Here is a 56,173-nt window from a genome sequence, read left to right on the forward strand (position 1 = left end):
GGCGTCGGTGAGGCCGTTGGACGGCTCCACGCTCATCAGGTGGTGCAGGGGCCCCGGCCGCCAGCCGGTCTCCTCCTCCAGTTCCCTGGCCGCCGCGCTCGCGATGTCCTCGCCGTCCTCGACGACGCCCGCGGCCAGCTCCCAGCCCCAGCTGTCGGTGATGAACCGGTGCCGCCACAGCAGCAGCACCTCGTTCGCCCCGTTGACGATCGTCGCCACCGCCACGGGCCGCAGCCGGATGACGAAGTGGTCGAGGTGCCGGCCGTCCGGCAGCTCGACATCCGCGAGGTTGACACGGAACCAGCGGGTCTCATACACGGATTTTTCACAGTGATTCGTCCACTGCACGGTATGCCACCTTCCGTCGGGTGAGTGGCAATATCGCAGCAGGGACCGTGTACCCCACAGTGGGCCTACAACGGCACGCGCAGCGCTCCGTCGATCAGTTCGGCGGCCTCGGCGGTACCGGCCGAGCCGCAGCGCACCAGATGCTCGCGCACCCCGCGCAGCCGGTCGCGCAGTCGCTGCGACTCCATGCCGCGGGCCTGCTCCGCCATCTGCACGGCGGTGGCCACGGCCTGGTCGGCGTTGCCCCGGCGCAGCTCGATGGTGCTGAGCATGGCCAGCCGGTGCACCCGGCCCCGGTCGTGGGCGGGGGTGCCGACGGCCGCCGCCGCGTGCTCCCGGGCGGCGGTCAGGTCCCCGAGGCTGAGCAGCGCCTCGGCCACCTGCACATTAACCAGCCCCGGCTGCACATACCCGGTCTCGGCGGGCTCGTGACCGCGCCGGATCCGCTCGGCCGCCGTCTCCGCGCGCCGGATGCGGGACAGCGCGCCGCCGCTGTCGCCGAGGTGGGCGTACGCCTTGGCCTGCATGGCGTACAGATCGGAGGCGAGCGCCGGGGTGATGTGCCGGCCGGCGGTGCGCAGCGCGGCCTCGGCGAAGGCGACGGCCTGCCGGTACTCCCGCATGAACAGCGACTGGTTGACCAGCAGCGCGATCACATAGGCGCCGAGTCCCCGGTCCCCGCTGGCCTTGGCGAGCCTGAGCGCCTGGTGGAAGTAGCGCTGGGCGAGGCCGTGGGCGTCTGAGTCGTACGCGCAGATGCCCGCGATCGCCACCAACGCGCCGGTGGCCCGGTGCAGTTGGCGGCCGGTGGCGTCGGTGTAGCTGCCCCGCAGCAGCGGCGCGGCCTCGGCGTTCAGGAAGCCGACGACCCGGGTGCGGGTCGCTATCCCGCCGGCCTTGCGGTACATCTGCTCGTAGTGCGCCCGGGCGGCGCGCAGCACCTCGATGTCGGCCGCGGTGACCTGCTGCCGGCCGCCCCGGGAGACGTCCACGTCCTCCGGCGGGTTCTCCCACTCCCACACCGGCATCACGGCCGGGGTGCCGGTGACCGCGGGGGCGTCCAGCACATGGGGCCGCTGCTGTTCGTCCGACCGCCACAGGGCGGTGGCCCGCTCCACGAATCCGCCCAGCGAACCGGCGTGCGGGCCGGTCGGCCCGCCGGGCACGCCGAGCCCGATGTCGTCCAGCGTGACCGGTCTGTGCAGCCGGGCCGCCAGTACCTCGCAGATCAGGTCGGGCACCTGGCCGCGGGGCCGCTGGCCCTTCAGCCAGCGGGCCACGGCGGTGTGTTCGTACCGCAGCGCGAGACCGCGGGCGCGGCCCGCCTGGTTGACGTGGGCGGCGAGTCCGGCGTGCGAGATCCCCGCCTCGTCCAGGATCGCGTCGAGCAGAGTGTTGGGCTGCATGGAGTGCCCCCCGGGTGGCCTGGTGCCGTCAGCGTAGTGGCTCCGCCTTCACACGGGGTGTGAACCGGGCGCCGGGCTCCGTGGCCGCCGCCCGGGGTCCGGGCCCGCGCGCGTTGCGCAGCACCAGGAGCGCCACGTCGTCGTCGGGGGTGCGGCCCGTGTGGTCGAGGAGGGCGCGGAAGACCGTGCGCAGCACCGTCTGCGGGGTGACCGGCTGCCCCCGCACCGCGTCCGCCAGCACCTTCCCCAGTGGGAAGAACCTCCCCCGCGCGTCCCGCGCCTCCTGTGCCCCGTCGGTGAACAGCACCAGGGACTCCCCCGGCAGCAGCCGGCCGCAGGACCGGGCCGTCAGCTCGGCCGGCAGCGGGAACGGCCCGAGCGGCGGGAGCGGATCGACGTGCGAGAGCGGCCCCACCGTCGTACCGCTGAGCAGATAGGGCCAGGGGTGGCCGCAGTTGAGGGCGCGTACCTCGCCGTCCGGGCCGATCTCCAGGAGCAGCACCGTGACGAACTCCTCCGCGACCGGGGTGTCCGGCTCGGGGCCGCCGTGCGCCGGGTGCTCGGCGCGGGCGCGTTCGCGCAGGTGACGGGCGAGGGCGCGGTCCAGCCGGCGCAGCACCCGGTCCAGCCCGGCCTCGTCGTGGGCGGCCTCGCGGAAGCTGCCGAGCAGGGCGGCGACGGTGCCGAGCGCGGCCAGGCCGTGCCCTCGTACGTCCCCTATCACCACGCGGACGCCGTGCTCGGTGGCGAGGACCTCGTACAGATCGCCGCCCACACTCGCGCCCCGGTCGGCGGAGAGCTGGGCGGCGGCGATGTCGATCCCGTCCACACGCGGCGGCGGCGGACGCAGGACGACGTTCTGCGCGGTGCGCGCCACCTTCCGGGCGATCCTGAGCTCCCGGAGCAGGGTGCGGCGGACGTGCAGGACGAGGCCGGTGCCGACGGCGAAGAACACGGCGCTGGTGACGATGCGCGCCCCGAGGCCGTTCTGCTGGGCGAGCGGGCAGCCGAACTTGTAGGCGACCGCGACGGCTCCCCAGACCGTGGGCAGTACCGTCGCCCGCCCGGTGGGCGCCCGTGCCTTGATGCGGATCATGCCTTGTGGTCCCCCATGTGGGCCTGACAGAGCAGACGGACCGACCCCGAAAGGCCGGTCCGATTCTGTCGAGCCCGGGCGACGAGCGGACCGGATCACCCCGAGTTCCCACTCAAACGAGTGATCCGACCGTCGGTCGACCCGCATTTATGCGGCTGACGGCGCTCAGCCGCGCAGCACCGCGCCCGTCCGCTCGCCCGCGAGGGCGACCGCCGCGTCCCGCGCGGCCGACGCCTCGTCGACGGTCAGCGTCCGGTCGCCCGCCCGGAACCGCAGCGCGTACGCGAGCGACTTGCGGCCCTCGCCCAGCTGCTCCGCGTTCTCGTAGACGTCGAACAGCCGGATGGACTCCAGCAGTTCACCCGCGCCCTCGCGCAGCGCCGCCTCGACCTCCGCGGCCGGTACCGGCTTGTCGACGACGAGGGCGACGTCCTGCGTGGCGACCGGGAACGTGGAGATGCCCGGAGCCTGCGGAACGCCGTCGCCCGCCGCCTCCAGGGCGTCCAGGTCCAGCTCCATCGCGCAGGTGCGCTCGGGCAGGCCCAGGGCCTTCAGCACCCGCGGGTGCAGTTCACCCGCGTGGCCGACGACCTTCTCGCCGCCGTCGGCGACGACCACCAGCTCGGCGCACCGGCCCGGGTGCCAGGGACCGTACTGGCCCTTGCGCACGATCAGCTCCGCACCGGCCTCGCGGGCGAGGGTGCGCGCCGCCTCGACGGCGTCGGCCCAGTCCGCCGGGCGGCCCTTGCCCCACCAGCCGGCCTGCTCGCGCGCGCCGGCCAGGACGACGGCCGCGTGCCGCGGCTGCTCGGGCAGCACGGCGTTCAGCGCGGCGATCTCCTCGTCGGTGGGACGCCGGTCGACGGGCAGGTGCGCGGCGGCACCGCTCTCCTCGCGCGGGTGGAAGACCAGCCCGGTCTCGAACAGCGCCAGGTCGTGCGAGCCGCGGCCCGCGTTGCGCCGCAGGGCGCCGAGCAGGCCCGGCAGCAGCGTGGTGCGCAGCGCGGGCTCCTCGTCGCTGAGCGGGTTGACCAGCTTGACGACGCGGCGGGCCGGGTCGTCGGCCGCCAGCTGGAGCTGGTCGAAGACCTGCTCGCTGACGAAGGGGTAGTTCGGCGCCTCGACGTACCCGGCGCCGGCCAGCGCGCGGCCGACCCGGCGGTGCAGCCGCTGGCGGTGGGTCAGACCGCGGCCGGAGGGCGGCTTGGGCAGCGTGGAGGGCAGGTTCTCGTACCCCTCCAGGCGGATGACCTCCTCGGCGAGGTCGTTCGGGTCGGCCAGGTCGGGCCGCCAGGACGGGACGGTGACGATCAGCTCGTCCTGTCCGTAGACGTCGCAGCCGACCTCCTGGAGGCGGCGGACGACCGTCTCACGGCCGTAGGTGACGCCCGCGACCTTGTCCGGGTGGTCGGCCGGGACGGTGATGGTGTGCGGCGCCGAGGGCGCGATGACCTCGGTGACGCCGGCCTCCGCCGTGCCGCCCGCGAGCAGGACCAGCAGGTCCACGGTGCGCTGCGCGGCGGCGGCGGCGGCCTGCGGGTCGACGCCGCGCTCGAAACGGCGGGACGCCTCGGACAGCAGCTTGTGCCGGCGGGCCGTACGGGCGATGGAGACGGCGTCGAAGTGGGCGGCCTCGATGACCACCTCGGTCGTCGCGTTCTGCGCGTCCTCGTGATCGGCGATCTCGGTGTTGGCGCCGCCCATCACGCCGGCGAGCCCGATCGGGCCGCGCTCGTCGGTGATGACCAGGTCCTCGGCGTGCAGGGTGCGCTCGACGCCGTCGAGGGTGACGAGCTTCTCGCCCTCCTCGGCCCGGCGCACGCCGATGGTGCCCTGGACCAGCTTGCGGTCGTAGGCGTGCAGCGGCTGGCCCAGCTCCATCATCACGTAGTTCGTGATGTCCACGGCGAGCGAGATCGGGCGCATGCCGACCTTCTGCAGCCGGCGCTGGAGCCAGATCGGGGAGCGCGCCTCGGGGCGCAGCCCGGTGACCGTGCGGGCGGTGAACCGGTCGCAGCCGTACGGCTCGGAGACCTGCACCGGGTAGCCGAAGGCGTTCGGGGCCGGTACGTCGATCAGGGCCGGGTCGCGCAGCGGCAGGCCGTAGGCGATGGCGGTCTCGCGGGCCACGCCGCGGATGGACAGGCAGTCGCCGCGGTTGGCGGTGACGGCGATGTCCAGGACCTCGTCGACCAGCTCCAGCAGCTCGATGGCGTCCTTGCCGACCTCGGTCTCCGGCGGCAGCACGATGATGCCGTGGGCGCCGTCGTCGCCCATGCCCAGCTCGTCGCTGGAGCAGATCATGCCGTGCGAGACCTTGCCGTAGGTCTTGCGGGCGGCGATGGAGAAGCCGCCGGGCAGGGTGGCGCCGGGCAGGACCACGACGACCTTGTCGCCGACCGCGAAGTTGCGGGCGCCGCAGACGATCTCCTGGGGCTCACCGGTGCCGTTGGCCTGGCCGACGTCGACCGTGCAGAAGCGGATCGGCTTCTTGAAGCCCTCCAGCTCCTCGATGGTCAGCACCTGGCCGACGACCAGCGGGCCCTTGATGTCGGCGCCGAGCTGTTCGACGGTCTCGACCTCCAGGCCTGCCGAAATGAGCTTGGCCTGGACGTCGCGGCCGGTCTCCGTCGCCGGCAGGTCGACGTACTCCCGCAGCCAAGAAAGCGGGACCCGCATCAGATCTCCATCCCGAACGGCCGGGTGAACCGGACGTCACCCTCGACCATGTCTCGCATGTCTTCGACGTTGTGGCGGAACATCAGCATCCGCTCGATGCCGAACCCGAAGGCGAAGCCGCTGTACTTCTCCGGGTCGACGCCGCAGGCGGTGAGCACCCGCGGGTTGACCATGCCGCAGCCGCCGAGCTCGATCCAGCCCTCGGACGAGCAGGTGCGGCAGGGCCGGTCGGCGTTGCCGACGGACTCGCCCTTGCAGACGTAGCAGAGCATGTCCATCTCGGCGCTCGGCTCGGTGAAGGGGAAGAAGTTCGGGCGCAGCCGGGTCTTCATGCCCTCACCGAACAGGGACTGGACCATGTGGTCCAGGGTGCCCTTGAGGTCGGCCATGGTCAGGCCCTCGTCCACGGCGAGCAGCTCGACCTGGTGGAAGACCGGGGTGTGGGTGGCGTCCAGCTCGTCGGTGCGGTACACGCGGCCGGGGCAGATCACGTAGACCGGCGGTTCGCGGTCGAGCAGGGAGCGGATCTGCACGGGCGAGGTGTGGGTGCGCAGCACCACGCCGGACTCGGCGCCGCCGTCGGGGCCCTGGACGAAGAAGGTGTCGGCCTCGCCGCGGGCCGGGTGGTCCGGGCCGATGTTGAGCGCGTCGAAGTTGAACCACTCGGCCTCGACCTGCGGGCCCTCGGCGACCTCGTAGCCCATGGCCACGAAGATGTCCTCGATGCGCTCCGAGAGCGTGGTGAGGGGGTGGCGGGCGCCGGCCGGGACGCGGTCGTACGGCAGCGTGACGTCGACGTCCTCCTCGACCAGCACCCGGGCGTCGCGCTCGGCCTCCAGTTCGGCCTGGCGGGCGGCGAGGCCCTTGTTGACGGCGCCGCGGGCCATGCCGACGCGCTTGCCGGCCTCGGCCTTGGCGTGCGGGGGCAGGGCGCCGATCTCGCGGTTGGCGAGGGCCAGCGGGGAGGCGGGGCCGGTGTGGGCGACCTTGGCCTCGTGGAGCGCGTCGAGGGAGTCCGCGGCGGCGAAGGCGGCGAGCGCCTCGTCCCGCATGCGCTCGATCTCTTCCGGTTTCAACGCCTCGACCTCTACAGGGTCGTACGACTTATTGGGTGCCGACATCTCTTCCCGTGCTTCCGAATTAGCTGGCGGATGGTCCCCGTCACCGACTCGCGAGGGCCGCGTGAAGGACACAAAGGTGCCAAAGGCCGAGTCTAACGGGGTGCGGGTGGACGAAGAGCCCGTGGGCCGTCAGCCGAGATAGGCCGGGGCCGCCACGGGCAGGGTGAATCGGAACTCGGCGCCGCCGCGGCGGGCGCGGCCGACCGTGATCGTGCCGCCGTGGGCCTCCACGATGCCCTTGACGATGTAGAGCCCGAGTCCGGTGCCGCCGCGTTTGCTGCCCCGCCAGAAGCGGGTGAAGACGCGGTTCATGGACTCCTCCGGGATGCCGGGCCCTTCGTCGCTCACCGTGACCGATGTGCCGGTTTCCTCGCCCTCACGCGGGGACGCCGAGGGCGTGATGCCAATGGTGACGGTTCCCTCACCGTGCCGCACGGCATTTTCGATGAGGTTGCTGAGCACCTGGTCGATCTTGTCGGGGTCGGCCCACAGGGCGGGCAGCGGCTGTTCGGTGCGGAGCAGGAACCGCTCGGCGGGCTGGCCGGCCGCCACATACGCCTGGATGTGCCGGGAGACCGCGGCCTTGATGTCGACGGGCTGGCGGCGGACCTCCAGCCGCCCGGAGTCGATGCGGGAGATGTCCAGCAGTTCGGCGATCAGCCGGGTGACCCGGTCGGCGTCGGCGTCGACGGTCTCCAGCATGAGCCGCTTCTGGTCGTCGGTGAAGCGCTCCCATTTGGCGAGCAGGGTGGCGGTGAAGCCCTTCACGGAGGTCAGCGGGGAGCGCAGCTCGTGGGCGACGGTGGCGATCAGCTCGGCGTGGCTGCGCTCGGTGCGGCGGCGGGCCTCGGTGTCCCGGAGGCAGACGACCACGGACCGCACCGGCCCCAGCGGTTCGTCGCGCACGTAGCGGGCGGTGACCAGGACCTCCCGGCCGCCCGGCAGCAGCAGGTTGCGCTCCGGCTGCCGGTGTCGGATGGCGAGTCCGCCGTAGGGGTCGGTGAGCTGCCACCAGCGGCGCCCCTCCAGGTCCTCTAATGGCAGCGCCTTCTCCAGCTGCTGTCCGAGGGCGTCGGCGGGCGCTACCCCGGTGATGCGCCCGGCGGCGGCGTTGAAGCAGGTCACGCGCCCTTGTTCGTCGGCGATGACCAGGCCGTCGGGCAGCTGGTCCGGGTCGAGGCCCCGGTGTCCGCCCGGCCCGGGCACGGGTGTGTCCCGTTCGTCCCGTCCCTCCGGCGCGGTGCTCGTGCCGGCCACACTCATCCCCGTACCCCACCTCTCAGACGGCGCAGGGCCCCGCGCTGGTCACCCTACTAGCTCTCGGTGACGGTGCGGCACCCTCCGGAGGCGCGCTGCGCACGGGCCGAGGCGTAGAGGCATACGGCGGCGGCCGTGGCGAGGTTCAGGCTCTCGGCCCTGCCGTGGATGGGGACGCGTACGACGGCGTCGGCGAGGGACCGGGTCTCCTCGGGCAGCCCCCACGCCTCGTTGCCGAACACCCAGGCGGTGGGTCCGCCCATGGTGCCCTTGTCCAGCTCCTCGTCGAGGTCGCGGTCGCCGGCCCCGTCGGCGGCGAGGATCCGCACCCCGGCCTCCTTCAGGCCGGCCACGGCCCGCTCGACGGGCACGCCGACGGCGACGGGCAGGTGGAAGTGGGAGCCCACGGAGGCCCGGACGGCCTTGGGGTTGTACAGGTCCACGGAGGCGTCGGTGAGGATCACGGCCTCCGCGCCGGCGGCGTCGGCGCAGCGCAGCACGGTGCCGGCGTTGCCGGGGTCGCGTACGTGGGCGAGGACGGCGACCAGCCTGGGCCGGGCGGCGAGGATCTCCTCGAAGGGGGTGTCCAGGAACCGGCAGACCCCGACCAGGCCCTGCGGGGTGACGGTGGTGGAGATCTCGGCGATGACCTCCTCGGAGGCCAGGTGCACCCGGGCGCCGGCGTCCCGCGCCTCCCCCACGATGTCCGGGTACCGCTCGGCGGCCTCGACGGTGGCGAACAGCTCCACGAGCGTCGCGCTGCCGTCGGCCCCCCGGTGCCCGGCCCCCTCCCGCACGGCCTGCGGCCCCTCGGCGAGAAACAGCCGGTCCTTCCCCCGGAAGTTCCGCTTGGCAAGCCGCCGGGCAGCAGAGACACGCGCGGACCGGGGAGAGATCAGCTCGGGGCTGACGGGGGGCATGTTGTTCTTCACCTTCGGATGAGTTCTTTTGCTTTCCACGCGGGGTGGCTGCGGCGCCCCGTAAGGGGCGCGGGGACCTGCGCGACAAGCCCCCACCGGCCGGCAGCCGGACGACTGCCTGGAGGCCCCCAACAACAGGACCCGCAAGCTATGCAGCCTGCGGGTCCAGAAGTGAGCGTCGGCTAGAGCCAGCGCAGCGTCACGCGGCCTTGGGCGCGTTGACGTCCGACGGCAGCGCCTTCTGCGCGACCTCGACGAGCGCCGCGAAGGCGTTCGCGTCGTTCACGGCCAGCTCGGCCAGGATCTTGCGGTCGACCTCGACGTTCGCGGCCTTCAGACCCTGGATGAAGCGGTTGTAGGTGATGCCGTTGGCGCGGGCAGCGGCGTTGATGCGCTGGATCCACAGCTGACGGAAGTCGCCCTTGCGCTTCTTGCGGTCGTTGTAGTTGTAGACCAGCGAGTGGGTGACCTGCTCCTTGGCCTTGCGGTACAGGCGCGAACGCTGACCGCGGTAGCCGGAGGCCTGCTCCAGGATCGCCCGGCGCTTCTTGTGGGCGTTGACTGCCCGCTTGACGCGTGCCACTTGTTAACTCCTTGTAGCGGGGTCGTGGGGGTCCTCACACGACCCGGAAACGATTCGGTCCCGGTCCAGACGCACGGCGCTCACAGGGCGCCGCCGCGTCACTTGCCGAGAAGCTTCTTGATCTTCGCGGCGTCGCCCGGGGCCATCTCGGCGTTGCCGGTGAGGCGACGCGTGACGCGGGACGACTTGTGCTCGAGCAGGTGGCGCTTGCCGGCGCGCTCACGGAGCACCTTGCCGGAGCCGGTGACCTTGAAGCGCTTGCTGGCACCGCTGTGCGACTTGTTCTTCGGCATAGCGCCGTTATCTCCTCGTCGGTGGCGCTCCGGTGCCCGGTCGTGAAAACCGGGCACAGTGGAGCGTCGCTCTTTCTTTCGGTTACATCCTCGGGGACGTACTGGGGTGTACATCCCCCGGGATCACGCCTCGGCCGGCTCCTCGGAAGGCGCCGCGGCCTCGGCAGGGTTCTGCGACTTGCCAGGGTTCGCCTTCGCCTCGGCCTTGCGGGCCTCCTGCGCCTGACGGGCCTCGGCCATCGCCTCGGTCTTCTTCTTGTGCGGACCGAGGACCATGATCATGTTGCGGCCGTCCTGCTTCGGGTTCGACTCGACGAAACCGAGGTCCTGGACGTCCTCCGCGAGCCGCTGCAGCAGTCGGTAGCCCAGCTCGGGGCGGGACTGCTCACGGCCACGGAACATGATCGTGATCTTGACCTTGTCGCCCTGCTTGAGGAACCGGACGACGTGACCCTTCTTGGTGTCATAGTCGTGCGGGTCGATCTTCGGCCGGAGCTTCATCTCCTTGATGACCGTGTGCGCCTGGTTCTTGCGCGCCTCACGGGCCTTCATGGCCGACTCGTACTTGAACTTCCCGTAGTCCATGAGCTTGCACACGGGCGGACGGGCGTTCGCCGCGACCTCGACCAGGTCCAGGTCGTACTCCTGCGCAAGCTCCAGTGCCTTCGCGAGCGGCACGATGCCGACCTGCTCGCCACTGGGACCGACAAGTCGCACCTCGGGAACGCGAATCCGGTCGTTGATGCGGGGCTCGGCGCTGATGGATCCTCCTCGGTAGCACCACGCGACGGTCTGGCGGACAGCCGCGTAACGTCTGTGTTCGTTAGACCTAACCGCGCCGAAGCAACAAAAATGCCCCGGACGATCACCTGCGGGGCTCCAATACATCCGGAGCACCGCCGCGATGTCGCGGGGCGCGCTTTCGGGCGACTCCATCGCCCGTACGGAACGATGGCGGTCACCTGACCGGACCCGCCGTCCCGTGGGACGGAGCAGGTGGGAGATCGGAGCCTCCACTTGTGGGCCGAACACGCAGGTGTCCGGCCGGTCGTTTCCCCCAGACTACAGGGTTGGCGCAGAGGGTGCCAAACCGTGCGCCGGGGCCGTGCGGGGCGGGCTCCCGCGGGCGGGGGCGCGTCCGGCGGGGCCTATCGTGTGGGGCATGAGTGACACCCCTCCTGAGTCCCCCGACTTCGACGCGATGACCCGGGACATCGCCGAGGTCCCCGCCGTCGAGGTGATCGTGACGGTCGCCGTCAACCTGATGAGCGCCGCCGCCGTGAAGCTCGGGCTGAGCGAGGAGGGCGAGAAGTACAAGGACCTGGACGAGGCCCGCAAGCTGATCACCGCGCTCGCCGGTCTGCTGGACGCGAGCGCGACCGAGATCAGCTCCTTCCACGCGGCCCCGCTGCGCGACGGCCTGAAGTCGCTCCAGCTGGCGTTCCGCGAGGCGTCGGTCGTCCCGGACGAGCCGGGCCAGGGCCCGGGCGAGAAGTACACCGGCCCGGTCTACGGCTGACCCTCCCCGTACCTCGGGTACGGCCTCATTCCTTCACGTACAAGGGCTCGCCCGGAGGCGTGGTCCCGGCCGGCAGCAGTGCCAGGTCGAGGCCGCGCACCAGGCGGGCCCGCAGTGTTTCGTCGGCGGCGAGCCGTCCGGCGACCGCGCGGGCGGCCTCGGCGGGCGGCGCGGCCGGGTCGAGGACGAGGGCGAGGGTGCCGTCGGCCTGTCCGGGGCCGAGGTGGGCGCGCAGCACGGCGGGCTCGGCCGCCACCGCGCTGCGGACGGCCGCCACCACGGCCGGGTCGGCCAGCGGGTCGGTGCTGGTGCGTCCCTCGGCGAGGGCGAGCAGCGCCGGGCCGGTCAGCTCGAACGGCACCGGTCCGGCGAGGTCGAGCACGATCGTGTCGGCCTTCTCGTGCGCGGCGGCCTGCAGCGCCTGGTGCAGGGGTACGGCGACCGGGCGGGCCGCGGGGTCCCAGCGGGCCAGGGAGTCGGTGGAGGTGAAGGCGGGCAGCGCGGTGCGGGTGCCGGCCTTCAGCGTGGGGACGGCCATGTCGCTGGTCTTCTCGCGGCGCAGCCCGTTCTCGTCCTCCTCCACCTCGCCGAGCACGGCGACGACGGGGACCAGCAGGCGGGCGCCCTCGAGCGCCTGGAGGACGGGCCCGACGGCGCCGCGGTCCTCGGCCCAGGCGGCGAGCGCGGCGCTCAGCCGGGGGTCGGCGGAGCCGTCGTCGTCGGAGAAACCGGGGTCGGGAATGTTCTTGTTCGCCACGGTCGTCGACCCTATCGGGGGCAGCACGTGCCCCGGCCGCCGGGCCGGGGTGCGCGACGGGGCGGGGGGCACGACGGGGCCTGGGGGCACGACGGGGCGAGGGGCGTAAGCCGGTCGGGGGCGCACGACGAGGCCGCGGGACCGCGACGGCCCCGGCCGGGTGACGGGAGCGGCCGCCCCGTGCGGGTGCCGGCACGCGGTCCGGTGCCCGTGTCCACGCCTGCGGCCTCCCCCACTCTCCGGTACACCGCGCTGCCCGGGGACCGGGTGCGTCGCCGGCTCAGCGCGGATGCCTGCGGGTCCGCCAGAGGACCATCGCGGCCACCAGGAGGACCGCGCCCGCGCCGCCGGCGAGCGGGGCCGCCCAGTCGCCGGTGCCGTCGGCGGCCTCGGGGGTGTCCGGGCCGGGGCCGAAGTACTTCCCGCCGTACGACGCGGCGTGCAGACGGCGCGGCTCGAGGCGGGCGGCGGCCCTCAGTGCCGCCGCCGGGTCGATCATGCCGAAGCCCCGGGAGTCGTCCCGCCCGCCGGCCGGGGCGTCCCGCGCGGTGTCCTCCAGCAGCTTCTTGATCTGCGCCGGGGCGAGGTCCGGGTACGCCGACCGGATCAGGGCCGCCGCTCCGGAGACGAAGGCGGAGGCCGCGCTGGTGCCCCAGCCCGCGTAGTACTTGTGGTCGGGGTCGGCGATGACGACGTCGACGCCGGGCGCGCTGACGGCCGCGTACCAGCGGCGGGTGGAGAAGGCGGCGCGGGTGCCGTACTTGTCCACGGCGGTGGCGGCGATGACGCCCGGGTAGGCGGCCGGGTAGGAGACGTGGTCGCCCTTGTCGCCGCCGTTGCCCGCGGAGGCGACGACGACCACGCCCTTGCCCAGGGCGTACTGCACGGCCTCGTCCTCGCCGGGTTCCGGGTGGGCCGAGTTCGAGTCGTCGCCGAGGGAGAGGTTGATGACGTCGGCGCCGTGGTCGGCGGCCCAGCGGATGCCGTCGGCCAGGGCGGTGCCGCGGGTGGTGCGGGCCTTGGCGCGGGCGGGGTCGCCGTCCTCCAGGATCACGCGGACCGGCAGGATCTTCGCCTCCGGGGCGACGCCGAGGACGCCGTCGGCGTGGCCGGAGCCGTGGCCGTGCCCGGCGATGATGCCGGCCATGGCGGTGCCGTGCCGGGCCCACAGGCGCTCGCCGGGCCCGGCGCCGAAGCCGATCATGTCCTTGCCGGGCAGCACGTTCCCGGCGAGGTCCGGGTGGTCGGACTCCACGCCGGTGTCGAGGACGGCGACGGTGACGCCCCGGCCCTCGGTGGTCCGCCAGGCCTCGTCCAGGTGGAGCGCGGACAGGGCCCACTGCTGGGCGCGCAGGCCGTCGGCGTGGGCCGGGGCGGCGGGCAGCAGGGCGAGGGAGCCGGTGAGCAGCAGGCTCGCCACGGCGGCGAGGGCCCCGCGGCGGCCGGTCGGTCGGGTCATGCGGAGGTCTCCGTGGCCGTGCCGATGGTCTTGCGCAGCCGCCGCTCGACGCGGTCGGCCAGGCCCTTGGCCTCGTTGCCGAGCCCGGCCTGGGCCGGCGCGGTGGCGGCGCCGGCGCGGACGGCGTCGGCGGCGGGCTGGGGCTCGTCGACGGTACGGCCGTCGGCCCAGCCGGAGACCGCGTACGCCACCACGGGGGCGTCGGTGAGGACGGAGAGGGTCCAGGAGGCCCGCTGCCGGTCGCCGAAGCCGGCGGCGGCCGTGCCGGGCGCGGCGTAGGGCCGGGGCATCAGGTCGGGGCGCCGGTCCAGGCGCTCGTCGCGGAAGCGGGCGGCGAGCGCGGACATGGCGGCGGGGTCGGCCTTGGTGAACAGCAGGCCGACGGTGGTGACATGGCTCTGGGTGGCGTCGGTGTAGGTGGCGCGCAGCAGCCGGCGGCAGCCGACCGGGGCGAGGGCCCGGGCCAGCAGCGGGTCGAAGGCGTGGGCGCAGCCGCCGTCCGGGGCCACGGCGATCCGCGTCCAGGTGCGGTCGGCTCCGCCGGGGCCGGCGCCGGTGCCCTGGACGGTGGGCGGGAAGAGCTGGTCCACGGGCACGCTGTGCCAGAGGGCGCCGGCGGCGGCGTACGCGGTGCGGGCGGCGTCGTCGCCGCCGTCTCCGGTGAGCCGGCTTCCGGCGACGGCCCCGCCGATGAGGCCGAGGCCGAGGACGAGACAGGTGGCGGCGGCCACGGTGCGCGGCCCGACCCGGGGGCGGGTGCGCGCGCCGGACAGCTCGGGTTCCGCGAACGACACCAGGGGCCGGTCGGCCGGAGCCGCGCCCCAGGAGCGGCCCGGGCCCGGCACGCCGGCTCGTCCCGGCATCCCGGCCGCCGGCGGACCCCAGGCCCGTACGCCGGTCACGGAACTCGGAGATGACGGGTCGTCACCGGGGGCGGGCGGGACGGGCCGGAGCCGCCTGGTCGTCTCCGACGCCGACTCGGCCGGAGCGCCCTGCCGGGACGGGCCCCGCCGGGGCGGCTCGTCGCCGGACCGCGGCCCGGTCCCCGCCGCCCGCGCCGACCGCGCGGCGGTCCCGGTGACGGTCCCGGGAGCGGTCCGCGAGGCGCTCCCCCCGACCGTTCCGGCGGGCGTCCGCGCGGGCGTCGCCGCCTGGCCGGAACCGGCGCCGGACCGCACCGCGGGCCGCTCACCGGCCCCCTGGGGTCCGCCGCCGGCACGGCCGGCACCGGCCCCCGCGCTCGGCGGCGCGTCGGGGAAGCGGGCCGACGCGGGCGGCGGGGGCGGGCTCACCGGGTCGGGGACCTCGGGCACCGCCGGCGGACGCGGGGGCCGTACGACGCGCGGGGTGAAGACCGACGGCTCGTCGTCGGGGTCGTCGGCCGGGCGGGGGGCCGTGGGCGTGGACGGGCGCGGGACCGTACCGGCCGTCCCCGCGTCGGGGCGGGCCGTGCCGGCGGGGGGCGGAGCCGAGGGGCGGGGCGGTACGGGGGTGTGCCGCGCTTCCGTGCTCATGCACCCCCCGTTTCCTCGTGCCCAGGGCCGTTTCCTTCGTACGCGGGCCGTCCGCCGTCCGGCCTCGCCCGGTGCGCTGGTTCCATCCGGGCACGCATACCCGTACGGCCGGACGGGCATCCCGGTTCACCTGGTGCGCCGGGCGCGGTCCGCCGTACGTGCGCGTCACTCTACGGCTTGCCGGGGGCCGGGACGGAACCGGTCCGCGTGCCCGGGGCATCTGCCCGGAACGTCCCCTACCCTGCGGTAATCCTCTCTGGCAGGCTTCCGCCATGACTGCGCCTGCCGCCGCCCGGGCCCGTTACGACCGGGCCACCGCCCATCTCGACGCCCCCCTCGCGATCGTGGACCTGGACGCGTTCGACGCCAACGCGGACGACCTGCTGCGCCGGGCCGGGGGCAAGCCCGTGCGGGTCGCCAGCAAGTCGGTGCGCTGCCGGGCCCTGCTGGAGCGGGTCCTGGCCAAGGACGGCTTCCGGGGCGTCATGTCGTTCACCCTGGCCGAGTCGCTGTGGCTGGCGCGGTCGGGGTTCGAGGACGTGCTGCTGGCCTATCCGTCCGCCGACCGGGCGCGCTTCGCGGAGCTGGCCGCCGATCCGAAGCTCGCCGGTGCCGTCACCGTGATGATCGACGATCCGGCGCACCTGGACCTCATCGACGCGGCCCGCGACGGCGGGCGCGAAGTCGTGCGGGTCTGCCTGGAGTTGGACACCTCGCTGCGGCTGCTGGGCGGCCGGGTGCGGATCGGCGCGCGGCGCTCGCCGATCCGCTCCCCCGCCCGACTGGCCGAACTGGCGCGCTCGGTGGTCCGGCGGCCGGGCTTCCGGCTGGTGGGGATCATGGCGTACGAGGGGCATGTCGCCGGGGTCGGGGACGCGGTCGCGGGGCGGCCGCTGCGGTCCCGGGCGATCCGGCTGATGCAGGCCGCCGCCCGGCGGGAGCTGGCCGAGCGGCGGGCCGCGGTCGTCCGGGCGGTGCGGGCCGTCGCCCCGGACCTGGAGTTCGTGAACGGCGGCGGCACCGGCAGCGTGCAACACACCGCCGCCGAGGACGCGGTCACGGAGATAGCCGCCGGCTCGGGGCTGTTCGTGCCGCGCCTGTTCGACAACTACACCTCCTTCACCGGCCGTCCGGCGGCCCTGTTCGCGCAACCGGTGGTCCGGCGGCCCGGTGTGGGCGTGGTGACCGTGCTCGGCGGCGGCTATCCGGCCTCCGGCGCCGCCGGGAGCGACCGGCTGCCGGTGCCGTATCTGCCCGAGGGGCTGCGGTACGACCCGCAGGAGGGCCCCGGGGAGGTGCAGACCCCGCTGCTCGGCTCGCCCGCCGACGACCTGCTCATCGGCGACAAGGTGTGGTTCCGGCACGCCAAGGCGGGCGAGCTGTGCGAGCGGTTCGAGGCGCTGCACCTGATCGAGGGGGACACGGTGACCGCGACCGTGCCGACCTACCGGGGTGAGGGGCACACCTTCCTGTGAGGCGTCCTACAGGGGTGTGACGTAGGCGCCGGTGAGGCCGCCGTCCACGAGGAAGTCGGTGGCGTTGACGAAGGAGGAGTCGTCGCTGGCCAGGAAGGCGACGGCGGCGGCGATCTCCTCGGCCTCGGCGAACCGGCCGGCGGGGATGTGCACCAGGCGGCGCGCGGCGCGCTCGGGGTCCTTGGCGAACAGCTCCCGGAGCAGCGGGGTGTTGACCGGGCCGGGGCACAGGGCGTTGACCCGGATGCCCTCCCGGGCGAACTGCACGCCGAGTTCCCGGGACATGGCGAGGACCCCGCCCTTGGAGGCGGTGTAGGAGATCTGGCTGGTGGCGGCGCCCATGCGGGCCACGAAGGACGCGGTGTTGATGACGGAGCCCTTGCCCTGGCGCCGCATGTAGGGGATGGCGGCCTTGCAGCACAGGTACACGGAGGTGAGGTTGACCTCCTGGACGCGCTTCCACGCCTCCAGGCCGGTCTCGATGATGGAGTCGTCGTCGGGCGGGGAGATGCCGGCGTTGTTGAAGGCGACGTCGACGCTGCCGTAGGTGTCGTACGCCGCCTGGAACAGCGCCTCGACCTGGTCGGGGTCGGTGACGTCGGTCCTGACGAAGAGTCCGCCCACCTCCCCGGCCGCGGCCTTGCCGGTGGTCTCGTCGATGTCCGCGCAGACCACGCGGGCCCCTTCGGAGGCGAGGCGGCGGGCGCTGGCGAGGCCGATGCCGCTGCCGGCTCCGGTCACGACGGCGGTACGGCCGGTCAGGCGGCGGCAGACATGGTTGTCGGTCACTGTGCGGGGCCCTCCGTGCTGATGAAGACGTTCTTGGTCTCGGTGAAGGCGGTCAGGGCGTCGGGGCCGAGCTCGCGGCCGAGGCCGGACTGCTTGAAGCCGCCGAACGGGGTCCAGTAGCGGACGCTGGAGTGGGAGTTCACGGACAGGTTCCCCGCGCGGACCGCCTGGGAGACACGCAGGGCGCGGCCCAGGTCCCGGGTCCAGACGGAGCCGGACAGACCGTAGGGGGTGTCGTTGGCGAGGCGGACGGCGTCCTGCTCGTCGGTGAAGGGGAGCAGGACGGCCACGGGGCCGAAGATCTCCTCGCGGGCCGCCCGGCTGTCGTGCCGCTCCCCCGTGAGCACGGTCGGCGGGAACCAGAAGCCGGGGCCGTCGGGGGCGCTGCCGCGCAGGGCCGGGGCGTCGTCGGGGACGTAGGACCGTACGCGCTCCCGTTGCCGTGCCGAGATCAGCGGGCCCATCCGGGTCTTCTCGTCGGCCGGGTCGCCGACGACCACGGCGGCCAGCGCGTCGGCGAGCAGGGCCCGGGCCTCGTCCAGCACGCTCTCCTGGACCAGGAGGCGGGTGCGGGCGCAGCAGTCCTGGCCGCAGTTGTCGAGGAAGGAGAACGGGTCGAGGGCGGCGGGGAGGTCGGCGTCGGCGAAGACGACGTTGGGGCTCTTGCCGCCGAGTTCGAGGGTGACCGGTTTGACCAGGCGGGCGCAGCGTTCCATGACCTCGCGGCCGGTGCGGGTGGAACCGGTGAAGACGATCTTGGCGACGTCCGGGTGGTCCACCAGGGCGCGGCCGGCGGTGGTGCCGTAGCCGGGCAGCACCTGGAAGAGGTGTTCGGGCAGACCGGCCTCCAGGGCCAGGCCGGCGAGGCGGAGCGCGGTGAGCGGGGTGGCCTCGGCGGGCTTGAGGACGACGGCGTTGCCCGCGGCGAGCGCCGGGAAGGAGCCCCAGGCGGCGATCGGCATGGGGAAGTTCCAGGGGGCGATGACGCCGACCACGCCGAGGGGTTCGTGGAAGGTGACGTCCCAGCCGCCGGGTGCCGGGATCTGGCGGCCGAGCAGGCGTTCGGCGCCGCCGGCCGCGTACAGGAGCAGGTCGCGGACGTTGCCGGCCTCCCAGCGGGCGTTGCCGAGGGTGTGCCCGGCCTCGCGGACCTCCAGCCGGGCGAGTTCCTCGGTGCGGGCGTCGACCACGTCCGCGAAGCGGCGCAGCAGCCGGGCCCGGTCGGCGGGGGCGAGGGCGGCCCAGGTCCGCTGGGCCCGTACGGCCCGTGCGACGGCGGCGGCGACGTCCTCCTCGCTCGCGGCGGGGGCGGTGGCGACGATCTCCTCGGTGGCGGGGTTGAGGACGGTCAGCTCGTTCGGGTCGGACACGTGGTGACCTTTCACAGGCGTTCGAAGGAGCGGCGCAGCTCCCAGTCGGTGACCGCGGCGTCGAAGGCGTCCAGCTCGACGCGCGCCATGTTGCGGTAGTGCGCTACCACCTCGTCGCCGAAGGCGGCCTTGGCGATCGGGCTGTCCTCCCACAGCCCGGCGGCCTCCCTCAGGGTGGTCGGGACGTGTTCGAACCCGGCGGTGTAGGCGTTTCCGGGGCAGGGCTCGGGCAGTTCGAGCCGGTGCTCGATGCCGTACAGGCCGGCCGCGACCAGTCCGGCGACGGCGAGGTGAGGGTTGACGTCGCCGCCGGGGAGGCGGTTCTCGAAGCGCAGGGAGCGGCCGTGGCCGACCACGCGCAGGGCGCAGGTGCGGTTGTCGTGGCCCCAGGCGACGGCGGTGGGCGCGAAGGAGCCGGGCTGGAACCGCTTGTAGGAGTTGATGTTGGGGGCGTACAGGAGGCAGAAGTCGCGCAGGGCGGCGAGCTGTCCGGCGAGGAAGTGCCGCATCACGTCGGACATGCCGTCGGGGCCGGCCATCGCGTTGCGGCCGTCGGCGTCGGCGAGGGAGAGGTGGATGTGGCAGGAGTTGCCCTCGCGTTCGTTGTACTTGGCCATGAAGGTGATCGAGACGCCCTCCTGGGCGGCGATCTCCTTGGCGCCGGTCTTGTACAGGGCGTGCTGGTCGCAGGTGCGCAGGGCCTCGGCGTAGCGGAAGGCGATCTCGTGCTGGCCGGGGTTGCACTCGCCCTTGGCGGACTCCACGGTGAGGCCGGCGCCGGCCATGTCGTTGCGCAGCCGGCGCAGCAGGGGTTCGACGCGGCCGGTGCCGAGGATGGAGTAGTCGACGTTGTACTGGTTGGCGGGGGTCAGGCCGCGGTAGCCCGCGTCCCAGGCCGCCTCGTAGCTGTCCTTGAAGACGATGAACTCCAGCTCGGTGCCGACCTGGGCGGTGTAGCCGAGGGCGGCGAGCCGCTCCAGCTGGCGGCGCAGGATCTGGCGGGGGGCGACGGCGACCGGGGTGCCGTCGTTCCAGGCGAGGTCGGCCAGGAGCAGGGCGGTGCCGGGGTGCCAGGGGACGCGGCGCAGGGTGGCGGGGTCGGGGCGCATGGCGAAGTCGCCGTAGCCGCGCTCCCAGGAGGACATCGCGTAGCCGTCGACGGTGTTCATCTCGGGGTCGACCGCGAGGAGGTAGTCGCAGCCCTCGGTGCCGTGGTGGAGGACCTCGTCGAGGAAGAAGCGGGCGGCGAACCGCTTGCCCTGGAGCCGGCCCTGCATGTCGGGGAAGGCCAGGACGACGGTGTCGATCTCTCCGCCGGCGACGAGCGCGTGCAGTTCCTCGACGCTGAGCGGGGGTGTGCGGTCTGCCACGGGAGAGCCTCCTTCGGCGCCAACGCGCTTTTCCCGGCCGGACCGGGAGCCATAAGGTATTGCCGGGAACCATTGGTTGGGAAGGGGGCACGGCGGATGGCGCGGGAGGCGCGACCGGACACGGCGCGGGACCGGCTCGCCTCGGTGCTGCGGCCGGTGCGAGCGGGCAACGGCTTCGAGGAGGCGCTGGAGCAGATCCTCCAGGTCGTCCGGCTGGGCCTGGTACCGGACGGCGGGCGACTGCCGGCCGAGCGGGAGCTGGCCGAGCGGCTCGGGATCAGCCGGGTGACGCTGCGCGAGGTGCTGAAGGTGCTCCAGGACCAGGGGCTGGTCCAGGCGCGGCGCGGGCGGTACGGCGGAACGTTTGTGCTGCCGCGTCCGGACGCGGGCGGCGAGGACGAGCTGCGGCGCCGGGTGGCCGGGGTCGACATCGAGGACGTCCTGCGCTTCCGCGAGGTGCTGGAGGTGGGCGCGGCCGGGCTGTGCGCGGCGCACGGGCTGGCCGGGGAGGGCGCGCGGCGGCTGCGCGAGGCGCTGGAGCGCACGCACGAGGCCCCGCTCACGGACTACCGGCGGGCGGACACGCTGCTGCACCTGACGCTGGCCGAGCTGTGCGGCTCGCCGTCGCTGGCCGCGCGCTACGCGGCGGTCCGGGCCACCGTGAACGACCTGCTGGACTGCATCCCGCTGCTGGTGCGCAACCTGGAGCACTCCCAGCGGCAGCACACCGCGCTGGTGGAGGCGGTGCTGGAGGGGGACGCGGACGGGGCCCGGGAGATGATGCGCGAGCACTGCGCGGGCACGGCGGCGCTGCTGCGGGGCTTCCTCACCTGACCCGGCCATACAAAGGTTCGAGTGGACACCTTTGCAGAGGCGCTCTTGAAGCGGGCGCCGTGATCGAGCACGGTGGGACGACGACCGCCGGGATCCCGGGGAGGGCTGCATGACGGCACGGCCGCTGATCGGCGTGAGCACGTATCTGGAGCCCGGCGCGCGCTGGGGGGTGTGGGCACTGGAGGCGGTGCTGCTGCCGACCGCGTACACACGGCTCGTGCAGCGGGCCGGCGGGGTGGCGCTCCTGCTGCCGCCGGACGCGCCCGAACGGGCCGCCGCGGCACTGGCCCCGCTGGACGCCCTGGTCATCGCGGGCGGCCCGGACGTCGACCCGGCCCGGTACGGCGCCGAGCGCTCCCCGCGCACCGGGCCGCCCGCGCCCGAGCGGGACACCTGGGAACTCGCGCTGATCGAGGCCGCGCTGGCGGCGCGCGTGCCCCTGCTCGGCGTCTGCCGGGGCATGCAGCTGCTGAACGTCGCCCTGGGCGGCACGCTGGTGCAGCACCTGGACGGGCACGTGGAGAGGGTCGGCGTGTTCGGCGGGCACCCGGTGAAGCCGGTGCCGGGGACGCTGTACGGCGGGATCGTCCCGGACGAGCTGACCGTGCCGACGCACCACCACCAGGCGGTGGAGCGGCTCGGCGCCGGGCTCGTGCCCTCGGCCTACGCGGCGGACGGCACCGTGGAGGCCGTGGAGCTGCCCCCCGACCGGGGCTGGGTGCTCGGGGTGCAGTGGCACCCCGAGCAGAGCGACGACCTGCGGGTCATGCGCGCCCTGGTCGCAGCCGCTTCCTGAGCCAGGCCAGGGCCGCGTCGCCCTGGGCGCGCTGGAAGGGGCGCAGGGTGGGCAGGCCGGGCGGGGCCGGTTGCAGCGAGCCGCGCAGGAAGTAGCCGGCGAGGGCGGCCAGCGCCGCGGTCACGGCGGCCGGGTCCGCGGCCCGGCCCAGCGGGTGCGCGGTGAACACCTCGTCGGGGTCCGGTCCGCCCTGCGCCCGCACGCACGGCAGCATCACCAGCAGGTCGAACCAGGGCGCGGCGCGCAGGGCGTGCGGCCAGTCCACGAAGACGACGCCTCCGTCGTCCGCGAGCAGGATGTTGTCCGCGCGCAGGTCGCCGTGGGCCAGGGTGTCCCCGGTCGCGCCCTCGGCCCACCCGGCCGCCAGCGCGGCCAGCTCCGGCAGCCGGCCGGCGGTCCACTCGCCCAGCCGGCCCCGTACGTCACCGGCCTCGCCGTCGGCCAGCCGGCGCCAGCCGGAGAAGGCGTCGGCCAGGTCCTCGGCGACGGGCGGGGCGTCGACCTCGGGGGCGTCGGTGCGGGCGAGCACGGTCACGGCGTCGAGCACCCGGCGCAGTTCCGCCGGCCGCCAGGGCACGTGCGGCTGGCGGCCCGCCACCTCCTCGAAGACCAGCGCCACCCAGGTGCCGTCGTCGTACGAGCCGAGCAGCCGGGGCGCGGGCACGGCGGCCGGCAGCGCGGCGGCGTGCCGGGCCTCCTTGCGGTGCAGGCCGGGGCTGTGCGGGTTGGCCTCGGCGCTCACCGCCTTGACGAAGCCGGTGCGGCCGGTGGCGGTGCGGACCCGGGCCGCGACGCCCGGGGAGAAGCCGCCGGGCTGGGTCACGGCGCGTACCACCGGGCCGCCCAGCACGTCGCCGACGGCGTCACGGACGACGGCCGGGAGGGTCTCCCAGGAGGCGCGGACGCCTGCGGCGGGCGGAGCGGTGAGGGTCATGCGCAGCCATGGTGTCGGGGGGCGGAGGGTTCGGCCACCTCTTTTTTGGGGGCGGGTGGGTTGGGCGCGGAGGCGCGTCGTGGGGTGTAGGTCGTTGTTCGCCGGGTGCGGGTGGTTCGTGGCCGAGCGCGCCGCCCTTCGGGGGGTGTCTCGCCGTCGTCTGGTGCGGGTGCGTCGTGGCTGGGCGCGCCGTTCCCCGCGCCCCTTCCGGGGTGTCTCGCCGTCGTCTGGTGCGGGTGCGTCGTGGCTGGGCGCGCCGTTCTCCCCGCACCCCCTCCTTCCGGGGCTCACGCTCGTGTGAGTGACAGGAGTTCTCTTGCGGGGCCTGTGGGGCGGTGGCCGGTGGGCCAGACCGCTCGTAGGGCGCGGCGCAGGGGGACGCCCTCCACGGGGATGCTGACCAGGCGGCGCAGGGACAGTTCCTCGCCCACCGCCAGTTCGCTGAGGACGGAGGGGCCCGCGCCGCTGACCGCGGAGGCCTTGACCGCCGTGGTCGAGGACAGCTCGATCAGGGGGCGGGCCAGACCGCCGAGCGCCGCGTCCAGGACCTGACGGGTGCCGGAACCGCGCTCCCGGAGGATGAGCGGGGTGGAGGCCAGCTCCGCCGCCGTCAGGGGCCGCCGGCGCCGCGCCCACGGGTGGCCGGGCGCGGTGACGACGATCAGCCGGTCATGGGCGATGACCGTGGAGTCCAGGCCGGTCGGCACGTTCAGGCCCTCCACGAACCCGAGGTCCGCCTCCCCGGCCAGCAGCAGCTCCGCGACCTTCGCCGAGTTGCCCGCGAGCAGCGAGACGGCCGTGTCGGGCCGCTCGGCGTGCAGCGCGAGCAGCCAGCCGGGCAGCAGGTACTCGGCGATGGTCATGCTGGCCGCGACCCGGAGCCGGGAGTCGCGCCGGTCCCGCAGCGCCCGCGCGCCCGCGTCGAAGGCGGCCGCCGCCTCCACCACCCGGCGGGCCCAGTCGGTGACCAGGGCGCCCGCGTCGGTGAGCCGGGAGCCGCGCGGGGAGCGGTCGACGAGGGCCACGCCCAGCTGCCGTTCCATGGAGCGCAGCCGGCTGCTCGCGGCCGGCTGGGTGATGCCGACCTCGCGGGCCGCCGCGCCCAGACTGCCCAGCCGCGCCACCGCGAGCAGCAGCTCCAGCGCGGCCAGGTCCGGCACCCGGTGCGCCAGAGATTCCGTGCGTTCCCGCTGTCCCTCGGCCCTGCTCATAAGACCAGCTTATGCCCTCATAGACAGGAACTCCCTGGTCAGGGCGGAATCACCGGGAGACGGTGGGCGCATGATCCCCGCAGCCCAGCCCCGCACGTCGCCGGTCAGACACCTCGGCCCCAACTGGTACGCCTCCGTGATGGGCACCGCCGTCGTCGGCTCCGCCGGTGTCGCGCTGCCCGCGCCGGCGAACGGGCCGCGCGCCGTCTTTGCCGCCTTCTGGGTGCTGTCGCTGCTGCTGCTCGTGGCCCTGCTGGCCGCCCGCGCCGTGCACTGGGCCCGCCACCGCGACCAGGCCCGCGCCCACCTCCTCGACCCGGCCATGGCCCCCTTCCACGCCTGCCTGGCGATGGCGCTGCTGTCGGTGGGCGGCGGCGCCCTGACGGCCGGCCGGGACGTGATCGGCACCCGCGCGGCCGTCGCCCTGGACACCGTGCTGTACACCGCCGGTACGGCGGCCGGGCTCGGGGCCGCCGTCGCCGTGCCGTACCTGATGGCCGTACGGCACCGGGTCGAGCCCGGCCAGGCCAGCCCGGTGTGGCTGCTGCCGCTGGTCGCGCCCATGGTGTCGGCCGCGTGCGGCCCGGCGCTGGTCCCGCATCTGCCGCCGGGCCAGCCCCGGGAGACCCTGCTGCTGGCCTGCCTCGCGCTGTTCGGCGTGAGCCTGCTGGCCGTCCTGCTGATGCTCCCGCTCGTCTTCGCCCGGCTGATCACCGCCGGGCCGCTGCCGCTCGCGCTCACCCCGACCCTGTTCCTGGTGCTCGGCCCGCTCGGGCAGTCCGCCACCGCCACGGGGGTGATCGCGGACGCCGCGCCCGGGGTCGTACCGGCCCCCTACGACGGTGGCCTCGCGGTCTTCGCCGTGCTGTACGGGGTGCCCGTGATGGGGTTCGCGCTGCTCTGGCTGGCGCTGGCGACCGCGCACGTGGTGCGGGCCCGGCGGCACGGGATGGGGTTCGCGCTGACCTGGTGGGCGTTCACCTTCCCGGTGGGCACCTGTGTCACCGGCGCGGCCGCCCTGGCCCGGCACACCGGTCTGGCGGTGTACGAGGCGCTGGCCGTGGGTCTGTACGTCGTCCTGGTGGCGGCCTGGCTCGCGGCGGCCCGCGGCACCGTGCGCGGCCTGCTCAGCGGCGAGCTGCTCGCAGGGCCTCGGCCAGCACCCTTGGTGCTCGCGTCAGGGACGGCCCGTACCACGTCAGGTGCCGTCCGCTGACCAGGGCACAGGGCAGGCCGGGGAAGGCCTCGGGGCCGTCGTCGGCGGTGAAGCGGTAGGGCTCGTCGGGCAGGACGACCAGGTCCGGGGCCGCCGCGCGCAGCTCGGTCACCGGGACGCGCGGATAGCGGTCGGGGTGGCCGGCGTGGAGATGGTCGACGCCGAGGCGGGCCAGGACGTCACCCGCGAAGGTGTCCCGGCCGAGGACCATCCAGGGCCGGCGCCAGACGGGCACGACCGCCGTCGTACGCTCCGCGGGCTCGGGCAGCGCCGCCCAGGCCCGCTCCGCCGCGTCCAGCCAGCCGGGCCGGCCCGGGGCACCGCACGCGGTGAGCACCCGGTCCAGCTCGCCGAAGGCCTGCGGCACGCGCCGTACCTCGGTGACCAGGACCTCGAGGCCGGCCGCGCGCAGGGCGTCGAGGTCGGCGGCGCGGTTCTCCTCCTCGTTGGCGATCACCAGGTCCGGTGCGAGGGAGACGATCCGGTCCAGCCGGGGGTTCTTCGTGCCGCCGATCCGGGCGACGTCCAGGTCCGCCGGGTGGGTGCACCAGTCGGTGGCGCCGACGAGGGCGCCGGGCAGTGTCACCGCGACGGCCTCGGTCAGGGAGGGGACCAGGGAGACCACCCGCGTCACGGCGCCGCCTTCCGCCCGCCGCTCAGCGGGCCTTGTTCTGGACGGCCTCGATGTGCTCGGCGACCGCCACCACGATGATCCGGGTGTCGGGGACCGTGGCCCGCCAGCGGTGCCGGACGCCACCGGTCAGATACAGGGTGTCGCCCCGGCCGAGGCGGTAGGCGCGGCCCTCCGCCTCGATCTCCACCGCGCCGTCGGCGACGTACATCAGCTCGTCGTTGCGGTGCTGGAGCTCGCGGCCGGCGTCGTGGTCGCCGGTGAACTCGGAGGCGTGCAGCTGGTGGTGGCCGCGCACCAGGGCGCGCGTGCGCGGGTCGAAGTCGCCCTCGGCGACCGGCTCGGCGCGCACCACGTCCACGCTGGCCGCCGGGTCGGCGGCGGCGAGGAGTTCGACGGCCGTGGTGCGCAGGGCGTCGGCCAGCTTCTCCAGGGAGGTGCTGCTCGGGCGGGCCCGGTCGTTCTCCACCTGACTGAGGAAGGGCACCGACAGGCCGCTGCGCTCGGCCACGACGGCGAGGGTCAGTTCCAGCGCGCGGCGGCGCCGCCGGACGGCCGCGCCCACCCGCACGGGCTGCTGCTCTTTGTGGTCGCCCATCGCTCCGGCTCCCTCCCTCACTCGTCGTACCGCTGTCCGGGTGCCCCTTACGGGGCGCCCCTCTTCTGATGACTTCTCTGCACCCTACGCATGTTCGGCAAACCGTTTCACGTGCCTGTCACATCCCCGACATCTCCCTGATCCTCCACCCTCACTGTTCGCGCCAGTATCCCGGGGTGGCAACGGGCTCCGGCGCCGGTGCTCCGGGCGGATGAAGACACCGACCGGCCGGGCCCGGCCGGGGGCCGGGGCCAGGGGTCGTCACGCCAGGTGATTGGCCGGAAGTGTGTCGTCGCCGGAAAAGCCCGAGGGGCGGGCGGCACCGGTCGCGGTCACGCGTCCGGCGGCACCCGCCCCTCGGGAGGCGGTCCGGGCCGGTCAGGTCACCCGGCCGCCTCGCTGTGGGTGCCGGTCCTGGCGACGGGGGCCCACTTGTCGACCAGACCGGGGTGGTCGCGCAGCCAGCCGCGGACGGCGTCCTGCTCCTTGCCCTTGCCGGCCTTCTGGATGCGGGCCTCCAGGCCGGTCAGCTGCTCCTCGGTCATCGAGAAGTCCTTCAGCCACCGGCCGACCAGCGGGTTGTCGGCGGTGAAGCCCTTGCGGGCGAGGGTGTGCACGCCGTCGCCCTTGCCCCAGGCGCCCTTGGGGTCCTTGAGCTTCTTCAGGTCGTAGTCGCTGTACGCCCAGTGCGGCGACCACAGGGTGACGAGGACCGGCTGGTGCCGGGCGTAGGCGCGCTTCAGCTCGGCGAGCATGGCCGGGGTGGAGCCGTCGACCACGTCGTAGGTGCCCTCGAGGCCGTACTCCTTCAGCACCGTGCTCTTCAGCAGGCTCATCATGCCCGCGCTGGGCTCGATGCCGATGATCTTCCCGTCGAACTCGGAGGCGTGCTCCTCGAGGTCGGCCAGGGAATCGACGTCCTTGACATAGGAGGGCACGGACAGCTCCAGGGACGTGGGGCCGTACCACTTGCCGAGGTCGTCCAGCTGCTTGCCGTACTTCGTCCAGTACTCGGCGTGCGTGGTGGGCAGCCAGGAGTCGGTCTGGAAGTCGAGCTGGCCGGTGGCGAGTCCGGTGTAGAGCGGGCCGGCCGCGTACTGGGTCGTGCTCACCTTGAAGCCGCGCTCCTGGAGGATCTCCTTCCACAGGAACGTGGAGGCGATGCCCTCGTCCCAGGGGATGTAGCCGATCCGGATCTCCTTGCCCTTGCCGACGTCCGTGCCGGAGGCCTCGGAGGTGCCCGCGGAGGGACCGAAGACGCCGAGTCCGCCCGCGACGAGGGCGAGGACGACCACGCCGGCGAGGGCGACGGCCGGGCGCGGACGGTACGACCACGCGCGCGTGCGTGCCTTCGCGGCGGCCCTGCGGCCCAGCGGGGAGAGCTGGGTGCCGAGCGCGCCGGTGACCCGGTCCAGGTAGATGGCGAGGACGACGATGCCGACGCCCGCCTCGAAGCCGTAGCCGATGTCGAGCTGGCCGATGGCCTCGTTGACGGCGCCGCCGAGGCCGCCGGTGCCGACCATGCCGGCGATGACGACCATGGACAGGCCCAGCATGATCACCTGGTTGACGCCGGCCATGATGGTCGGCAGGGCGAGCGGCAGCTGGACCCGCCACAGGATGTTCCGCGGGGTCGTACCGAACGCCTCGGCGGCCTCGACCAGTTCGGCGTCGACCTGGCGGATGCCCAGCTCGGTCATGCGGACGCCGGGGGCGAGCGCGAAGATCAGGGTGGCGACCACGCCGGCGGCGGTGCCCAGCCCGAAGAAGAGCATGGCCGGGATCAGCAGCACCATCGAGGGCATGGTCTGGAGCAGGTCCAGCACCGGCCGTACGGCGGCACTGACCGCCTTGGAACGGGCGGCCCAGACGCCCAGCGGGAGGGAGATCACCAGGGCGATCACGGTCGCCACCAGGACCAGGGCGAGGGTGGACATCGCCCGGTCCCACAGGTCGAGCGAGTCGACCAGGGCGAACCCGGCGAAGGCGAGGACACCGGCGAGCAGCCCGCGCAGCCACCAGGCGACGACGGCGAGGATGCCGGCCATCAGCAGCGGCTGGGGTGCGGCCAGCAGGGTGTCGAGGCCGTCGTACATGCCCTCCATGACCGCCTTGACGGCGTCGAACAGCCAGGAGAGGTGGCCGACCAGCCAGTCCACGCCGGAGTCGACCCAGTCGCCGAGGTGGATCCTAGGCATGGCTGATCACCTTCCCCTCGGGGTTGTCGCAGGCCACGGGGGCGGTCGCCTCGTCGCCGAGGAAGCCGAGCAGGCGCTGCCGTGGCACCACCCCGACGACCCGGCCCGCGCCGTCCACCACCGAGACCCGGTGGGACAGCCGGGCGCTGAGCGCGCACAGCTCCGTGAACGGCGTCTCGCGGGTCGCCGTCTCGCAGCCGCACAGCGGCGCGTCGGCGGTCACCGAGGTGTCCATGAGGGCGCCCGCCGTCAGCACCCGGGAGCGGTCCACGTCCTGGATGAAGGAGGCCACGTAGTCGTTCGCGGGGCGCAGCAGGATGTCCTCGGCGGTACCGGTCTGCACGATGCGGCCGTCCCGCATGACGGCGACGCGGTCACCGAGGCGCATGGCCTCGTTGAGGTCGTGGGTGATGAAGACGATCGTCTTCTTCAGGGTCTTCTGGAGCTCCAGCAGCTGGTCCTGCATGTCGCGCCGGATCAGCGGGTCCAGGGCGCTGAAGGACTCGTCCATCAGCAGCAGGTCCGCGTCGGTGGCGAGGGCGCGGGCCAGGCCGACGCGCTGCTGCATGCCGCCGGACAGCTCGTCGGGCCAGGAGGACTCCCAGCCGGCCAGGCCGCACAGGGCGAGCGCCTCGTCGGCGCGGCGCTCGCGCTCGGCGCGGGGCACGCCCTGCACTTCCAGGCCGTAGGCGGCGTTGTCGCGGACACTGCGGTGCGGGAACAGCGCGAAGTGCTGGAAGACCATGCTGATCTTCCTGGAGCGCAGTTCGCGCAGCGCCCGGTCGCCGAGCGCGGTCAGGTCCTGCCCGTCGAAGCGCACGCTGCCCGCAGTCGGCTCCAGCAGCCCGTTGAGCATGCGCAGCAGGGTGGACTTGCCGGAGCCCGACAGTCCCATCACGACGAAGATCTCGCCGGCCTCGACGCTGAAGGAGGCGTCGATCACGGCGGCCGTCGCGCCGTCCGCGCGCAGCTCCGCCCGGTCGGCGCCACGCCGCAGCCGCTCCACCGCGTCGTCGGGTCGTCTTCCGAACACCTTGAACAGATGCTCTGCCTCAAGCCTGGGTGACACGCGCACCTCTCGTCTCCGGGGACAGGACAGAGGCCGCGCCTCCCCAGGTCAAGCTTGGGCAAACCCGCAAGTGGCGGGGTTCACGGCAGTGCGCGTCACGCAACGCGTTCCCGGTCCGCGGGCGCTGTCGGTGCCGTGCGGCATGATGCGTGCGTGACCGGACGACTCATGCTTCTCGACACCGCCTCGCTGTACTTCCGCGCCTACTTCGGCGTCCCGGACTCGGTGCGCGCGCCGGACGGCACGCCCGTCAACGCGGTGCGCGGGCTGCTCGACTTCATCGACCGGCTGGTCAAGGACCACCGGCCGGACCACCTGGTGGCCTGCATGGACGCCGACTGGCGCCCGCGGTGGCGGGTGGACCTCATCCCCACCTACAAGGCGCACCGGGTCGCCGAGGAGCACACCGGCGCGCCGGACGCGGAGGAGGTGCCGGACACCCTGGCCCCGCAGGTGCCGGTGATCGAGGAGGTGCTGGACGCGATCGGCATCGCGCGCGTGGGCGTCGCGGAGTACGAGGCGGACGACGTGATCGGCACGTTCACCGCGCGGGCCCGGGGCCCGGTCGACATCGTCACCGGCGACCGCGATCTGTACCAGCTGGTGGACGACGAGCGCGGGGTCCGGGTGCTGTATCCGCTCAAGGGCGTCGGCACGCTCCAGGTGACCGACGAGGCGGTGCTGCGCGAGAAGTATGGCGTCGACGGGCGCGGGTACGCGGATCTGGCGCTGCTGCGCGGCGACCCCAGCGACGGTCTGCCGGGCGTGGCCGGGATCGGCGAGAAGACGGCCGCCAAGCTGCTCGCCGAGTTCGGCGACCTGGCCGGGATCATGGCCGCGGTCGACGACCCGGGGGCGAAGCTGACGCCGTCGCAGCGCAAGCGGCTGACCGAGGCCCGGCCGTATCTGGCGGTCGCGCCGAAGGTGGTGCGGGTGGCCGACGACGTGCCGCTGCCGGAGGTCGGCACGGCCCTGCCGGACGCCCCGCGCGATCCGGCGGCGCTGGCCGGGCTGGCGCGCCGGTGGGGGCTCGGTGGCTCGCTGGAGCGCCTGCTGACCACACTGACGGGCTGAGCCGGGACGGAGGGGGCTGAGGGGGCGGGTCGGGCGACATCGAACGAAAGGTTCCGGCAAAAGACTCTCATCGGCGTCCCTGAGAGGGGTGTTGACCCGACCGAGGTGTTAACTTAGGTAAACCTAACCAACCGCCAGGAGGCCGTCATGGCAGAGCGCCCGGGACGAAAGCCGCGCAAGCCCCTTACCGCCCAGGTCGTGCGCACCGAACGGCTGACCCCGCACATGCAGCGTGTGGTGCTCGGCGGCACGGGTCTCGCCGGATTCGCCGCGGACACCTGCACCGACCACTACGTCAAGCTGCTGTTCGGCGCCGACGGCGTGAGCTACCCCGAGCCCTTCGACCTGGAGCGGATCCGCGCCGAGTTCCCGCGCGAGCAGTGGCCGGTGACCCGGACGTACACCGTGCGCGACTGGAACGCGGAGCGGGGCGAGCTGACCCTGGACTTCGTGATCCACGGCGACGAGGGCCTGGCCGGCCCCTGGGCCGCCCGCGTGCGGCCCGGCGAGACCGTGCGCTTCATGGGTCCCGGCGGCGCGTACGCGCCCGACCCGGAGGCCGACTGGCATCTGCTCGCCGGCGACGAGAGCGCGCTGCCGGCCATCGCCCGTGCCCTGGAGACGCTCCCCGCCGGCGCCCGCGCACACGCCTTCATCGAGGTCTCCGGCCCCGAGGAGGAGCAGAAGATCGACACCGGCGTACGGGTCGTCTGGCTGCACCGCGGCGACCGGCCGGTGGGCGAGGCCCTGCTGGAGGCCGTCCGCGGGCTCGAGTTCCCCGAGGGCCGGGTGCACGCCTTCGTGCACGGCGAGGCGGGCGTCGTCAAGGAACTGCGCCGGCTGCTGCGCATCGAGCGCCAGATCCCCCGCGAGGACCTGTCGATCTCCGGCTACTGGCGCCTCGGCCACAACGAGGACGGCTGGCAGGCCTCCAAGCGCGAGTGGAACGCCCGGGTGGAAGCCGAGCAGGAGGGCGACACGGCGACGGCTGCGGCGTGAGCGAGGGGACGCCCCCCTCATCAGCCGGGCCGGGCAGCGCCTGAGCACGCCGGGCGGCGGCACCCACCATGAGGTGCCGTCGCTTTCACCGGCCCTCTTCACCGCGCCGCCGCGATCGCCCCGTACCAGGGGTGGCTCAGTCCCCCCGCACCCGCGCGTGGAAGTGCATGTCGTGCCAGCCGTCCGGGTGCAGGAGGGCGCTGCGCTTGGTGCCCTCCAGGGCGAAGCCCGCCTTGGCGGCGGCCCGGCAGGACGCCTCGTTGACGGTGGCGTGGAAGAGTTCGAGGCGGTGGAAGCCGATCTCCTCGAAGGCCCAGTGGGACAGGGCGGCGGCGGCCCGGGCGGCGACACCCTGCCCCCGCGCCCGCGCCACCGTCCAGTACGCCACCTCGGCCACGCCGGCCCCGAGCAGTATCTGCCGCAGCGCGACCCGGCCCCGCAGTTCGTCCGTCCGCTCGTCCACGACGGCCCACTGCGCCTCGTTCTCGCCCGCCCACGACGCCTGCCACTGCGTGATCCAGCCGGCGGCCTCCTCCTCGGAGTCGCAGGCCCTCATGTGCCACTGGTGCATCGCCGGGTCCTGGAAGGCGGCGTGCACGGCGGGCGCGTCCTCGGCCCGCCAGGGACGCAGGACCAGGCCGTCGGCGGCGGCAAGGGTGGGCTGCGGAGCCCCGGCCAGGGCGCCGGCGGTCAGGACCGGCTTGATGAGAAAGGGCATGATCCACATCCTGCCGGGTCCACGCCCTGGGTCCCACCCTTTTCCGCTCACTCCCGGGTGACCACGCCGCCGCGCCCTTGACGCCGTCCCCGCTCCCCCCTCCACCGCCCCCTTGACTCCGGCCGGCTCCGGCCCCCGCCGTACCCTTGACGCCGATGAGACGCCGTACGCCGCCCCCGCCCGCCCCGCTCCCCCAACGCGACGGGGTCGATCCCGTACGGGTACGGCTACCCGCCGGCGGGACGTGGGCCACCGTGCGGGAGCACCTGGTGGAACGGCTCACCGGGGCCGGGCCCGGAACGGTGGAGTCGATGTTCGCCGCCGGCCAGGTGATCGACGCCGACGGACGGGCCGTACCACCGGACGCCCCGTACCGGCCGGGAATGTACGTCTGGTTCCACCGCGAGCTGCCCGCCGAGGTGCCGGTGCCCTTCCCGGTGGAGGTGGTGTACCGGGACGAGCACATCGTGGTGGCCGACAAGCCGCACTTCCTGGCCACCACCCCGCGCGGCTCGCATGTCGCCCAGACCGCGCTGGCCCGGCTCCGGCACGAGCTGGGCGTTCCGACACTGACGGCGGCGCACCGCCTGGACCGGCTCACCGCCGGGCTGGTGCTGTTCACCGTGCGCCCCGAGGAACGCGGCGCGTACCAGACGCTGTTCCGGGACCGGCGGGTACGCAAGGAGTACGAGGCCGTCGCCCCGTACGACCCTTCGCTCGCCCTGCCCCGCACCGTGCGCAGCCGGATCGTGAAGGAGCGCGGGGTACCGGCCGCCCGGGAGGTCCCCGGCGAGCCGAACGCCGAGACCCGGGTGGAACTGGCCGGGCACCGGGCCGGGCTCGGCCGGTACCGGCTCCTCCCGGCGACCGGCCAGACCCACCAGCTGCGGGTGCATCTGGCCGCGCTGGGCGTGCCCATCCTCGGCGATCCGCTGTATCCCGAGGTGCTCGCCCCGGTGCCGGCCGGTGACTTCCGGCGTCCGCTGCAACTGCTCGCCCGGCGGCTGGAGTTCACCGACCCGGTCACCGGCGCGCACCACGCCTTCACCAGCGGCCGCGAGTTGGGCGCCTGGACGTCGTACACCGACTGGTCCGAAGGGTCCCGGCCGCTCGGCTGACGCCCGGCCGGGGGTGTCAGCCGCCGTGCCACCAGCGCAGGAGCCGCCGCCACAGGCCGCGGGGGCGGGCCGGTTCCAGGGTCGCGGGGGCGGACTCCGGTACGGGCGGCGGCTGGTGGGCCGCCGGCTGCGGTCCGGCGGCCGGGGCCGGGTCGCTGCTCAGCGCGCCGACCTGCCAGTTGGAGCGCTGCGGCGGGATCGGCATGGCCCTGGGTGGCAGGTCCACGTCCTGCTGCGGCTTGGGTTCGAAGCGCACCGGCAGGGCCACCAGGTGCCGGGAGGCGATGGACGACCGCCAGCGCAGGTCCTCCTCGGCGCAGTCGAGCTGGATGTCGGACAGCCGGGTCAGCAGCGCGTCCACGCCGACGTCGGCGATGGCGCGGCCGATGTCCTGGCCGGGGCACTCGTGCGGGCCGCCGCCGAAGGCGAGGTGGGAGCGGTTGCCCTGCATGCTCTCCGACGGATCGGGCCGCACCCGCGGGTCGACGTTGCCGGGGGCGGGCGCGAACAGCAGCCCGTCGCCCTTGCGGATGCGCCGGCCGCCCAGCTCGGTGTCCTGCTTGGCGAAGTAGCCGAAGACCGTGCTGAACGGCGGCTCGTCCCAGAGGGATTGCTCGATCGCCTCGGGCACGGTCATCTGGCCGCCGTTGAGCTGGGCCCGGAAGCCCGGCTCGGTGAGGACCATGCGCAGCGCGTTGGCCAGGAGGTTCGCCGTCGCCTCGTAGGCGGCGAACAGGACGAGCCGCAGGTGTTCGCGGACCTCGTCGTCGGTCAGCCCGGCCGGGTGGCCGATGAGGTGACTGGTGAAGTCGTCCTCGGGCCGGGTGCGCCGCCGGGTGGTGAGCCGGCTGAGCGCGTCCATGACGTAGGTGTGACTCTGGATGGCGGTCTCGGTGCCCTTCAGGGCGTCCCGCGCGGCCTGCACCATCCGGTCGTTGTACTCCTCGGGCATGCCGAGGATCTCGCACATCACGGCCATCGGCAGATGCTCGGCGAACTGGGAGACCAGGTCGGCCCGCCCGCGTTCGCAGAAGCCGTTGACCAGGGCCTGGGTGTGGCGTCCGATGTGCCGGCGGACGCTGCGGTGGTCGATGGTGGCCATGGCCGCGGTGACCGCGTCGCGCAGCCGCTCGTGCTCGGCGCCCTCGGCGTGCGAGCAGATGGGCTGCCAGGCGATGTGCGGCATGAGCGGGTGGTCGGGTTTGACCCGGCCGTCCTTCAGCGGGGTCCAGATCCGGCTGTCCCGGGTGTACTGCGAGGGACTGCGCACCAGTTGCAGGTTCTCGGCGTGGCCGAGCACCACCCACATGGGTACGTCGTCGTGGAGCAGCACGGGAGCCACCGGGCCGTGCTCGTCCCGCAGGCGTTCGTAGAGGCCGGCGAGGTCTTCGGCGTCGGGGCCGTAGAGCCGCCGCGGTCCCCCGGCGTCGAGGCCGTGCGCGGGGCAGCCCGGCGGCGGGGCGAGGGACTCGGTGCCGGTCAGGGAGGGAGATTCAGACGTCACGGTGGTGTCGCTCCGGAGACGGATGGGTGGGGTGGGCCGGCGGCGCGTCAGGTGAGGGCGCCGGACAGGGCGAGGGAGTGCAGGAAGCGGGTGAGGGTGAGCAGCACGTCCTTGCTGGAGGCCCGGCGGCGCACATCGCACTCGATGATCGGGATCTCCGGGCCGAGGTCCAGGGCCGTGCGCAGTTCCTCGACCGGGTAGCGGGGCGCGTCCGGGAAGGAGTTGACGGCGACGACGAAGGGCACGCCGCGTTCCTCCAGCCGGCCCATGACGTCGAAGCTGACCTCCAGGCGCCGGGTGTCGACCAGGACGACCGCGCCGAGGGCGCCCTCGAACAGCCCGTTCCACAGGAACCAGAAGCGCTCCTGTCCCGGCGTGCCGAAGAGGTAGAGCACCAGTTGGTCGGTGATCTGGATGCGGCCGAAGTCCATGGCCACGGTGGTGGCCGTCTTGGACTCGGAGCCGTAGTCGTCGTCCACGCCGATGCCGGCCTGGGTCATGGTCTCCTCGGTGGTCAGCGGCCTGATCTCGCTGACGGAGCCGACCATGGTGGTCTTGCCGACGCCGAACCCGCCCACGATCACGATCTTCACCGCGGCCTGGGCCGTGTGCGGCAGATGATCCTCGGTGCGCGGGCCGGGGATCGTGTCAGAGCCTTTGAAGTCCATGCATCACCGCTTCGAGGAGGGAACGGTCGAAAGCCGCCTGGCGGACGATCGGGGCGCGGGCCTGCACCAGCTCCGCCTGGATCAGCTCGGTGATCAGTACGGTCATCGCGCTGAACGGCAGTTGGAGGTAGGCCGAGAGCTCGGCCATGGACAGCGGGGCGGTGCACAGCCGGAGCACGGCCGCCACCTCGGGGGAGGCGGACAGCGGGGGTGCGGAGCGGGCCACGATCAGGGTCACCAGGTCGAGTTCCGCGCGCTTGCCGTCCGCCGATCCGGCGATGGTGTAGAGCCGTTCGGGGTTGCCGGGTTTCTCCGCACCGCCCGCCGGTTTCGCGGCCGGCGCCGGCGGGGGCGACGGGTGCTGCGGCCGGCGCCGCTTGCGTCGTGGAGGGGTCATACGGTCTGCCCGTTCCGCCGGGGCGGACTGGTGAGGTGGGCGCCGATCCGGACGACGAGGTCGCGCATCATGCCGCTCATCCGGCCCGGTTCGCAGGTGACGTCCGCGAGCACGGCGAGGTAGGCGTTGGGGCCGGCGTTCATCAGGTAGAAGTAGCCGCCCTCGATCTCGAAGACCACGAGCTTCATGTCCCCGGCGCCCGGCAGTTCCTGGATGATGGCGCCGGCCAGGCTCTGTACGCCCGCGCAGGCGGCGGCCACCCGGTCGGCGGCGTCGGGCTCGCCGCCGTAGCGGGCGATGCGCAGTCCGTCGGCGGACAGGACCACGATCATCTCGATACCCGGGACGCCGTCGTTGAGCTGCTTGAGCATCCAGTCCAGGTTCGCTCGCTGCTGGATCACTTGAGGTCCCCCTCGTCGTCGGCCTCGGTGCCGCCCTGGGCGTATTCGGCCGGATCTTTGAGCAGATGCAGGTACTTGGTCGGGTTGCGGGTGAAGTCGGTCAGCTCGGGACCGGTGGCGTCCGGGGGCATGCCCTCCCTGAGGCCCTTCCAGAAGGCCTCGATCCCGGAGCCGATCGGCCGGTCCATGAGCTTCCTGCGCTCGGGGTCGATCTCGGGCTCGGGTTCGGACCGGGTCTGGGACCAGATGGTGGGCCTGCCCTCGCGCTCGGCGCGCTCGATGGCGGCCTGTTCCGCGATCCGCTGGCTGAGCGGGGTCTTCACCCGGCTGCGGCGCTGCGGCAGCCCGGTCGCGGTCCACTCGGTGACCTCCGGAATGTCGTCCTCCAGGGAGATTCCGGCGGGGATCTTGGGGCTGGTGGGGCGGCGCGTCTTGGGCGGGCGCTTGGGGCCTTCCACGGCGCCGAGTTCGGGCTTGGGGATGCCGGTGGCGCCGATGCCGTGGGCGACGCCGACACCGGGCTCGGTGGTCGTCATGACGCGCGGCACGATGAGGATCGCGCGGACGCCGCCGTAGGCGGAGGAGCGCAGCGAGACCTCCATGTCGAACTGCTTGCAGAGCCGGCCGACGACGGCGAGGCCGAGGCGCGGGTTCTCGCCGAGGTTGTCCGCGTCGTCGAGGTTCCTGGCGTCCTCGATGGCCTTCTCGATCCGGGCGCGGGACTCCTCGCTGAGGCTGACGCCCGCGTCCTCGATCTCGATGGCGATGCCGGCCTGCACCTCGGAGGCGGTGACGTGCACCTTGGTGGTCGGCGGGGAGTAGCGGGTGGCGTTGTCGAGGAGTTCGGCGGCGGCGTGGATGACCGGCTCGACCGCGGTGCCCTTGATGTTGATGTTGACGATGGAGCTCAGCTCGATGCGGCGGTACTCCAGGATGCGGGACATCGCGCCGCGCAGCGTGCTGTAGAGGGAGACCGGCAGCGGCCACTGGCGGCCGGGCCGGCCGCCGCCGAGGACGGAGATGGTGTCGGCGAGGCGGCCGATCAGCGAGGTGCCGTGGTCGATGCGCAGCAGGTCGTCGAAGACCTCGGGGTTGCGCCCGTGGTCCTCCTCCATCTCGCGCAGTTCCTTGGCCTGCTGGTGGACGATGGCCTGGACGCGGCGGGCGATGCTCACATAGGAGCGCTCGGTGGCGTCGCGCATCGAGATCTCGTGGTCGGCGCCGGTCAGCGCGACGCGTACCAGCTCGCGGTAGCCGTCGGGCAGGCCGCGCAGTTCGGGGTCCTCGTCGAAGACGTAGCGCACGGTGTCGCGGAGCGCCTCGCCGCGGCGCAGCCGGATGAAGCCGAGGGGCAGGACGTTGTGGGCGAAGTGGTCCATCAGGTGGTGGTGCAGCGCGATCTGCTGTTGCAGACGGTCGGCGTGCCGGGTGTGTTCGGCCTGTGCCTCGCGGAGCAGCCGGCCGCGCCGGGCGGCCTCCCCGGCGGTGAGGAGGACCAGCAGCACGGCCAGCACTCCGCAGACGCCGACGGCCACCCTGGCCGTGGGCGGTACCAGGGCGACGGCGGCCCCGGCCGCCGCGGCCATCACTATGGCCGGCGGCAACAGCACGCGCGCATAGGGCCGTTCACGGCGACCGGGAGGCTTCTGAACACTCACCATGGATGCCTTCTGTAACGAATCGGCTGGGTGTCGGGTGGAGCTTGCGGGGGAAGGTATGGGGAACTGTCGGGATGCACTTCACATGTGGGAACAGACGCACGAATTGCCTCAACTCGGTGCGCCGCGGGCGAGCTTAGTCCGACCGGATCAACGCCGTGTCATCTTCGGCAAGCACCGGAAATCGACCCGCGACAGGAGTACGCTCAACCTCTTGTGCACAGTTCGCTGTCATTCACACACAGACAGTATCGGCGCACAGACGTGCGATTGTCACTCACCGTAACGAGTGAAAAAACAGTCGAGGCCGCACCCGGACAGGTGCGGCCTCGGTTCCCCCGGACGAGTGGTCTTGGCGGACTGAAAGCGATCAGGCCACGGACGAGTAGGCCACCACGCCCCGCAGCAGTTGGTCGACGGCCTTGCGCGCGGCCTTGGCCACGGTCGAGTTCTCCGCGGGCGCGGCCGCGGAGATCTGCCCGAGGACGTCGATGACCTGCTTGCACCAGCGCACGAAGTCACCGGCCGGCATCTCCGCCTCGCGCAGCACCTCGTCCAGCCCCTTGCCGGAGGCCCACATATAGGCGGCCCAGGCGAAGCCGAGGTCGGGCTCGCGCTGGCCGACGCCCTCCGTCTGGCTGATCCGGAACTCCTCCTCCAGCGCGTCGAGCCGGCCCCAGATCCGGACCATCTCGCCGAGCGCCGCCTTGGCCTTGCCCGAGGGCAGCTTCGGCGCCATGGCGTCGTCGCCGGCCCGTGCCTCGTACACCAGCGCCGAGGCGCAGGCGGCGAGTTCGGCGGGGCCCAGCCCCTCCCAGACCCGCTCCCGCAGGCACTCGCTGGCCAGCAGGTCCAGTTCGCTGTACAGCCGCGCGAGCCGCCTGCCGTGCTCGGTGACCTCGTCACCGCGCAGATAGTCCAGCTCGGTCAGCAGCGCCACGATCCGGTCGAAGGTGCGCGCGATGGTGTTCGTACGGCCCTCGATGCGCCGCTCCAGCTGCGAGGTGTCGCGCAGCAGCCGGTGGTAGCGCTCGGCCCAGCGGGCGTGGTCCTCGCGCTCGTCGCAGCCGTGGCAGGGGTGCGCGCGCAGCGCCGTGCGCAGCCGCGCGATCTCGCGGTCGTCGGCGGCCTGCGAGCGCTTCTTGCGGGCCCGCTCCGGCGGGATGTGCCCGGCCTTGGTGCGCAGCGCGGAGGCGAGGTCCCGGCGGGACTGCGGCGAGCGCGGATTGAAGGACTTCGGGATCCGCATCCGGTCCAGCGGCTCCACCGGCACCGGGAAGTCCATCGTCGCCAGCCGCTTGACCTGCCGTTCGGCGGTCAGCACCAGCGGGCGCGGCCCGTCGTGGTGGTCGAAGCCGCGGTGCCCGTTGGAACGGCCCGCGGGCAGGCCCGGGTCCAGCACCAGCGCGAGGCCCGCGTACTTGCCCGTGGGCACATGGATGACATCGCCCGGCTTCAGCTTCTCCAGGGCGACGGCGGCCTCCGCCCGGCGCTGGGCAACGCCCTGCCGGGCCAGCTCGGTCTCCCGGTCCTTCAGCTCCCGGCGCAGCCGCGCGTACTCCTCGAAGTCGCCGAGGTGGCAGGTCATGGAGGCCTTGTAACCGGCCAGGCCCTCCTCGTTGCGCTGGACCTGGCGGGAGATCCCGACGACCGACTTGTCCGCCTGGAACTGCGCGAACGACGTCTCCAGCAACTCGCGCGAGCGGTGCCGGCCGAACTGCTCGACCAGGTTGACCGCCATGTTGTACGACGGCTTGAAGCTGGAGCGCAGCGGGTACGTGCGCGTGCCCGCGAGACCGGCCAGGTGCTCGGGGCTCATGCCGCGCTGCCACAGCACCACGGCGTGACCCTCGACATCGATGCCCCGGCGGCCCGCGCGGCCGGTGAGCTGGGTGTACTCACCGGGCGTGATGTCGGCGTGCTGTTCGCCGTTCCACTTGACGAGCTTCTCCAGCACCACCGAGCGGGCGGGCATGTTGATGCCCAGCGCGAGGGTCTCGGTGGCGAACACCGCCTTGACCAGGCCGCGTACGAACAGCTCCTCCACGACCTCCTTGAAGGTCGGCAGCATGCCCGCGTGATGGGCGGCTATGCCCCGCTCCAGGCCCTCCAGCCATTCGTAGTAGCCGAGGACGTGAAGGTCCTCCGAAGCGATGTGGGCGGTGCGCTCCTCGACCAGGGCGCGGACCTTTTCCCGCGCCTCCTCGTCGTTGAGCCTGAGGCCCGCGTACAGGCACTGCTGGACGGCGGCCTCGCAGGCGGCGCGGCTGAAGATGAAGGTGATGGCCGGCAGCAGGCCCTCGGAGTCCAGGCGCTCGATGACCTCGGGACGGCCCGGCGTCCACACCCGCGAGCGCTGTCTGCGCTCCCGCTCCCGGTCGGCCTCGCGCATCGCCCGGCCGCGCCTGCGGTCCTGGTACGACGGTCTGGTGGCCTCCATGCGGGCCAGGCGGACCAGGTCGGGGTTGACGGCCTTCTTGTGGCCCTCGCCCTCCTCGAACAGGTCGTACATCCGCCGTCCGGCGAGCACGTGCTGGAACAGCGGCACGGGGCGGTGCTCGGAGACGATCACCTCGGTGTCGCCGCGGACGGTGTCCAGCCAGTCGCCGAACTCCTCGGCGTTGGAGACGGTCGCGGAGAGCGAGACCAGCGTCACCGACTCGGGGAGGTGGATGATCACTTCCTCCCAGACGGCGCCGCGGAAGCGGTCGGAGAGGTAGTGCACCTCGTCCATGACCACATAGCCGAGGCCGAGGAGGGTCTGGGAACCGGCGTAGAGCATGTTCCGCAGCACCTCGGTGGTCATCACGACCACCGGGGCGTCGGAATTGACGCTGTTGTCGCCGGTGAGCAGACCGACCTTCGCGGTGCCGTAGCGGCGGCACAGATCGGCGTACTTCTGGTTCGACAGCGCCTTGATGGGTGTCGTGTAGAAGCACTTCTTGCCCTGCTGCAGGGCGAGGTGGACGGCGAACTCGCCCACGATCGTCTTGCCCGAGCCGGTGGGGGCGGCCACCAGTACGCCCTTCCCCGCTTCGAGTGCCTGGCAGGCCTCGATCTGGAAGGGGTCGAGGCCGAAGTCGTACATCTCGCGGAAGGAGGCGAGCGCGGTGGCCTGCTCGGCTGCCCGCCTGCGGGCTGCCGCGTACCGCTCGGCCGGTGAGAGATCCTCTGTCATCGTACTTTCGAGCGTACCGGGCGCCACTGACAACGGGACGATCATTATCCGGATCCCGGAAGGAGGGGTGTCGGAAGCCGGCGGCCGGCGGGGCGGCGGGCCGGTCGCGGAGGGCGCCGGTACAGCAGGAGGATGCCGGTGAAGCGGCAGGGCGCCGGTAAAGACGGATGCCCCCGTCCCCGGTATGGATCCGGGAAGCGGGGGCATCGCGTGCGGTGTGCCTCGGTGATGGTGGGGCCGGCGGTTACGTCGCGTCGTCGTAGCCGTTGACCCGGTCGGTGCTCGTCTGCTCGGGCAGTGTGCGGGCGGCCGAGACCGGCTCGGCCTCGCCGATGTCCTCGGGCGTGAGGTCCAGCTCGGCGGCCTCGTCGTCGGCGGGACCCGCGGCCTCGCGCAGACGCTTGCGCTTGTCGTTGAGGAGCGAGAACGCGACCGCCGCGAAGTACAGCACCCAGATCGGCCCGGCGAGGGCCACCATCGACAGCGGGTCGGTGCTCGGGGTGGCCACGGCCGCGAAGACCGTGATGCCGAGGATCATGGCCCGCCACCAGCCGAGCATGCGCCTGCCCGTCAGCACCCCGGTGAGGTTGAGCATGATCAGCAGCAGCGGCAGCTCGAAGGAGAGACCGAAGACGATCACCATGCGGGTGACCAGCTGGAGCAGGTCGTCGAGCGGCAGCAGGTTCTTGATCTCGCCGTTCGGCGTGAAGTCGATCAGCACCTTGGCCGTGGTCGGCAGCAGCTTGTACGCGAAGAAGGCACCGCCGAGGAACAGCGGGACGCCGGTGAAGACGAAGGCGTAGGCGTACTTCTTCTCGTGCCGGTGCAGACCCGGCGCCACGAACGCCCAGAGCTGGAAGAGCCAGATCGGCGAGGCGGCCACCACACCGGCCATCAGCGAGACCTGGAGGGCCAGCGTGAACGGCGCGAGAAGACCGTTGATGGTGATCTCCGCGCACTGCGTCTTGCCACTGGACTTGGCCAGCTCTGCGAAGGTCTCCCGACAACCGACGGAGTCCAGGATCGGCTCCGTCAGGAAGTTGATGATGTTGTTGTAGTAGAAGGCCGCGACGATCGTCACGATGACGATGGCCAGCATCGCCTTCGCGAGCCGGTTGCGGAGCTCACGAAGGTGATCCGCGAGAGGCATCCGCCCCTCGGGATCCTTCTCCTTCTTGCGGGCAGGCTTGAGCAACCCACGTCCTCATCTCGTGCGGCAGGCCGGGGCTTTCCGGCCTTGTGTCAGCGCTGGGCGGAATCCGTGGGCTCGTTGACCGGCCGGGAGCTGCTCACGTCGCCGGGGGCCGCCTGGATCGTGCGCTGGGCCGAGGACTGCTCGGTGGAACCGGACGCCTGGGGGGAGGTCTTGCCCTCTTCCTTCATCGCCTTGGCCTCGCTCTTGAGGATGCGGGCGGACTTGCCGAGCGAGCGCGCCATGTCCGGAAGCTTCTTCGCGCCGAACAGCAGGATGATGACGACGAGGATCAGAATGATCTCGGGAGCTCCGATTTTTCCACCGAACATGAATCTTTACCTTCTCACCGAGGCGGCTGGGTGGGGTGCTGTCCGACCAGTCGGACATGTGTCCGATGGTCGTGCTGGCAGCGATCGTAACGCTCAGGGGTAAACGTGAGGCAATCCCCGTGCGTACTCCCGGTCCGCGGTGCGGGCCTCGTTTTCCGCACCGCGACCAGCAGAGTACCTGTCCGGCAGGGCAGCATGACAGGGCGAAGCGACCCAAATCGCTTGTATCACTGGTCTCACGACCGCCGTCGGGCGCCGTTCACAGCGTGTCGACGGCGCGGGCCGCGCTCACGGTCGCCCGCTCCAGGTCCTCGGCGGCCCGGCTGATACGGCGCGCCGAGTCCGTCACCTGCTGCCCGAGGCGTCGCGCCGCCACGAACACCCGGACGGCGAGCACCCCCAGGACGGCTAGACCCAGGAACCCCATGGCTACGGCGAACATCGGCCAGAACATGACGTCGAGACTAGACGGTCCGCCACCCCGGTCCGCACCCGCCCGTGCGGTGACCGGCACGGTGCCGGCTCACCGCGCGGCACGCGGCCGGGCCGCCCGCTACACGGTGGAGTGCAGCCGCAGGGTCCTGACCCCGCCCCCGGTGAGCAGTTCCACGATCCGCTCCCCGGCCGGCTTGCGGACCGCGGCACCGCAGTCGGGGCAGGTGAAGGAGTAGAACGTGGTCCGGCTGCTGGCGCCGATGGCGAGCCGCAGCGCGCTCGCGGCGAGTTCGAAGCGGCCCCGGCAGTCCGGGCAGCCGGCCTTGAACACCACGGGGGCCACCCTTCTCATCCCCGCGAAGGCGGTCGCCACCGTCATCTCACCCACGCCGGATTCCGGAGACTCGCTCACAGGCCCTCGCTCCCTCTTCCTCTGGTCGTTCTCTGGTCGCAGCCGAATCCTCTGGTCGCAGCCGATCACACCCGGTCGTCCAACGTCAGGGCCGTACGGTCCCGGTCGCTGTGGCCGTACGGCCCCGGCCGGCTACGGCACCGGCACCGCGCCGGCGGGAACGTCGTACGCCGCGAGGGCCTCGCGGGCCGCCCGGCGGGCGCTCTCGGCCAGCTCGGGCGGTGAGACGATCCGGCCGTCACGGCCGAGCCGCAGCGCCAGCCGGCGCAGGGAGGCCGGGTCGGGCGTGCGCAGGGTGATGCGCAGCCCGCCGTCGGGAAGCTCGTCGGCGCTGTCGTGCGGGTAGTACTCGGCGACCCAGCGACCGCCGGGACCGACCTCGACCACGACCTCCGGGTCCTCGGCGGCCGGCTGCACCAGGCCCTCGGAGAGGTCCCGCAGCTCCACCTCGGGCGGGGCCGAGGGCGCGTCGAGGATCTTGATCTCGGCGACCCGGTCCAGCCGGAAGGTCCGCCGGGCCTCGGAGCGGCGGCACCACGCCTCCACATAGGTGTGGCCGACGCTGACCAGCCGGATGGGGTCGATCTCGCGCTCGGTGACCTCGTCCCGGGCCGGTGAGTAGTAGCGGATCCACAGCCGGCGGCGCTCGGAGATCGCCCGGTCCACGTCGGCGAACACCCCGCCCTCGGACTCGAAGGTCACCGACAGCCGGGAGCTGGCGCCGGCCGCCTCCCCGGCCGCGGTCTCCACCTTGGCGGTGGCCCGCAGCAGGGCCTGGCGGTCGCTCTCCCGCAGACCGGGCAGCGTGGCCACCGCGCGGGCCGCGACCAGCAGGGCGGTGGCCTCGTCGGCGGCCAGCCGCAGCGGTTCGGCCGCCTCCTCGCCGAGCGCGGCCGGATTGTGCCACCAGATACGCTCGCCGTCGGTGTCGATGTCCAGCAGATCGCCGCCGCGGAAGCTGGTGCCGCACATGGGCAGCACATCGAGGTCGGCGACCAGCTCGTCCTCGCTGATCCCGAAGGCGCGCGCGACATCGGCGATCCGGGCGCCGGGGCGCTCGCGCAGATACGTCACCAGGGAGAGCATCCGCCGGGTCTGGTCGATCGCGTTGCCGGTCCTGGCCGGTTTGCCTGCCACTGTCCCGCTCCCCCTCAGCCCTCGGCCACGGCGCGCAGCCGGTCCACCACGTCGGCCCGCAGCTCGGCCGGCTCCAGGACCACCACGTCCGGTCCGAACTCCACCAGCCAGGCGTCCAGGCCGTGCCCGTACGGAATCTCCAACTCGTCCCAGCCGTCGCCCAGTTCCCGGACCTTGACGGCCTTCGCCCGAAGGGGGTAACCGGCACCGGAACGCAGCCGGATCAGCGCCGAGCGGTCGGCGATCTCGCCGGCCCAGCTCGCGACGGTCTCGCGCACGGTGACGACGTCCGGCACCGGCGCGGTGAAGCCCGTACCGCGGGAGCGGACCTTCCCGGTGATCCGGGACAGCCGGAAGACGCGTTCGGCGCCCCGGTCGCGGTCGAAGCCGGCCAGGTACCAGTGGCCGCGCCAGCACTCCAGCGCCCAGGGCTCGACGTGCCGGGGCTCGGGGCGGGCGGCGGTGGCCTTGCGGTACTCGAAGAGGACCGGGCGGCGGTCACGGCAGGCCAGCATCAGCGGCTCGAACGCGGCCTCGTGCACCGGGATGCGCGGCTCCAGGGCGCTGTGCGCGCCGTACGGGTCGACGTCCTCGGGCAGGCCCGCGGCGCGCAGCTTCTGCAAGGCTCCGCTGGCCGCGCCGGCCAGCCGGGCCTGCTGCCAGACCTTGGCGGCGAGACCGAGGGCGGCGGCCTCCTCGGCGTCCAGGGTGATGGGGGGCAGGCGGTTGCTGTCGCGGCGGGCGAGATAGCCGACCTCGCCGTCCAGGTTCTCGACGGTCTCGATGACCAGGCCCAGCTCGCGCAGATCGTCCTTGTCCCGCTCGAACATGCGGTTGAAGGAGTCGTCGGAGCCCGCCTCCAGATAGGCCTCGATGGACTCGCGCAGCTCGCGCTTGCTGAGCGGCCGGCGTGCGCCGAGCAGACACAGCGCGAGGTTCATCAGCCGCTCGGCCTTGGCAATGGCCATCGACGCCCTTCGCCTTCCCTATGGTGCTTCCGACCGATGACCGTACCGCTCCGCGGGGCGTGGGCAAAAGCCGAGGGCCCATGCCCGGCCGGGCATGGGCCCCAGGTCATCGCGTCCGGTCCGGCCCGCGCGCCCCGGCGCGGCCCGTTCCGGCCCGCCGGATACGGGCCGGCCCGGACGCCGACGGCGCCGGCCGCAGCGACCGGGACGCCTGGCGTGGATCAGACGGCGAGCAGGTCCACCACGAAGATGAGGGTCTCGCCGGCCTTGATCGCCGGGGTCGGGCTCTGGTCGCCGTAGGCGAGGTGGGCCGGGATGGTCAGCTGGCGGCGGCCGCCGACCTTCATGCCCTGCACGCCACGGTCCCAGCCCGCGATGACCCGGCCGGCGCCCAGCGGGAACTTGAACGGAGTACCGCGGTTCCAGCTGGCGTCGAACTCCTCACCGGTGCTGAAGGCGACGCCCACGTAGTGGACGGTGACCGTCTGGCCCGCCTGCGCGACCGGCCCGTCGCCCTCCCAGATGTCCTTGATCTCAAGGTCGGCCGGCGGCGCGCCCTCGGGGAAGTCGATCTCGGGCTTCTCGATGCTCACGTCAAAAACTCCTGCTTGTGTACGGCATGAATCCCGGACAGTCTTTCATCCCCGCCGATCGCCCGCCCGCCACGGTCCCCGCCCTACATCGCCGCGAGGATGTCCACCGTGAACACGAGGGTGGAGCCCTTCTTGATGGCCCCGCCGCCCGGCGGGTTGTCACCGTAGGCCAGCTCCGGCGGAACGACGATCAGGACCCTGCTGCCCACCTTCTTGCCGGTCAGTCCCTGGGCCAGGCCCTTGACCACCTCCCGCATCTGCTTCAGCGAGAACTGGCTGAGCCGCCCCGAGCCGTACGTCCGCTCGAACGTCTTGCCGCCGTCCCAGACCAGGCCCTGAAACTGGCACAGCACCGTCTGGTCGGCCTTCAGCGCGGGACCGTCGCCCTCCAGGACGTACTCCGAGACGAGCTTCTTCGGCGGGTCGGTCTTCGGCACGGTGACCTTCGGCGCCTTGCCGTCGGTGCCGGTACCCACCTCGGGCAGGGCGGCGTCGGTCTGCGGGACCGGGGTGCCCTTGGCCGAGCTGCCGGAGTTGAAGGACTCGAGCAGATCGATGACGAAGACCAGGGTGTCGGTGCCCTTGATGCCCGCCTGCGGGTTGCCGCTCGCGCCGTAGCCCCAGGCGGGCGGGACGGCGATCTCGACCCGGCTGCCGGTCTTCTTGCCCTGGAGGGCATACCGCCAGCCGTCGATGATGCTGCCCTGGGCGAGCTGCATGACCAGCGGACGCTTGCGGTCGTAGGAGTTGTCGAAGACCTTGCCGGTCTCCCAGATCTGGCCGAGGTAGTCGGCCCGGATGAACTCGTTCTCCGCGACCGTCCGCCCGCCGCCCGCGATCACCGTCCGGACCGCGAGGTTCTTCGACGGGGTGCCCGGTCCCTTCGCGACCGTCGGCTTCTCGCCGAACTTCCGGCCCTCCGTGATCGCCGGCAGCGGCCCGTCCACGATCTTGGGCGGGGGCGTGGCGGACGCCGACGGCGACGGCGAGGCCTCGGGGCTGTTGGGGTCGAGGGAGTCGGAATCGCATCCGGCGAGGGTGACCAGTCCTGCGGGTACGGCGGCGAGGAGAAGCGAGCGTCGGCGCACGGAAGAGCCTCGTAATCGATCGGTCCGGCGGATGGCGTGCGCGCAACTCTACGACCCGGGACGGGCGCCGTACGGAAACCGTACGGCGCCCGTGTGGCGCTCCCGCATGTCGCGGCCGGGCGGGCGGTCCGCCCGGTCGCCGCTACATACCCGCGATCAGTTTCTCCACCCGGTCGTCCACCGCGCGGAACGGGTCCTTGCACAGAACGGTGCGCTGCGCCTGGTCGTTGAGCTTCAGGTGCACCCAGTCGACCGTGAAATCCCGGCGCTGCTCCTGCGCCCGCCGGATGAAATCGCCGCGCAGCCGGGCCCGAGTGGTCTGCGGGGGAACCGACTTGCCCTCGAAGATCTTCAAGTCGTTGCAGATCCGGGCGGCTTGGCCCTTCTTCTCCAGCAGGTAGTACAGGCCGCGACGACGGTGGATGTCGTGGTAGGCGAGGTCTATCTGGGCGACTCGCGGATGCGACATCGTCATGTTGTGCTTGGCCCGGTACCGCTCGATGAGCTTGTACTTCATGACCCAGTCGATCTCGGTCTCGACGCGGTCCAGCTCCTCGGTCTCGATGGCCTCCAGCGTGCGGCCCCACAGCTCCAGGACCTGCGCGACGGTGCCGGTGCGGATGCCCCGGCGGTCACAGAAGTCCAGCGCCTTGTCGAAGTACTCGCGCTGCACCTCCAGCGCGGAGGCCTCCCGGCCGCTGGCCAGGCGCACCTTGCGCCGGCCGGTGATGTCATGGCTGACCTCGCGGATCGCCCGGATCGGGTTCTCCAGGGTGAGGTCGCGCATCACCGTGCCCGCCTCGATCATGCGCAGCACCAGGTCGGTGGCGCCGACCTTCAGCAGCATCGTCGTCTCGGACATGTTCGAGTCGCCGACGATGACGTGCAGCCGGCGGTAGCGCTCGGCGTCCGCGTGCGGTTCGTCACGGGTGTTGATGATGGGCCGGGAGCGGGTCGTCGCCGAGGAGACGCCCTCCCAGATGTGCTCCGCGCGCTGGCTGACGCAGTAGACGGCACCGCGCGGGGTCTGCAGTACCTTGCCGGCGCCGCACAGCAGCTGCCGGGTGACGAGGAAGGGGATGAGAATGTCCGCGAGCCGGGAGAACTCCCCGTGCCGGGCCACCAGGTAGTTCTCGTGGCAGCCGTAGGAGTTGCCCGCCGAGTCGGTGTTGTTCTTGAAGAGGTAGACGTCGCCCGCGATTCCCTCCTCGTGCAGGCGTCGTTCCGCGTCCACCAGGAGTCCTTCGAGAATGCGCTCGCCGGCCTTGTCGTGGGTGACCAGTTCGGTCACGTTGTCACATTCGGGGGTCGCGTATTCCGGATGTGAGCCCACGTCGAGATAGAGCCGGGCGCCGTTTCGCAGAAAGACATTGCTGCTGCGGCCCCATGACACGACACGGCGGAAGAGGTACCGCGCCACCTCGTCAGGAGACAGGCGCCGCTGTCCCCTGAACGTGCACGTGACGCCGTACTCGTTCTCCAGCCCGAAAATGCGGCGGTCCATGAGGGAACATTACGCCCGATCCCCCGAGCTGAAACGGGGTTCGAGGGCACGATTTGGATCATTTTCCGATGAAGCCGCGACGACACCGCCCCGCACGGGAGCCGCCAGGACCCCTCCGGTGGCGAGCAGGACCAGCAACGACACCGCCCCGGCCACGCTCGGCAGGCCGAAGCCCCACACGGTGCCGCCGGCCTCCACCACCGGCCCCGCCAGGCCCGTTCCCACCGACGCGCCCACGGTGAACGTCGTCACGAGCCAGGAGAACGCCTCGGTGACCGTGCCCCTCGGCGCGTGCCGGTCCACGATGATGAACGCGCAGGCTATGCAGGGCGCCAGGAAGACACCGGAGACCACGCTGAGCAGCACCATCCAGACCGTGCCCGGCGTCAGCGCGAGCGGCAGGTAACACACCGCCAGCAGGGCCACCAGGACCCTCAGCCGCCGCTCGGGCGAGCCCGCCCACTGCCGGGCGCCGTAGACGGAACCGCCGGCCAGCGCGCCCAGGCCCAGCCCGGCCATCAGCCAGCCGTAGACCGCGTCGCCGCCGTGGCCGTCGGCGTACGACACCGCCGCGACCGTGATGGAGCCCAGCGCGATGCCGATGAACAGGAACGCGGCGAGCAGCGCCAGCAGACCGGGCGAGCGCAGCGCGCCCAGCCAGTGCGCCTCGCGCGGGGCCGAACGCCAGGCCCGCGAGGGCGGCGAGACGACCACGGACAGGGCACCGAGCACACCCAGCAGGTTCAGCACGAGCAGGGCCGCCCGCTCGTCCCACACCGAGACGCACACGGTCACCAGCAGCGGGCCGACGGTGAACATGACCTCCTGCGCGATCGCGTCCATGGCGTACGCCGTGTGCACCTGCTCCTCGCGGCGCAGCACGGACGGCCACAGGGCGCGCAGGCCGCCCTCCAGCGGCGGGGCGAACAGACCGGACACCGCGACGGCCGCGTAGGCCGCCGGCAGCGGATCGGTGCCGCAGAAGGCGAAGACCGTCATGGCCAGGGCCGCCAGGACGGCCGCGGGCAACTGGACGCGCGGCTGGCCGTAGAGGTCCACGAGCCGGCCCAGCACCGGCTGGCCGACGGCGTTCGCCACCCCGTACACGGCCGCGAGGGCGCCGGCCAGGCTGTAGGTGCCGCCGTCGGCGCGGACGAAGAGGACCAGCGCGATGGCCGCGGTCGCGTTCGGCAGCCGCCCCACCAACGTCCCGGCGAGCAGCCGGAGCGCGTGTCTCGCCCGGAGGATCTCCAGGTACCCCGTGGCCATGCCCGCCTCCAAGTGTTACGTATAACTTCCCTCATCATACGTACCATGTGCGCTGTTCACACGTCCACACGAAGGAGCACGTCCACCGTGGCACGCAGCAGCACGCGCCCGACCAGCCGGGACGTCGCCCACGCGGCCGGGGTCTCCCAGGCGGCCGTCTCCCTCGTGCTGGGCGACAAATGGCGCGGCCGGGTCTCCGAACCCACCGCCGAACGCGTCCGCCAGGCCGCCCGCGACCTGGGCTACCGGCCCAACCTCGCCGCCCGCAACCTCCGCCTCGGCCGCACCCGCACGGTCCTGCTCGTCGTCCCCGCCCTGACCACCGAATTCTTCGCCGGCGTCTACACCGGCGCCGCCCGGGTCGCCGCCGAGCACGGCTTCGGCGTGGTCCTCTACCCCTCCCCCGAAGGCATCGGCCCCGCCCGCGACCCCTTCGCCTCCGCACAGGCCGCCCTGGACGGCGTCATCGCCTCCTCCATGGCCGCCGACGCCCTCACCGACATCCGCGGCGACCAGCTCCCGCTCGTCATGCTGGACAGCGACCCCGCCGGCAGCCTCGGCGCCGCCACCGTCAACCTCGACATCGCCGACGGCGTCCGCCAGGTCGCCGAACACCTCCTCGGCCTCGGCCACCGCCGGGTGCTCCACCTCGCCGCCGACGTCCCCTCCTGGACCTTCGAGATCCGCGCGCGGGAACTGGCCGCCCGCATGGCCGCCGTCCCCGGCACCGAGGTCCGCACCGCCCGCGCCCCGATCTCCATCGACGGCGCGCTCACCGCCACCGAGGCCGCCCTCGGCGCACCCGGCCCCCGGCCCACCGCCATCGTCTGCGACGACGACAAACTCGCCGCCGGCGCCTACAAGGCCCTGCGCCGCCTCGGCCTGCGCATCCCCGACGACATCTCCGTCACCGGCCTCGACGACCTGGCCCTGGCCACCGCCATCGACCCCGAGCTGACGACGGTACGACTGGACGCCGAACTGTTCGGCGAACACGGCATGCGGGCCCTGCTGGCCGTCCTGGAGGGCCACAGGCCCACCAGCGGGGACATCCCCGTCCAGCTCGTCGTCCGGGGCTCCACGGCCCCGCCGCCCACGCCCTAGAAACGCGGAACGCCCCGGACCGCGAAGGCCGGGGCGTCCCACCGCGTGCGCCGCGGGCGGCTCACTGCTCCTCGGAACCGTCCTCCGCGGAGCTCTCCGCCTCCGTGCTCGCGCCGTCCGCCGCCAGCAGCCGGTCCAGCTGCCGGCCCACGATCCGCTTGAACTTCCGCTTCTGCGGGCGGGTACGGTCCAGCACCGCCACCTCCAGCCGCTCGGCGGGGATCTCCCGCTCGCTGCCGTTGGTGTCCCGGGACAGCGCCTGCACCGCCAGCTTCAGCGCCTCCGCCAGGCTCATGCCGTCACGGTGGCGCTGGTCCAGGAAGCTGCTGATCTGCTCCGCGTTGCCGCCCACCGCGACCGAGCCGTGCTCGTCCACGATGGAGCCGTCGTGCGGCAGCCGGTAGATCTGGTCGCCCTCCGGGGTCTCCCCGACCTCGGCCACCACCAGCTCCACCTCGTAGGGCTTCTCGGCCGCCGAGGAAAAGATCGTGCCCAGCGTCTGCGCGTAGACGTTGGCCAGGCCGCGCGCGGTGACATCGTCGCGGTCGTAGGTGTAACCGCGCAGGTCGGCATAGCGGACGCCGCCGATGCGCAGGTTCTCGTACTCGTTGTACTTCCCGGCCGCGGCGAAGCCGATCCGGTCGTAGATCTCGCTGAACTTGTGCAGCGCGCGGGACGGGTTCTCGCCGACGAACACGATGCCGTCGGCGTACTGCAGCACGACCAGGCTGCGGCCACGGGCGATGCCCTTGCGGGCGTACTCCGCCCGGTCGGCCATGGCCTGCTGAGGTGAGACATAGAACGGCGTCGACACCGGTTATCCGTCCCTTTCTGTCATGGTCACTGGATCACCTTGATAAGAACCGGGCCCGCGCTCAGAGCAGGGCGGCCTTGGGGCCGTCGGGCTCCTCCAGGCGCTTCTGGAGCACCGCGCGGGACAGCTCCGACGCCTCCTGCTCGGTGAGCCGGCGGAAGCCGTCCTCGGTGATCACGGTGATGATCGGGTAGATCCGGCGGGCGACATCGGGACCACCGGTCGCCGAGTCGTCGTCAGCCGCGTCGTACAGGGCCTGCACCACCAGTGTGGTGGCCTGCTCCTCGGTCAGGTCGTCCCGGAACAGCTTCTTCATCGCACCGCGCGCGAAGATCGAGCCCGAGCCCGTCGCCGCGAAGTTGTGCTCCTCGGAGCGGCCGCCCGTGACGTCGTAGGAGAAGATGCGCCCCTTCTCGCGGTCCAGGTCGTACCCCGCGAACAGGGGGACCACGGCCAGGCCCTGCATGGCCATGCCGAGGTTGGAACGGATCATGGTCGACAGCCGGTTCGCCTTGCCCTCCAGCGACAGCTGGGCGCCCTCGACCTTCTCGAAGTGCTCCAGCTCCAGCTGGAAGAGCTTGACCATCTCCACGGCCAGGCCGGCGGTGCCGGCGATACCGACCGCCGAGTACTCGTCGGCCGGGAACACCTTCTCGATGTCCCGCTGGGCGATCACATTGCCCATCGTGGCCCGGCGGTCGCCGGCGAGGACGACCCCGCCGGGGAACGTCACGGCCACGATGGTCGTTCCGTGCGGCGCCTCGATCACGCCCTGTGTGGGCGGCAGCTGGCGGTTGCCGGGCAGCAGCTCGGGCTGGTGCTCGGCGAGGAAGTCCATGAACGAGGAGGATCCTGGCGTCAGGAAGGCAGCTGGTAGACGCCCGGTGCTACGAGTGTTGGCTTCCACAGGTTTCCTTCCAGGTATGCAACAGCACGACGGCCAACGTCGGGGTCATCCCGCAATTTGCCGATGGCCGAATTGCAGTTGAAGCACAGTACGCCACGGACCCTACCCGTCCTGTGGCAGTGATCCACATGCACGGGCGGGGCGTCCAGACAGATCGCACACAAGCCTCGCTGGGCAGCGATCATCGCGTCACGCTCAGCCTCGGTCAGGCCGTAGTTGCGCCGCAGATGGCGTTCGCGCCCTTTCGCCGCCTTGCATGTCTTGCAGAGAGTCGCCAAGCCGTCGGAGGCACTGCGGTTCCTCGTCCACTCGCTGTGCGGCTTGATCTCGCCACACGTACGGCAGTACTTGTGCCCCGGGGGTGCCTCGACCCTCGGACGGACATTGCGCCCCTTGGCCACCTGCCGTTGCTGGTGATAGGTAGCCGCGCACTCACGGCAATACGCCTGCAGCCCGTCGCCCATCGCCTTGTTTCGCGCGAACGCTGCTCGCGGCTTGTGCTGCTTGCACCGCGAGCAGCGCTTCACGCCTTCTTCGGTTGCCAACCGACTCCCCGCCCGACTCCTTCGATTCGAAGGCGAAACCTACTGGCCACCCTTCTGAACGAAGCTCCGAACGAAGTCCTCTGCGTTTTCCTCGAGTACGTCGTCGATCTCGTCCAGTACCGAGTCCACGTCGTCCGACAGCTTCTCGTGCCGTTCCTTCAGGTCCTCGGAAGCCTGCGCGTCCTGCGCCTGCTCCTCGACCTCCTCGGTGGACCGGGTGGCCTTCTGCTGGCCGCCGCCGGTGTCCTTGGTCGCCATAACCTCACCCCGCTCAGTTCGCCTGCCGATCGGTGATGATCAGACCCTATAGGCCGGGTCCGACATCGGCCCCGCAGTTTCCACAACGTGCGGGGCCTACCTCGATGATTCCCGGGCGGTGGGGTTTCCACCCCGCCCGCCCGGGGCGGTACGAGTGTCCGCTGACCGTGCTCAGCTGCCGGACAAGACCCTGACCAGGTCTTCCGCCGTCCGGCAGCGGTCCAGGAGTTCCTTGACGTGATTTCGCGTTCCGCGTAGCGGTTCCAGGGTTGGGACGCGCTGCAGGGAGTCGCGGCCCGGGAGGTCGAAGATGACCGAGTCCCAGGAGGCGGCCGCGACGTCGTCGGCGTACTGCTCCAGGCAGCGCCCGCGGAAGTACGCCCGTGTGTCCTCCGGCGGCTTCGTACGGGCCCGGTCGACCTCGGACTCGTCCAGGAGGCGCTTGATGCGTCCGCGGGCCACCAGACGGTTGTAGAGGCCCTTCTCGGGGCGTACGTCGGCGTACTGGAGGTCGACCAGGTGCAGCCGGGCGGCGTCCCAGTCGAGGTCGTCGCGGCGGCGGTAGCCCTCCATCAGCTCGCGCTTGGCGACCCAGTCCAGCTCGCCGGCCAGGCTCATGGGGTCGTTCTCCAGCCGGGTCAGGGTGTCCTCCCAGCGGCTGAGGACGTCCTTGGTCTGGTCGTCGGCGTCGGCGCCGTAGCGCTCCTCGACGTACTTGCGGGCCAGCTCGAAGTACTCCATCTGCAACTGGACCGCGGTGAGGGTGCGCCCGCTGCGCAGGGTGACCAGGCGCTTGAGCGACGGGTCGTGCGAGACCTGGTGCAGGGTGCGCACGGGCTGGTCCACGGCGAGGTCCACGGCGATGAAGCCGTCCTCGATCATGGACAGGACCAGCGCGGTGGTGCCCAGCTTGAGGTAGGTCGAGATCTCGGACAGGTTCGCGTCGCCGATGATCACGTGGAGCCGGCGGTACTTCTCGGCGTCCGCGTGCGGCTCGTCGCGAGTGTTGATGATGGGGCGCTTGAGCGTCGTCTCCAGGCCGACCTCGACCTCGAAGTAGTCCGCGCGCTGGCTGAGCTGGAAGCCGTGCTCGTGGCCGTCCTGGCCGATGCCGACGCGGCCGGCGCCGGCGAAGACCTGGCGGGAGACGAAGAAGGGCGTGAGGTGGCGCACGATGTCCGAGAAGGGGGTCTCCCGCTTCATCAGGTAGTTCTCGTGCGTGCCGTAGGAGGCGCCCTTGTTGTCGGTGTTGTTCTTGTAGAGGTGGATCGGCTGGGCGCCGGGAAGCTGTGCCGCCCGCTCGGCGGCCTCGGCCATGATCCGCTCGCCGGCCTTGTCCCACAGGACGGCGTCGCGGGGGTTGGTGACCTCGGGGGCGCTGTACTCGGGGTGGGCGTGGTCGACGTACAGGCGCGCGCCGTTGGTGAGGATCACATTGGCCAGGCCGATGTCCTCGTCGGTGAGCTGGCTGGCGTCGGCGGCCTCCCGGGCGAGGTCGAAGCCTCGTGCGTCCCGCAGCGGGTTCTCCTCCTCGAAGTCCCAGCGGGCCCGGCGGGCCCGGTGCATCGCCGCCGCGTAGGCGTTGACGATCTGGGACGAGGTGAGCATGGCATTGGCGTTGGGGTGGCCGGGGACGGAGATCCCGTACTCCGTCTCGATGCCCATTACTCGCCGTACGGTCATGCGGCCCTCCTTGCCCGGCGGCACCCTCGGTCGTGGGCGCCGCTCAAGTGCGCTGGCGCTCCGGTGCGTGTGCGGTGCCCGTCCCCGCACGGCGCGACTCGGCGGCAGGAACGAGCCTAGAACGCCTTTGCGCTGGTGGGGAGATCATTTGCGTCATTGGCTGCTCCGGTCGTGGCCGGAAAAACAGGCGGCTGCGGGTACCCGCCGAGGGCACCCGCAGCCGCCCTGCCGTTACAGGTACTGACCGGTGTTCGCCACCGTGTCGATGGAGCGTCCGGTGTCCGCGCCCTGCTTTCCGGTGATGAGGGTACGGATGTACACGATCCGTTCGCCCTTCTTTCCGGAGATGCGGGCCCAGTCGTCGGGGTTGGTGGTGTTGGGCAGGTCCTCGTTCTCCTTGAACTCGTCCACGCAGGCCTGGAGGAGGTGGGAGACGCGGAGGCCCTTCTGGGTCTTTTCCAGGAAGTCCTTGATCGCCATTTTCTTGGCGCGGCCCACGATGTTCTCGATCATGGCGCCGGAGTTGAAGTCCTTGAAGTAGAGGACTTCCTTGTCACCGTTGGCGTAGGTGACTTCCAGGAAGCGGTTCTCCTCGGATTCGGCGTACATCTGCTCGACCGCGGTCTGGATCATGCCCTGGACCGTGGCGGCCTTGTCCCCGCCGTGTTCGGCGAGGTCGTCGGCGTGCAGCGGGAGGCGCTCGGTGAGGTACTTGCCGAAGATGTCCTTCGCGGCCTCGGCGTCGGGACGCTCGATCTTGATCTTCACGTCGAG

54 protein-coding genes (2 of these 54 running past the window's edge) are annotated in these 56,173 nt (G+C 72.6%); 9 read left to right on the forward strand and 45 right to left on the reverse strand.

All coding sequences use genetic code 11. The annotated features are described in order from the left end of the window. The 10 genes from IE251_RS23210 to infC all read right to left on the reverse strand — a co-directional run. Positions 1-348, reverse strand: the 5' portion of a protein-coding gene (locus IE251_RS23210) for an NUDIX hydrolase (protein ID WP_189754935.1). 189 nt of this gene lie to the left of the window's left edge; only the first 348 of its 537 coding nucleotides appear in the window; its start codon is at positions 346-348; its stop codon lies off the left edge, out of view. Between the two features lie 65 nt (positions 349-413). Further along, positions 414-1,754, reverse strand: a complete 1,341-nt coding sequence (locus IE251_RS23215) for an NsdA family TPR-like regulatory protein (RefSeq protein ID WP_189754936.1) — start codon at positions 1,752-1,754, stop codon at positions 414-416. Positions 1,755-1,782: 28 nt separating this feature from the next. Continuing rightward, a complete protein-coding gene (locus IE251_RS23220; protein ID WP_189754937.1) occupies positions 1,783-2,850 on the reverse strand; it encodes a PP2C family protein-serine/threonine phosphatase in 1,068 nt (355 codons plus the stop codon). Positions 2,851-3,015: 165 nt separating this feature from the next. Continuing rightward, a complete protein-coding gene (gene pheT, locus IE251_RS23225; RefSeq protein WP_189754938.1) occupies positions 3,016-5,529 on the reverse strand; it encodes a phenylalanine--tRNA ligase subunit beta in 2,514 nt (837 codons plus the stop codon). After that, positions 5,529-6,650: a phenylalanine--tRNA ligase subunit alpha gene (gene pheS / locus IE251_RS23230; protein ID WP_189754939.1), complete on the reverse strand. Its 1,122-nt coding sequence runs from the start codon at positions 6,648-6,650 to the stop codon at positions 5,529-5,531. Before pheS ends, pheT begins: the two co-directional genes overlap by 1 nt. 129 nt (positions 6,651-6,779) lie before the next feature. Next, positions 6,780-7,913: a sensor histidine kinase gene (locus tag IE251_RS23235; protein WP_189754940.1), complete on the reverse strand. Its 1,134-nt coding sequence runs from the start codon at positions 7,911-7,913 to the stop codon at positions 6,780-6,782. Positions 7,914-7,963: 50 nt separating this feature from the next. After that, the gene (locus IE251_RS23240; protein WP_189754941.1) at positions 7,964-8,827 is read right to left on the reverse strand and encodes a TrmH family RNA methyltransferase; all 864 of its coding nucleotides are present in this window, start codon (positions 8,825-8,827) and stop codon (positions 7,964-7,966) included. Positions 8,828-9,026: 199 nt separating this feature from the next. Then, positions 9,027-9,410 (reverse strand): 50S ribosomal protein L20, encoded by a 384-nt coding sequence (rplT, locus tag IE251_RS23245; protein ID WP_006141703.1) that lies wholly within the window; start codon positions 9,408-9,410, stop codon positions 9,027-9,029. 98 nt (positions 9,411-9,508) lie between these two features. After that, positions 9,509-9,703: a 50S ribosomal protein L35 gene (gene rpmI, locus IE251_RS23250; RefSeq protein ID WP_004933563.1), complete on the reverse strand. Its 195-nt coding sequence runs from the start codon at positions 9,701-9,703 to the stop codon at positions 9,509-9,511. 123 nt (positions 9,704-9,826) lie between these two features. Then, positions 9,827-10,465 carry a translation initiation factor IF-3 gene (gene infC, locus IE251_RS23255; protein ID WP_189755100.1) on the reverse strand — a complete coding sequence of 213 codons (639 nt, stop codon included), beginning with the start codon at positions 10,463-10,465 and terminating at the stop codon, positions 9,827-9,829. Positions 10,466-10,865: 400 nt separating this feature from the next. Here infC and IE251_RS23260 point away from each other — a divergent pair, with 400 nt between their 5' ends. Next, a complete protein-coding gene (locus tag IE251_RS23260) occupies positions 10,866-11,222 on the forward strand; it encodes a DUF1844 domain-containing protein (protein ID WP_030781230.1) in 357 nt (118 codons plus the stop codon). A gap of 25 nt (positions 11,223-11,247) precedes the next feature. On the opposite strand, the gene IE251_RS23265 is transcribed toward IE251_RS23260, so the two are convergent. The 3 genes from IE251_RS23265 to IE251_RS41165 all read right to left on the reverse strand — a co-directional run bounded on the left by IE251_RS23265 (position 11,248) and on the right by IE251_RS41165 (position 14,952). After that, positions 11,248-11,979 carry an SseB family protein gene (locus IE251_RS23265; RefSeq protein WP_189754942.1) on the reverse strand — a complete coding sequence of 244 codons (732 nt, stop codon included), beginning with the start codon at positions 11,977-11,979 and terminating at the stop codon, positions 11,248-11,250. Positions 11,980-12,259: 280 nt separating this feature from the next. Next, a complete protein-coding gene (gene mycP, locus IE251_RS23270) occupies positions 12,260-13,438 on the reverse strand; it encodes a type VII secretion-associated serine protease mycosin (protein ID WP_189754943.1) in 1,179 nt (392 codons plus the stop codon). Next, positions 13,435-14,952: a hypothetical protein gene (locus IE251_RS41165; RefSeq protein WP_268253341.1), complete on the reverse strand. Its 1,518-nt coding sequence runs from the start codon at positions 14,950-14,952 to the stop codon at positions 13,435-13,437. The genes mycP and IE251_RS41165 overlap by 4 nt, the downstream gene beginning before the upstream one ends. Before the next feature lie 272 nt (positions 14,953-15,224). Between IE251_RS41165 and IE251_RS23280 the strand changes: the two genes are divergently transcribed. Continuing rightward, positions 15,225-16,427 (forward strand): amino acid deaminase/aldolase, encoded by a 1,203-nt coding sequence (locus IE251_RS23280; RefSeq protein WP_189754944.1) that lies wholly within the window; start codon positions 15,225-15,227, stop codon positions 16,425-16,427. Positions 16,428-16,433: 6 nt separating this feature from the next. On the opposite strand, the gene IE251_RS23285 is transcribed toward IE251_RS23280, so the two are convergent. The 3 genes from IE251_RS23285 to IE251_RS23295 are packed head-to-tail and all read right to left on the reverse strand — an operon-like array spanning position 16,434 to position 19,956. Further along, positions 16,434-17,216: a 3-oxoacyl-ACP reductase gene (locus IE251_RS23285; RefSeq protein WP_189754945.1), complete on the reverse strand. Its 783-nt coding sequence runs from the start codon at positions 17,214-17,216 to the stop codon at positions 16,434-16,436. Continuing rightward, on the reverse strand, positions 17,213-18,586 hold the full coding sequence (locus IE251_RS23290) for an aldehyde dehydrogenase family protein (protein WP_189754946.1): 1,374 nt from the start codon (positions 18,584-18,586) through the stop codon (positions 17,213-17,215). The genes IE251_RS23285 and IE251_RS23290 overlap by 4 nt, the downstream gene beginning before the upstream one ends. An 11-nt stretch (positions 18,587-18,597) precedes the next feature. Next, positions 18,598-19,956 carry a glutamine synthetase family protein gene (locus tag IE251_RS23295; RefSeq protein ID WP_189754947.1) on the reverse strand — a complete coding sequence of 453 codons (1,359 nt, stop codon included), beginning with the start codon at positions 19,954-19,956 and terminating at the stop codon, positions 18,598-18,600. Between the two features lie 96 nt (positions 19,957-20,052). Between IE251_RS23295 and IE251_RS23300 the strand changes: the two genes are divergently transcribed. Beyond that, positions 20,053-20,790, forward strand: coding sequence for a FadR/GntR family transcriptional regulator (locus IE251_RS23300; RefSeq protein ID WP_189754948.1), 738 nt, complete (start codon positions 20,053-20,055; stop codon positions 20,788-20,790). Between the two features lie 109 nt (positions 20,791-20,899). After that, positions 20,900-21,586 (forward strand): gamma-glutamyl-gamma-aminobutyrate hydrolase family protein, encoded by a 687-nt coding sequence (locus IE251_RS23305; RefSeq protein ID WP_189754949.1) that lies wholly within the window; start codon positions 20,900-20,902, stop codon positions 21,584-21,586. Here IE251_RS23305 and IE251_RS23310 read toward each other — a convergent pair. Further along, positions 21,555-22,520 (reverse strand): phosphotransferase, encoded by a 966-nt coding sequence (locus tag IE251_RS23310; RefSeq protein WP_189754950.1) that lies wholly within the window; start codon positions 22,518-22,520, stop codon positions 21,555-21,557. The two genes, IE251_RS23305 and IE251_RS23310, sit on opposite strands and share 32 nt — an antisense overlap. A gap of 287 nt (positions 22,521-22,807) precedes the next feature. Further along, the gene (locus IE251_RS23315) at positions 22,808-23,731 is read right to left on the reverse strand and encodes a LysR family transcriptional regulator (RefSeq protein ID WP_189754951.1); all 924 of its coding nucleotides are present in this window, start codon (positions 23,729-23,731) and stop codon (positions 22,808-22,810) included. Between the two features lie 70 nt (positions 23,732-23,801). Between IE251_RS23315 and IE251_RS23320 the strand changes: the two genes are divergently transcribed. After that, on the forward strand, positions 23,802-24,947 hold the full coding sequence (locus IE251_RS23320; protein ID WP_189754952.1) for a TDT family transporter: 1,146 nt from the start codon (positions 23,802-23,804) through the stop codon (positions 24,945-24,947). On the opposite strand, the gene IE251_RS23325 is transcribed toward IE251_RS23320, so the two are convergent. From IE251_RS23325 to IE251_RS23340, 4 genes are all read right to left on the reverse strand, one after another. After that, the gene (locus IE251_RS23325) at positions 24,859-25,581 is read right to left on the reverse strand and encodes a helical backbone metal receptor (protein WP_189754953.1); all 723 of its coding nucleotides are present in this window, start codon (positions 25,579-25,581) and stop codon (positions 24,859-24,861) included. The two genes, IE251_RS23320 and IE251_RS23325, sit on opposite strands and share 89 nt — an antisense overlap. 22 nt (positions 25,582-25,603) lie before the next feature. Continuing rightward, positions 25,604-26,176 (reverse strand): helix-turn-helix domain-containing protein, encoded by a 573-nt coding sequence (locus IE251_RS23330; protein ID WP_189754954.1) that lies wholly within the window; start codon positions 26,174-26,176, stop codon positions 25,604-25,606. Between the two features lie 383 nt (positions 26,177-26,559). Beyond that, complete coding sequence (locus tag IE251_RS23335) at positions 26,560-28,374, reverse strand: ABC transporter permease/substrate binding protein (RefSeq protein WP_189754955.1); 1,815 nt, start codon at positions 28,372-28,374, stop codon at positions 26,560-26,562. After that, the gene (locus IE251_RS23340) at positions 28,367-29,443 is read right to left on the reverse strand and encodes a quaternary amine ABC transporter ATP-binding protein (protein ID WP_189754956.1); all 1,077 of its coding nucleotides are present in this window, start codon (positions 29,441-29,443) and stop codon (positions 28,367-28,369) included. The genes IE251_RS23335 and IE251_RS23340 overlap by 8 nt, the downstream gene beginning before the upstream one ends. 153 nt (positions 29,444-29,596) lie before the next feature. On the opposite strand from IE251_RS23340, the gene IE251_RS23345 reads away from it, so the two are divergent. After that, entirely contained in the window at positions 29,597-30,517 is a 921-nt protein-coding gene (locus IE251_RS23345) for a 5'-3' exonuclease (protein ID WP_189754957.1), read from the forward strand. Positions 30,518-30,664: 147 nt separating this feature from the next. Next, entirely contained in the window at positions 30,665-31,516 is an 852-nt protein-coding gene (locus IE251_RS23350) for a siderophore-interacting protein (RefSeq protein ID WP_189754958.1), read from the forward strand. Between the two features lie 136 nt (positions 31,517-31,652). Here the strand turns inward: IE251_RS23350 and IE251_RS23355 are convergent, their stop codons facing one another. Further along, the gene (locus IE251_RS23355; RefSeq protein ID WP_189754959.1) at positions 31,653-32,234 is read right to left on the reverse strand and encodes a GNAT family N-acetyltransferase; all 582 of its coding nucleotides are present in this window, start codon (positions 32,232-32,234) and stop codon (positions 31,653-31,655) included. A 155-nt stretch (positions 32,235-32,389) separates the two neighbouring features. Between IE251_RS23355 and IE251_RS23360 the strand changes: the two genes are divergently transcribed. Continuing rightward, the gene (locus tag IE251_RS23360; RefSeq protein ID WP_189754960.1) at positions 32,390-33,352 is read left to right on the forward strand and encodes an RluA family pseudouridine synthase; all 963 of its coding nucleotides are present in this window, start codon (positions 32,390-32,392) and stop codon (positions 33,350-33,352) included. Between the two features lie 16 nt (positions 33,353-33,368). Here the strand turns inward: IE251_RS23360 and IE251_RS23365 are convergent, their stop codons facing one another. From IE251_RS23365 to IE251_RS23440, 16 genes are all read right to left on the reverse strand, one after another. Next, complete coding sequence (locus IE251_RS23365; RefSeq protein WP_189754961.1) at positions 33,369-34,856, reverse strand: cytochrome P450; 1,488 nt, start codon at positions 34,854-34,856, stop codon at positions 33,369-33,371. A 47-nt stretch (positions 34,857-34,903) separates the two neighbouring features. Then, the gene (locus tag IE251_RS23370) at positions 34,904-35,524 is read right to left on the reverse strand and encodes a GTP-binding protein (RefSeq protein WP_030781273.1); all 621 of its coding nucleotides are present in this window, start codon (positions 35,522-35,524) and stop codon (positions 34,904-34,906) included. Beyond that, positions 35,505-35,921 (reverse strand): DUF742 domain-containing protein, encoded by a 417-nt coding sequence (locus tag IE251_RS23375; RefSeq protein ID WP_030781275.1) that lies wholly within the window; start codon positions 35,919-35,921, stop codon positions 35,505-35,507. Before IE251_RS23375 ends, IE251_RS23370 begins: the two co-directional genes overlap by 20 nt. Continuing rightward, positions 35,918-36,322 carry a roadblock/LC7 domain-containing protein gene (locus tag IE251_RS23380; RefSeq protein WP_030608271.1) on the reverse strand — a complete coding sequence of 135 codons (405 nt, stop codon included), beginning with the start codon at positions 36,320-36,322 and terminating at the stop codon, positions 35,918-35,920. The genes IE251_RS23375 and IE251_RS23380 overlap by 4 nt, the downstream gene beginning before the upstream one ends. Next, on the reverse strand, positions 36,319-37,983 hold the full coding sequence (locus IE251_RS23385; RefSeq protein WP_229896901.1) for a sensor histidine kinase: 1,665 nt from the start codon (positions 37,981-37,983) through the stop codon (positions 36,319-36,321). Before IE251_RS23385 ends, IE251_RS23380 begins: the two co-directional genes overlap by 4 nt. A 367-nt stretch (positions 37,984-38,350) precedes the next feature. Further along, complete coding sequence (locus IE251_RS23390) at positions 38,351-41,203, reverse strand: DEAD/DEAH box helicase (RefSeq protein WP_189754962.1); 2,853 nt, start codon at positions 41,201-41,203, stop codon at positions 38,351-38,353. A 199-nt stretch (positions 41,204-41,402) separates the two neighbouring features. Next, positions 41,403-42,353, reverse strand: a complete 951-nt coding sequence (gene tatC, locus IE251_RS23395) for a twin-arginine translocase subunit TatC (RefSeq protein WP_189754963.1) — start codon at positions 42,351-42,353, stop codon at positions 41,403-41,405. 47 nt (positions 42,354-42,400) lie between these two features. After that, the gene (tatA, locus tag IE251_RS23400) at positions 42,401-42,682 is read right to left on the reverse strand and encodes a Sec-independent protein translocase subunit TatA (protein WP_189754964.1); all 282 of its coding nucleotides are present in this window, start codon (positions 42,680-42,682) and stop codon (positions 42,401-42,403) included. A gap of 259 nt (positions 42,683-42,941) precedes the next feature. Then, positions 42,942-43,136 carry a hypothetical protein gene (locus tag IE251_RS23405; RefSeq protein WP_189754965.1) on the reverse strand — a complete coding sequence of 65 codons (195 nt, stop codon included), beginning with the start codon at positions 43,134-43,136 and terminating at the stop codon, positions 42,942-42,944. Between the two features lie 99 nt (positions 43,137-43,235). Next, on the reverse strand, positions 43,236-43,496 hold the full coding sequence (locus IE251_RS23410) for a hypothetical protein (protein ID WP_037654916.1): 261 nt from the start codon (positions 43,494-43,496) through the stop codon (positions 43,236-43,238). Between the two features lie 165 nt (positions 43,497-43,661). Beyond that, positions 43,662-44,666: a helix-turn-helix transcriptional regulator gene (locus IE251_RS23415; RefSeq protein WP_030781307.1), complete on the reverse strand. Its 1,005-nt coding sequence runs from the start codon at positions 44,664-44,666 to the stop codon at positions 43,662-43,664. A gap of 14 nt (positions 44,667-44,680) precedes the next feature. Continuing rightward, positions 44,681-45,634: a helix-turn-helix transcriptional regulator gene (locus IE251_RS23420; RefSeq protein WP_189754967.1), complete on the reverse strand. Its 954-nt coding sequence runs from the start codon at positions 45,632-45,634 to the stop codon at positions 44,681-44,683. A 221-nt stretch (positions 45,635-45,855) separates the two neighbouring features. Then, complete coding sequence (locus tag IE251_RS23425) at positions 45,856-46,227, reverse strand: FKBP-type peptidyl-prolyl cis-trans isomerase (RefSeq protein ID WP_189754968.1); 372 nt, start codon at positions 46,225-46,227, stop codon at positions 45,856-45,858. 83 nt (positions 46,228-46,310) lie between these two features. Further along, positions 46,311-47,315, reverse strand: coding sequence for an FKBP-type peptidyl-prolyl cis-trans isomerase (locus IE251_RS23430; RefSeq protein WP_189754969.1), 1,005 nt, complete (start codon positions 47,313-47,315; stop codon positions 46,311-46,313). A gap of 142 nt (positions 47,316-47,457) precedes the next feature. Continuing rightward, positions 47,458-48,819, reverse strand: coding sequence for a Pup--protein ligase (gene pafA / locus IE251_RS23435; RefSeq protein WP_030781321.1), 1,362 nt, complete (start codon positions 48,817-48,819; stop codon positions 47,458-47,460). Positions 48,820-48,828: 9 nt separating this feature from the next. Continuing rightward, positions 48,829-50,088, reverse strand: coding sequence for an MFS transporter (locus IE251_RS23440; RefSeq protein WP_189754970.1), 1,260 nt, complete (start codon positions 50,086-50,088; stop codon positions 48,829-48,831). Positions 50,089-50,175: 87 nt separating this feature from the next. On the opposite strand from IE251_RS23440, the gene IE251_RS23445 reads away from it, so the two are divergent. Further along, positions 50,176-51,192: a LacI family DNA-binding transcriptional regulator gene (locus tag IE251_RS23445; protein WP_189754971.1), complete on the forward strand. Its 1,017-nt coding sequence runs from the start codon at positions 50,176-50,178 to the stop codon at positions 51,190-51,192. Between the two features lie 61 nt (positions 51,193-51,253). On the opposite strand, the gene prcA is transcribed toward IE251_RS23445, so the two are convergent. The 6 genes from prcA to arc all read right to left on the reverse strand — a co-directional run. Further along, entirely contained in the window at positions 51,254-52,006 is a 753-nt protein-coding gene (prcA, locus tag IE251_RS23450) for a proteasome subunit alpha (RefSeq protein ID WP_030781329.1), read from the reverse strand. Between the two features lie 61 nt (positions 52,007-52,067). Beyond that, positions 52,068-52,913, reverse strand: coding sequence for a proteasome subunit beta (gene prcB / locus IE251_RS23455; protein ID WP_030781331.1), 846 nt, complete (start codon positions 52,911-52,913; stop codon positions 52,068-52,070). Then, on the reverse strand, positions 52,865-53,377 hold the full coding sequence (locus IE251_RS23460; RefSeq protein WP_308436576.1) for an endonuclease VII domain-containing protein: 513 nt from the start codon (positions 53,375-53,377) through the stop codon (positions 52,865-52,867). Before IE251_RS23460 ends, prcB begins: the two co-directional genes overlap by 49 nt. 120 nt (positions 53,378-53,497) lie before the next feature. Further along, complete coding sequence (locus IE251_RS23465; RefSeq protein WP_030608326.1) at positions 53,498-53,716, reverse strand: ubiquitin-like protein Pup; 219 nt, start codon at positions 53,714-53,716, stop codon at positions 53,498-53,500. A 171-nt stretch (positions 53,717-53,887) separates the two neighbouring features. Then, positions 53,888-55,399, reverse strand: a complete 1,512-nt coding sequence (gene dop / locus IE251_RS23470; RefSeq protein ID WP_342450966.1) for a depupylase/deamidase Dop — start codon at positions 55,397-55,399, stop codon at positions 53,888-53,890. A gap of 231 nt (positions 55,400-55,630) precedes the next feature. Continuing rightward, a protein-coding gene (arc, locus tag IE251_RS23475) for a proteasome ATPase (protein ID WP_189754973.1) crosses the window boundary here: on the reverse strand, positions 55,631-56,173 show its end. It continues 1,224 nt past the right edge of the window; 543 of the gene's 1,767 nt are visible here — the last part of the coding sequence; its start codon lies off the right edge, out of view — the gene reads right to left on this strand; it ends in the stop codon at positions 55,631-55,633.

Origin of the sequence: Streptomyces eurythermus (assembly GCF_014649115.1) — a bacterium.
In the GTDB taxonomy this organism is placed as follows: Bacteria; Actinomycetota; Actinomycetes; order Streptomycetales; family Streptomycetaceae; genus Streptomyces; species Streptomyces eurythermus.

Coding starts and splice junctions, on each gene's coding strand:
- IE251_RS23320 (WP_189754952.1), top strand. CDS start 23,802: ATGATCCCCGCAGCCCAGCCCCGCACGTCGCCGGTCAGACACCTCGGC.
- IE251_RS41165 (WP_268253341.1), bottom strand. CDS start 14,952: ATGAGCACGGAAGCGCGGCACACCCCCGTACCGCCCCGCCCCTCGGCT.
- IE251_RS23220 (WP_189754937.1), bottom strand. CDS start 2,850: ATGATCCGCATCAAGGCACGGGCGCCCACCGGGCGGGCGACGGTACTG.
- IE251_RS23370 (WP_030781273.1), bottom strand. CDS start 35,524: ATGGACTTCAAAGGCTCTGACACGATCCCCGGCCCGCGCACCGAGGAT.
- mycP (WP_189754943.1), bottom strand. CDS start 13,438: ATGACCCGACCGACCGGCCGCCGCGGGGCCCTCGCCGCCGTGGCGAGC.
- IE251_RS23280 (WP_189754944.1), top strand. CDS start 15,225: ATGACTGCGCCTGCCGCCGCCCGGGCCCGTTACGACCGGGCCACCGCC.
- IE251_RS23305 (WP_189754949.1), top strand. CDS start 20,900: ATGACGGCACGGCCGCTGATCGGCGTGAGCACGTATCTGGAGCCCGGC.
- IE251_RS23360 (WP_189754960.1), top strand. CDS start 32,390: ATGAGACGCCGTACGCCGCCCCCGCCCGCCCCGCTCCCCCAACGCGAC.
- IE251_RS23215 (WP_189754936.1), bottom strand. CDS start 1,754: ATGCAGCCCAACACTCTGCTCGACGCGATCCTGGACGAGGCGGGGATC.
- IE251_RS23300 (WP_189754948.1), top strand. CDS start 20,053: ATGGCGCGGGAGGCGCGACCGGACACGGCGCGGGACCGGCTCGCCTCG.
- dop (WP_342450966.1), bottom strand. CDS start 55,399: ATGACCGTACGGCGAGTAATGGGCATCGAGACGGAGTACGGGATCTCC.
- IE251_RS23350 (WP_189754958.1), top strand. CDS start 30,665: ATGGCAGAGCGCCCGGGACGAAAGCCGCGCAAGCCCCTTACCGCCCAG.
- pafA (WP_030781321.1), bottom strand. CDS start 48,819: ATGGACCGCCGCATTTTCGGGCTGGAGAACGAGTACGGCGTCACGTGC.
- IE251_RS23260 (WP_030781230.1), top strand. CDS start 10,866: ATGAGTGACACCCCTCCTGAGTCCCCCGACTTCGACGCGATGACCCGG.
- IE251_RS23335 (WP_189754955.1), bottom strand. CDS start 28,374: ATGCCTAGGATCCACCTCGGCGACTGGGTCGACTCCGGCGTGGACTGG.
- rpmI (WP_004933563.1), bottom strand. CDS start 9,703: ATGCCGAAGAACAAGTCGCACAGCGGTGCCAGCAAGCGCTTCAAGGTC.
- IE251_RS23440 (WP_189754970.1), bottom strand. CDS start 50,088: ATGGCCACGGGGTACCTGGAGATCCTCCGGGCGAGACACGCGCTCCGG.
- IE251_RS23375 (WP_030781275.1), bottom strand. CDS start 35,921: ATGACCCCTCCACGACGCAAGCGGCGCCGGCCGCAGCACCCGTCGCCC.
- tatA (WP_189754964.1), bottom strand. CDS start 42,682: ATGTTCGGTGGAAAAATCGGAGCTCCCGAGATCATTCTGATCCTCGTC.
- IE251_RS23310 (WP_189754950.1), bottom strand. CDS start 22,520: ATGACCCTCACCGCTCCGCCCGCCGCAGGCGTCCGCGCCTCCTGGGAG.
- IE251_RS23390 (WP_189754962.1), bottom strand. CDS start 41,203: ATGATCGTCCCGTTGTCAGTGGCGCCCGGTACGCTCGAAAGTACGATG.
- IE251_RS23240 (WP_189754941.1), bottom strand. CDS start 8,827: ATGCCCCCCGTCAGCCCCGAGCTGATCTCTCCCCGGTCCGCGCGTGTC.
- IE251_RS23315 (WP_189754951.1), bottom strand. CDS start 23,731: ATGAGCAGGGCCGAGGGACAGCGGGAACGCACGGAATCTCTGGCGCAC.
- IE251_RS23355 (WP_189754959.1), bottom strand. CDS start 32,234: ATGCCCTTTCTCATCAAGCCGGTCCTGACCGCCGGCGCCCTGGCCGGG.
- IE251_RS23235 (WP_189754940.1), bottom strand. CDS start 7,913: ATGAGTGTGGCCGGCACGAGCACCGCGCCGGAGGGACGGGACGAACGG.
- IE251_RS23410 (WP_037654916.1), bottom strand. CDS start 43,496: ATGACGGTGGCGACCGCCTTCGCGGGGATGAGAAGGGTGGCCCCCGTG.
- IE251_RS23385 (WP_229896901.1), bottom strand. CDS start 37,983: ATGGTGAGTGTTCAGAAGCCTCCCGGTCGCCGTGAACGGCCCTATGCG.
- pheS (WP_189754939.1), bottom strand. CDS start 6,650: ATGTCGGCACCCAATAAGTCGTACGACCCTGTAGAGGTCGAGGCGTTG.
- IE251_RS23465 (WP_030608326.1), bottom strand. CDS start 53,716: ATGGCGACCAAGGACACCGGCGGCGGCCAGCAGAAGGCCACCCGGTCC.
- IE251_RS23405 (WP_189754965.1), bottom strand. CDS start 43,136: ATGTTCTGGCCGATGTTCGCCGTAGCCATGGGGTTCCTGGGTCTAGCC.
- IE251_RS23420 (WP_189754967.1), bottom strand. CDS start 45,634: ATGGCCATTGCCAAGGCCGAGCGGCTGATGAACCTCGCGCTGTGTCTG.
- IE251_RS23460 (WP_308436576.1), bottom strand. CDS start 53,377: ATGGGCGACGGGCTGCAGGCGTATTGCCGTGAGTGCGCGGCTACCTAT.
- IE251_RS23330 (WP_189754954.1), bottom strand. CDS start 26,176: ATGGGCGACCACAAAGAGCAGCAGCCCGTGCGGGTGGGCGCGGCCGTC.
- pheT (WP_189754938.1), bottom strand. CDS start 5,529: ATGCGGGTCCCGCTTTCTTGGCTGCGGGAGTACGTCGACCTGCCGGCG.